The organism is Mycobacterium sp. E2733 (assembly GCF_001667585.1).
Taxonomy (GTDB): Bacteria; Actinomycetota; Actinomycetes; order Mycobacteriales; family Mycobacteriaceae; genus Mycobacterium.
Window position 1 is genome coordinate 56,731 of sequence record NZ_LZJZ01000135.1, and the last position, 46,966, is coordinate 103,696.

53 protein-coding genes (1 of these 53 cut by a window edge) are annotated in these 46,966 nt (G+C 66.9%); 25 read left to right on the top strand and 28 right to left on the bottom strand.

Going from position 1 to position 46,966, the window contains the following annotated elements:
- A protein-coding gene (locus tag A5678_RS24765) for a cutinase family protein (protein ID WP_068048349.1) crosses the window boundary here: on the top strand, window positions 1–432 show its 3' portion. The gene continues 246 nt to the left of window position 1, outside the view; 432 of the gene's 678 nt are visible here — the last part of the coding sequence; its start codon lies beyond the left edge, outside the window; it ends in the stop codon at window positions 430–432.
- An 11-nt stretch (window positions 433–443) separates the two neighbouring features.
- Here the strand turns inward: A5678_RS24765 and A5678_RS24770 are convergent, their stop codons facing one another.
- Complete coding sequence (locus A5678_RS24770) at window positions 444–1,118, bottom strand: IF2 family translation initiation factor (protein ID WP_068048351.1); 675 nt, start codon at window positions 1,116–1,118, stop codon at window positions 444–446.
- Window positions 1,119–1,144: 26 nt separating this feature from the next.
- Window positions 1,145–1,702, bottom strand: coding sequence for a CsbD family protein (locus A5678_RS24775; protein ID WP_068048354.1), 558 nt, complete (start codon window positions 1,700–1,702; stop codon window positions 1,145–1,147).
- A 247-nt stretch (window positions 1,703–1,949) separates the two neighbouring features.
- On the opposite strand from A5678_RS24775, the gene A5678_RS24780 reads away from it, so the two are divergent.
- From A5678_RS24780 to A5678_RS24800, 6 genes are all read left to right on the top strand, one after another.
- Complete coding sequence (locus A5678_RS24780; protein WP_068048357.1) at window positions 1,950–2,204, top strand: hypothetical protein; 255 nt, start codon at window positions 1,950–1,952, stop codon at window positions 2,202–2,204.
- 113 nt (window positions 2,205–2,317) lie between these two features.
- Window positions 2,318–2,572 carry a DUF6480 family protein gene (locus A5678_RS28130; RefSeq protein WP_231983762.1) on the top strand — a complete coding sequence of 85 codons (255 nt, stop codon included), beginning with the start codon at window positions 2,318–2,320 and terminating at the stop codon, window positions 2,570–2,572.
- Window position 2,573: 1 nt separating this feature from the next.
- Window positions 2,574–2,825, top strand: a complete 252-nt coding sequence (locus A5678_RS24785; protein WP_068048361.1) for a hypothetical protein — start codon at window positions 2,574–2,576, stop codon at window positions 2,823–2,825.
- A gap of 113 nt (window positions 2,826–2,938) precedes the next feature.
- A complete protein-coding gene (locus A5678_RS24790) occupies window positions 2,939–3,154 on the top strand; it encodes a ferredoxin (RefSeq protein ID WP_068048364.1) in 216 nt (71 codons plus the stop codon).
- Window positions 3,151–4,554 carry an NAD(P)/FAD-dependent oxidoreductase gene (locus A5678_RS24795; protein ID WP_068048367.1) on the top strand — a complete coding sequence of 468 codons (1,404 nt, stop codon included), beginning with the start codon at window positions 3,151–3,153 and terminating at the stop codon, window positions 4,552–4,554. Before A5678_RS24790 ends, A5678_RS24795 begins: the two co-directional genes overlap by 4 nt.
- A gap of 15 nt (window positions 4,555–4,569) precedes the next feature.
- Window positions 4,570–5,838: a cytochrome P450 gene (locus tag A5678_RS24800; RefSeq protein ID WP_068048372.1), complete on the top strand. Its 1,269-nt coding sequence runs from the start codon at window positions 4,570–4,572 to the stop codon at window positions 5,836–5,838.
- Window positions 5,839–5,843: 5 nt separating this feature from the next.
- On the opposite strand, the gene A5678_RS24805 is transcribed toward A5678_RS24800, so the two are convergent.
- The 4 genes from A5678_RS24805 to A5678_RS24820 all read right to left on the bottom strand — a co-directional run bounded on the left by A5678_RS24805 (window position 5,844) and on the right by A5678_RS24820 (window position 9,676).
- Window positions 5,844–6,689, bottom strand: coding sequence for an MOSC domain-containing protein (locus A5678_RS24805; protein ID WP_068048376.1), 846 nt, complete (start codon window positions 6,687–6,689; stop codon window positions 5,844–5,846).
- Window positions 6,690–6,778: 89 nt separating this feature from the next.
- Window positions 6,779–7,102, bottom strand: a complete 324-nt coding sequence (locus tag A5678_RS24810) for a DUF732 domain-containing protein (RefSeq protein WP_068048379.1) — start codon at window positions 7,100–7,102, stop codon at window positions 6,779–6,781.
- Window positions 7,103–7,303: 201 nt separating this feature from the next.
- Window positions 7,304–8,080 (bottom strand): C39 family peptidase, encoded by a 777-nt coding sequence (locus A5678_RS24815; RefSeq protein ID WP_068048383.1) that lies wholly within the window; start codon window positions 8,078–8,080, stop codon window positions 7,304–7,306.
- A 261-nt stretch (window positions 8,081–8,341) separates the two neighbouring features.
- Window positions 8,342–9,676, bottom strand: a complete 1,335-nt coding sequence (locus A5678_RS24820) for a PPE domain-containing protein (RefSeq protein WP_068048385.1) — start codon at window positions 9,674–9,676, stop codon at window positions 8,342–8,344.
- A gap of 381 nt (window positions 9,677–10,057) precedes the next feature.
- Here A5678_RS24820 and A5678_RS24825 point away from each other — a divergent pair, with 381 nt between their 5' ends.
- On the top strand, window positions 10,058–11,239 hold the full coding sequence (locus tag A5678_RS24825; protein WP_068048388.1) for a glycosyltransferase: 1,182 nt from the start codon (window positions 10,058–10,060) through the stop codon (window positions 11,237–11,239).
- 56 nt (window positions 11,240–11,295) lie between these two features.
- Window positions 11,296–12,339 carry a bifunctional 2-polyprenyl-6-hydroxyphenol methylase/3-demethylubiquinol 3-O-methyltransferase UbiG gene (locus tag A5678_RS24830; RefSeq protein ID WP_068048390.1) on the top strand — a complete coding sequence of 348 codons (1,044 nt, stop codon included), beginning with the start codon at window positions 11,296–11,298 and terminating at the stop codon, window positions 12,337–12,339.
- Window positions 12,340–12,354: 15 nt separating this feature from the next.
- Here the strand turns inward: A5678_RS24830 and A5678_RS24835 are convergent, their stop codons facing one another.
- Both A5678_RS24835 and A5678_RS24840 read right to left on the bottom strand, forming a co-directional pair.
- Window positions 12,355–13,860 carry an FAD-dependent oxidoreductase gene (locus A5678_RS24835; RefSeq protein ID WP_068048393.1) on the bottom strand — a complete coding sequence of 502 codons (1,506 nt, stop codon included), beginning with the start codon at window positions 13,858–13,860 and terminating at the stop codon, window positions 12,355–12,357.
- A 59-nt stretch (window positions 13,861–13,919) separates the two neighbouring features.
- Entirely contained in the window at window positions 13,920–14,729 is an 810-nt protein-coding gene (locus A5678_RS24840) for a hypothetical protein (protein WP_068048395.1), read from the bottom strand.
- A 131-nt stretch (window positions 14,730–14,860) separates the two neighbouring features.
- On the opposite strand from A5678_RS24840, the gene A5678_RS24845 reads away from it, so the two are divergent.
- The 3 genes from A5678_RS24845 (at window position 14,861) to katG (ending at window position 18,957) form a co-directional block, all read left to right on the top strand.
- Window positions 14,861–16,147 carry an Ig-like domain-containing protein gene (locus A5678_RS24845; protein WP_068048400.1) on the top strand — a complete coding sequence of 429 codons (1,287 nt, stop codon included), beginning with the start codon at window positions 14,861–14,863 and terminating at the stop codon, window positions 16,145–16,147.
- Window positions 16,148–16,241: 94 nt separating this feature from the next.
- Complete coding sequence (locus tag A5678_RS24850; protein ID WP_068048403.1) at window positions 16,242–16,682, top strand: Fur family transcriptional regulator; 441 nt, start codon at window positions 16,242–16,244, stop codon at window positions 16,680–16,682.
- Window positions 16,683–16,716: 34 nt separating this feature from the next.
- Entirely contained in the window at window positions 16,717–18,957 is a 2,241-nt protein-coding gene (katG, locus tag A5678_RS24855) for a catalase/peroxidase HPI (RefSeq protein WP_068048406.1), read from the top strand.
- A 141-nt stretch (window positions 18,958–19,098) separates the two neighbouring features.
- Here katG and A5678_RS24860 read toward each other — a convergent pair whose 3' ends face one another.
- Window positions 19,099–19,905 carry a DUF1906 domain-containing protein gene (locus tag A5678_RS24860; RefSeq protein WP_068048412.1) on the bottom strand — a complete coding sequence of 269 codons (807 nt, stop codon included), beginning with the start codon at window positions 19,903–19,905 and terminating at the stop codon, window positions 19,099–19,101.
- A gap of 371 nt (window positions 19,906–20,276) precedes the next feature.
- Here A5678_RS24860 and A5678_RS24865 point away from each other — a divergent pair, with 371 nt between their 5' ends.
- Genes A5678_RS24865 through A5678_RS24875 form a run of 3 tightly spaced genes read left to right on the top strand, consistent with a single transcriptional unit; the run spans window position 20,277 to window position 23,357 of the window.
- Complete coding sequence (locus tag A5678_RS24865) at window positions 20,277–21,542, top strand: glycosyltransferase family 4 protein (RefSeq protein WP_068048415.1); 1,266 nt, start codon at window positions 20,277–20,279, stop codon at window positions 21,540–21,542.
- A complete protein-coding gene (locus A5678_RS24870; protein ID WP_068048418.1) occupies window positions 21,536–22,294 on the top strand; it encodes a class I SAM-dependent methyltransferase in 759 nt (252 codons plus the stop codon). Before A5678_RS24865 ends, A5678_RS24870 begins: the two co-directional genes overlap by 7 nt.
- Window positions 22,281–23,357, top strand: a complete 1,077-nt coding sequence (locus A5678_RS24875; RefSeq protein WP_068048421.1) for a prenyltransferase — start codon at window positions 22,281–22,283, stop codon at window positions 23,355–23,357. Before A5678_RS24870 ends, A5678_RS24875 begins: the two co-directional genes overlap by 14 nt.
- A gap of 11 nt (window positions 23,358–23,368) precedes the next feature.
- Here A5678_RS24875 and A5678_RS24880 read toward each other — a convergent pair whose 3' ends face one another.
- Window positions 23,369–24,031, bottom strand: a complete 663-nt coding sequence (locus A5678_RS24880) for a class I SAM-dependent methyltransferase (RefSeq protein ID WP_068048424.1) — start codon at window positions 24,029–24,031, stop codon at window positions 23,369–23,371.
- Between the two features lie 124 nt (window positions 24,032–24,155).
- On the opposite strand from A5678_RS24880, the gene A5678_RS24885 reads away from it, so the two are divergent.
- Window positions 24,156–24,827, top strand: a complete 672-nt coding sequence (locus A5678_RS24885) for a cutinase family protein (protein ID WP_068048427.1) — start codon at window positions 24,156–24,158, stop codon at window positions 24,825–24,827.
- A gap of 339 nt (window positions 24,828–25,166) precedes the next feature.
- On the opposite strand, the gene A5678_RS28135 is transcribed toward A5678_RS24885, so the two are convergent.
- Window positions 25,167–25,415 (bottom strand): hypothetical protein, encoded by a 249-nt coding sequence (locus A5678_RS28135; RefSeq protein ID WP_231983763.1) that lies wholly within the window; start codon window positions 25,413–25,415, stop codon window positions 25,167–25,169.
- 213 nt (window positions 25,416–25,628) lie between these two features.
- Here A5678_RS28135 and A5678_RS24890 point away from each other — a divergent pair, with 213 nt between their 5' ends.
- Window positions 25,629–26,459 (top strand): family 16 glycosylhydrolase, encoded by an 831-nt coding sequence (locus A5678_RS24890; protein WP_068048430.1) that lies wholly within the window; start codon window positions 25,629–25,631, stop codon window positions 26,457–26,459.
- A 9-nt stretch (window positions 26,460–26,468) separates the two neighbouring features.
- Here A5678_RS24890 and A5678_RS24895 read toward each other — a convergent pair whose 3' ends face one another.
- Together A5678_RS24895 and A5678_RS24900 are read right to left on the bottom strand one after the other, a co-directional pair.
- A complete protein-coding gene (locus A5678_RS24895) occupies window positions 26,469–27,314 on the bottom strand; it encodes an SAM-dependent methyltransferase (protein ID WP_068048432.1) in 846 nt (281 codons plus the stop codon).
- A gap of 30 nt (window positions 27,315–27,344) precedes the next feature.
- Complete coding sequence (locus A5678_RS24900) at window positions 27,345–28,022, bottom strand: hypothetical protein (protein WP_068048435.1); 678 nt, start codon at window positions 28,020–28,022, stop codon at window positions 27,345–27,347.
- A 75-nt stretch (window positions 28,023–28,097) separates the two neighbouring features.
- On the opposite strand from A5678_RS24900, the gene A5678_RS24905 reads away from it, so the two are divergent.
- Window positions 28,098–29,108 carry an NADP-dependent oxidoreductase gene (locus tag A5678_RS24905; RefSeq protein ID WP_068048438.1) on the top strand — a complete coding sequence of 337 codons (1,011 nt, stop codon included), beginning with the start codon at window positions 28,098–28,100 and terminating at the stop codon, window positions 29,106–29,108.
- Window positions 29,109–29,111: 3 nt separating this feature from the next.
- On the opposite strand, the gene A5678_RS24910 is transcribed toward A5678_RS24905, so the two are convergent.
- Together A5678_RS24910 and A5678_RS24915 are read right to left on the bottom strand one after the other, a co-directional pair.
- The gene (locus A5678_RS24910; protein WP_068048441.1) at window positions 29,112–29,948 is read right to left on the bottom strand and encodes a class I SAM-dependent methyltransferase; all 837 of its coding nucleotides are present in this window, start codon (window positions 29,946–29,948) and stop codon (window positions 29,112–29,114) included.
- 66 nt (window positions 29,949–30,014) lie between these two features.
- Window positions 30,015–30,662 (bottom strand): heme-binding protein, encoded by a 648-nt coding sequence (locus A5678_RS24915; RefSeq protein ID WP_068048524.1) that lies wholly within the window; start codon window positions 30,660–30,662, stop codon window positions 30,015–30,017.
- A gap of 207 nt (window positions 30,663–30,869) precedes the next feature.
- Here A5678_RS24915 and A5678_RS24920 point away from each other — a divergent pair, with 207 nt between their 5' ends.
- Entirely contained in the window at window positions 30,870–31,124 is a 255-nt protein-coding gene (locus A5678_RS24920; protein ID WP_068048444.1) for a hypothetical protein, read from the top strand.
- 61 nt (window positions 31,125–31,185) lie between these two features.
- Here the strand turns inward: A5678_RS24920 and A5678_RS24925 are convergent, their stop codons facing one another.
- The 5 genes from A5678_RS24925 to A5678_RS24945 all read right to left on the bottom strand — a co-directional run bounded on the left by A5678_RS24925 (window position 31,186) and on the right by A5678_RS24945 (window position 35,763).
- On the bottom strand, window positions 31,186–32,640 hold the full coding sequence (locus A5678_RS24925) for an aldehyde dehydrogenase (RefSeq protein ID WP_068048448.1): 1,455 nt from the start codon (window positions 32,638–32,640) through the stop codon (window positions 31,186–31,188).
- A 144-nt stretch (window positions 32,641–32,784) separates the two neighbouring features.
- On the bottom strand, window positions 32,785–33,195 hold the full coding sequence (locus tag A5678_RS24930; protein WP_068048451.1) for a VOC family protein: 411 nt from the start codon (window positions 33,193–33,195) through the stop codon (window positions 32,785–32,787).
- 4 nt (window positions 33,196–33,199) lie between these two features.
- Window positions 33,200–33,649 carry a helix-turn-helix transcriptional regulator gene (locus A5678_RS24935; RefSeq protein ID WP_068048454.1) on the bottom strand — a complete coding sequence of 150 codons (450 nt, stop codon included), beginning with the start codon at window positions 33,647–33,649 and terminating at the stop codon, window positions 33,200–33,202.
- Between the two features lie 9 nt (window positions 33,650–33,658).
- A complete protein-coding gene (locus A5678_RS24940) occupies window positions 33,659–34,561 on the bottom strand; it encodes an NAD(P)-dependent oxidoreductase (protein ID WP_068048527.1) in 903 nt (300 codons plus the stop codon).
- A 17-nt stretch (window positions 34,562–34,578) separates the two neighbouring features.
- Window positions 34,579–35,763: an acyl-CoA dehydrogenase family protein gene (locus tag A5678_RS24945; RefSeq protein WP_068048457.1), complete on the bottom strand. Its 1,185-nt coding sequence runs from the start codon at window positions 35,761–35,763 to the stop codon at window positions 34,579–34,581.
- Between the two features lie 139 nt (window positions 35,764–35,902).
- On the opposite strand from A5678_RS24945, the gene A5678_RS24950 reads away from it, so the two are divergent.
- Both A5678_RS24950 and A5678_RS24955 read left to right on the top strand, forming a co-directional pair.
- A complete protein-coding gene (locus A5678_RS24950) occupies window positions 35,903–36,283 on the top strand; it encodes an NYN domain-containing protein (RefSeq protein ID WP_068048459.1) in 381 nt (126 codons plus the stop codon).
- Window positions 36,280–37,242: a nitronate monooxygenase family protein gene (locus tag A5678_RS24955; RefSeq protein WP_068048462.1), complete on the top strand. Its 963-nt coding sequence runs from the start codon at window positions 36,280–36,282 to the stop codon at window positions 37,240–37,242. The genes A5678_RS24950 and A5678_RS24955 overlap by 4 nt, the downstream gene beginning before the upstream one ends.
- Here the strand turns inward: A5678_RS24955 and A5678_RS24960 are convergent.
- Entirely contained in the window at window positions 37,223–37,531 is a 309-nt protein-coding gene (locus A5678_RS24960; RefSeq protein WP_231983764.1) for a DUF4333 domain-containing protein, read from the bottom strand. The genes A5678_RS24955 and A5678_RS24960 overlap by 20 nt on opposite strands.
- Before the next feature lie 119 nt (window positions 37,532–37,650).
- Window positions 37,651–38,145 carry a thiol peroxidase gene (gene tpx / locus A5678_RS24965; RefSeq protein WP_068048466.1) on the bottom strand — a complete coding sequence of 165 codons (495 nt, stop codon included), beginning with the start codon at window positions 38,143–38,145 and terminating at the stop codon, window positions 37,651–37,653.
- Between the two features lie 110 nt (window positions 38,146–38,255).
- Between tpx and A5678_RS24970 the strand changes: the two genes are divergently transcribed.
- The 3 genes from A5678_RS24970 (at window position 38,256) to A5678_RS27380 (ending at window position 40,243) form a co-directional block, all read left to right on the top strand.
- Window positions 38,256–39,215, top strand: coding sequence for a GlxA family transcriptional regulator (locus tag A5678_RS24970; RefSeq protein WP_068048469.1), 960 nt, complete (start codon window positions 38,256–38,258; stop codon window positions 39,213–39,215).
- Between the two features lie 18 nt (window positions 39,216–39,233).
- A complete protein-coding gene (locus tag A5678_RS24975) occupies window positions 39,234–39,980 on the top strand; it encodes a DJ-1/PfpI family protein (protein WP_068048473.1) in 747 nt (248 codons plus the stop codon).
- 125 nt (window positions 39,981–40,105) lie between these two features.
- Window positions 40,106–40,243, top strand: a complete 138-nt coding sequence (locus tag A5678_RS27380; protein WP_156747075.1) for a hypothetical protein — start codon at window positions 40,106–40,108, stop codon at window positions 40,241–40,243.
- Window positions 40,244–40,307: 64 nt separating this feature from the next.
- Here the strand turns inward: A5678_RS27380 and A5678_RS24980 are convergent, their stop codons facing one another.
- From A5678_RS24980 to A5678_RS24995, 4 genes are all read right to left on the bottom strand, one after another.
- Window positions 40,308–40,994, bottom strand: a complete 687-nt coding sequence (locus A5678_RS24980) for a class I SAM-dependent methyltransferase (RefSeq protein ID WP_068048475.1) — start codon at window positions 40,992–40,994, stop codon at window positions 40,308–40,310.
- A gap of 4 nt (window positions 40,995–40,998) precedes the next feature.
- The gene (locus A5678_RS24985) at window positions 40,999–43,404 is read right to left on the bottom strand and encodes a plasma-membrane proton-efflux P-type ATPase (protein WP_068048533.1); all 2,406 of its coding nucleotides are present in this window, start codon (window positions 43,402–43,404) and stop codon (window positions 40,999–41,001) included.
- Window positions 43,405–43,541: 137 nt separating this feature from the next.
- A complete protein-coding gene (locus tag A5678_RS24990) occupies window positions 43,542–44,024 on the bottom strand; it encodes a nitroreductase family deazaflavin-dependent oxidoreductase (protein WP_068048477.1) in 483 nt (160 codons plus the stop codon).
- Window positions 44,025–44,451: 427 nt separating this feature from the next.
- Entirely contained in the window at window positions 44,452–44,928 is a 477-nt protein-coding gene (locus tag A5678_RS24995; protein WP_068048479.1) for a nuclear transport factor 2 family protein, read from the bottom strand.
- A gap of 58 nt (window positions 44,929–44,986) precedes the next feature.
- Here A5678_RS24995 and A5678_RS25000 point away from each other — a divergent pair, with 58 nt between their 5' ends.
- Complete coding sequence (locus A5678_RS25000; protein ID WP_068048482.1) at window positions 44,987–45,757, top strand: SDR family oxidoreductase; 771 nt, start codon at window positions 44,987–44,989, stop codon at window positions 45,755–45,757.
- A gap of 1 nt (window position 45,758) precedes the next feature.
- On the opposite strand, the gene A5678_RS25005 is transcribed toward A5678_RS25000, so the two are convergent.
- Window positions 45,759–46,532, bottom strand: coding sequence for a YqjF family protein (locus A5678_RS25005; protein ID WP_068048484.1), 774 nt, complete (start codon window positions 46,530–46,532; stop codon window positions 45,759–45,761).
- Window positions 46,529–46,966 (bottom strand): hypothetical protein (locus tag A5678_RS25010; RefSeq protein WP_068048487.1); only part of this gene is annotated, 438 nt, incomplete at its 5' end. The genes A5678_RS25005 and A5678_RS25010, both read right to left, overlap by 4 nt.

Here is a 46,966-nt window from a genome sequence, read left to right on the forward strand (position 1 = left end):
TACCCGGCCAACGACGACTACCACAACAGCGCGAACGCCGGGTCCAATGACGCCAGTGCCCACATCCAAGACACCGTTGCCAGCTGCCCGAACTCGCGGATCGTGCTCGGCGGATACTCCCAGGGTTCGACGGTGATCGATCTGGCGACCAACGCGATGCCGCCCGCGGTCGCCGATCACGTCGCTGCCGTCGCCCTCTTCGGCGAGCCCAGCAGCGGATTCTCGTCCATGCTGTGGGGCGGCCAGCCGCTGCCGACGATCAACCCGGCGTACGGCGCCAAGACGATCAGCCTGTGTGCCCCCGACGACCCGATCTGCTCGGGGGGCGGCAACATCATGGCGCACGTGTCCTACATCGACGACGGGATGACCGCCCAGGCCGCGACATTCGCCGCCAACAAGATCAACCAGGGGACGCCGCCGCGCGTCTGAGCCGCGGCCGGTCAGTCGTTCGCGCGTTCCTCTTGCCGCTGCTGCTTCTCGGCGGCCGCCAGTTCCGCGACCCGGTCCGCCTCGGCGCGCTTCTCAGCGGCGTCGCCCAGCTTGTCCTCGGCCTCGTCGATTTTCGCTGACGCGGCCTTGGCCGCGGCCTTCTCGGCGGCCTGGGTCCTGGTCTCCACCTGGCGTTCGGCCGATTCGACCGTCCGCTTCTGCCTGTCCGCCGCTTCGTCGGCGCGCCGCTTCGCCGCGGCGCTCTGCTGCTGGGCCGACTGTGTTGCTTCACGTTTGCGTCGCTCGGCGGTCTTGCGGGCCTCTTTGATCTCCTGCTCGGTGGCGGCCTGAGCTTCCTGCCGGTCCTCGATCGCCTGGTCGCGGGCGCCCTTCAGCTTCGCGTCGGCCTGTTCCTTCCGGGCCGCGGCCTTGGCGTCCAGCTTGGCCGCGCGGCCCAGCTTGTCGCTGCGTCCGACGAGCGCGGTTCCCCGCTCGATGAGATCCGGGTCGTCGAGCGCGTTGCCGACCGTGGTGTCCAGCATGCCGAGCGAGCGCTCGAACAGCAGCCGCGCGGGCGCTTCCGTCGGGATGCGGGTTACCACCCGGTCCTCGATCAACTGCAACGGGAAACGCGCGAGCTGGTATTGAAACCGCAAAACTGCGAACGGGACTTCGGATATCTTCATCAACTTCTCCTGGGTGTGGCCCGCCGTCAGGGCAGGTCGGCTTCGTCGGACACGTTTTGGGCTTGGCGTCGCAGGCGGTCGGCCTCCGACTCTTCGTTGCGAGCCACCTGCACCGACGTTTGGTGCTCGGCGACGGCGTCGACGATGTCCTCCGACGCTTCACGGATCTCGGCGCGCTCCTCGGCCTTCGCTCGCTGCGCTTCGCGCTGCGCGTCCAGGTCGGCCTGCGTCTTCTCGGCGGTCGCCCGCTGCCGTGCGGCCTGCTCGGCGGCGGCCTTTTGAGCCGCCTCCCGGGCTTCGATCGACTCCTCGGCGGCGACGGTTTGCGCGTTCGCCGCGACGCGCTCTTGGGCGCCCCGGACCTTGGCTTCGGCCGCCTCATCCCGCGCCTGCTTGGCCTGCGCCTCGGCGACGGCCTCCGTCGCGTTCGCTTCCTTGCGCTCGTGCGCCTGGGTCTGTTCGAGCTGCCCCTCAGCGGTCAGCGACTCGTTGCCGGTAACGGCACCGACGACCTCTTTGGCTTTGCCTTTGACCGAATCGATCAGGCCCCTGCGCGCTTCGTCGGCTTTGTTCTGCTCGCTCATCGACTATCTCCTTGCGGCGTTTAGCCAAGAATTGCGTTCATTCGTGTCACGCCAAGTGGTTCCACCAATGGCGCCGATCAAACACGCATGTGACCTGCGTCACCCTTGTGCGCGGTCCTGATCGAGGCCCTCTGAATAGATGAAACAGCCAGTGCCTCAACGAAAGTCGCGCACAGGACACGTGGCGCAGACGGGCGAGAGTTATCGAGATGCCGCCGCGGGCGCCCGATCGGCTAACGTCGTCCGTATGTCCAAAGCCTCCGGTAACGACCTTATCGACGACGTCACCCCTGGCGACATCATCGCCGTCGACCGCGGCTCGGGTGAACAGCCCTACAAAGTGGTGTTCAAAGACTCCACCGACACCGGTTACATCGTCACGTTGCAGGACGACGACGGCGAGACCTTTCAGGTCGACCTGGCCGCCGGCACCACGGTGACGAGGTCGCTGGAGTCGAAGTGGGAATCCGCGCAAAGCCCCACCCCGCACTCGGAAGCCTAGGTACCGGGCTCCCCACCGCCTGAATGCTGCTCATACGCAACGTGATCGCAGGGACGGCGCCCTCCATCGGGTGGCAATCGCGGCATACCCGTTTGGGCGCTTTCCAGGCGGGAATGCAACGCCCCAGTGCAAACGCCCGGGCTAACGCCCCAGTGCAAACGCCCGGGCTTGAGCCCGGTGGCGGCGTCCGGCCGGGAACCACTCCCCCTGCGGCGCCGCAAACCGCGGGCGTGGCCGAGCACCAACCGCCCGCGACCCAGCGATTCACCCCCGGTTCCGTACTGACCGTGATCGCCGTTTGCGTCTTCGCCGTGGTCTTCCTCGCGGTCGCGGTGCTGCTCGTCATGAAAATGGTTGGGGCAACTTGAGATGAACGTCAACGCTGACGATGTCCGGCAGCTGCTGGACTGCCAGGATGAGTACGCGGCGCTGGTCGCGATCGAGGGTCGCATCGACGTCGCGTCGTCGGCGGAACTGGATGCGCCGGATTACCGTGGCGCCCTGCAGATCGCGACGCGCCAAGAGGTGCTGGATCGGGCCGGAGGCGCACAGCTGTCGGAACGCGAGCTGGCCGAGCAGGCCGAGGAGCTCGACACCGCGCTGCGCAATCTGGGCGCCTGACGCCCTGCACGCCACGACCGCCGCGGGCGAATCTCTTTGAACTCCGTAGCGGACCGCCGCGGCGAAGTAGTCTGCCCGCAGGGGCTAGAAGCCGACGGGCGGAAGGTCGGAGCATGCGGCTGGTCGTCGATCTCAACAAGTGCCAGGGGTACGCGCAGTGTGTCCCACTGGCGCCCGACGTGCTGCGGCTCGTCGGCGAAGAAGCGCTCGCCTACGATCCCAACCCCGACGACTCCCAGCGTCTGCGCGTGCTGCGCGCAGCGGCCTCCTGTCCGGTGCAGGCGATCATCCTCGAAGTGGATCCGCCCGCTGACCGGGATACCAAGTGAGCACCGCTTCCCTCGTCAGCCAGCTCGTCGATTCGTTCAAGTCGGATGGGCGAATCGTCATCGTCGGCGCCTCACTGGCCGGGCTGCGCGCGGCTGAAACGTTACGGCAGAAGGGGTTTCGCGGCCCACTCACCATCATCGGTGACGAGCCCCACGAGCCCTACGACCGGCCGCCCCTGTCCAAGCAGGTCTTGAAGGGTTGGGTGCCCGCCGACCGCACGAAGCTGCCCCGCCTGCGACCCGTCGACGCGGACTGGCGGTTGGGGGTCGCGGCGGTGGGATTGGATCGGTCCAACCGCCAAGTATTGCTGGGCAACGGCGAGAAGGTCGGCTACGACCGTCTGCTGATCGCCACCGGGACCAGGGCCCGCCCCTGGTTCAACCCGGAGGAGGCAGCCCTGACCGGATTGTTCACGGTGCGCACCTGCGACGACGCCGCGAGGTTGGCCGCCGCGCTGAAGGGCCGACCGCGCCGGGTCCTCATCGTCGGATCCGGTTTCGTCGGTTCCGAGATCGCCTCGGTGTGTCGGGACCTCGATTTGCCGGTGACGGTCGCCGAGCGCGGCAAGGCGCCGTTGGTCGGGGCGCTCGGCGGCGTGATCGGCGACATCGCCGCACGGATGCAGATCGAGGCGGGTGTCGACCTGCGCACCGGCGTGGCGGTCGAAGGCCTCGACGGCGACGCCGACGGTCACGTCCGCGCGGCCCGCCTCTCGGACGGCACCGTGCTCGACGTCGACGTGGTGGTCGCCTCGCTGGGCTCGATCCGCAACGTGGAATGGTTGGACGGCGCGCAGCTGGCAAGTGGGTTTTGGGGCGTGGCGTGTGACGCCGGCTGCCGCGCGTTCGACATCAACGGCGTGGTGACCGATAACATCTTCGTCGCCGGGAACGTCGCGCGTGCTCCGCACGTGCTGTACGAATACCAGTTCATGTCCCAAGAACATTGGGACAACGCGGTTTTCGGCGCTGAGGTGGCGGCCAACAATATGATCAGCCTGGAGCTGGGGCGCCGGCCGCACCTGCCGCTGCCGTCGTTCTGGTCTGGTCAGTTCGGTGTCAACATCAAGAGCGTCGGAGTGTGCTCCTTCGGCGACGAGATCGTCTTCACCCAGGGTTCGATTACGGAACGCCGCTTCGCGGCCGCCTACGGCTACCGGGGCCGAATCGTGGGGGCGGTGACGTTCAACCACGGCAAATGGTTGCCGTACTACGCCTCGCTCATCGAGCGGTCGGCGCCATTCCCGCCGCCCCCGCCGGGATACGACCGGCCGGTCATCTTCGAGCCCATGCCGGCCCGGTTCCCCGATCCGCGTGAACCGACCGCCATGCCGGACGTGGTGCTGACCGGACACGACCCGACCTCGCGTGGCGCCGAATTCCGGCCGCGGATCAGGTGACGGTAGGAGACGACGATGGACCCCGCAACCGCCTGGGCCGAAGCGATGAAGTTCGGGAACCGCCCGAACCCCTACCCGTATTTCGCGGAGCTGCGCAAGACGCCGGTGGCCAAGGTGGCCGACAAGACCTACGTCGTCACCGGCTATCAAGAACTGCTGGCCCTCGCCCACGACCCGCGGGTCAGCTCCGACATCAGCCGAAGCCCGGCCGGCCTCGGCGGCGACAAACGCGAACCAGAACCAGGTGGCGAGCACATGAAGGCCTACGGGCGCGAGGCCAGCATCATCGTCTCCGACCCGCCCGACCACGACCGGGCCCGCCGGCAGGTGATGCGCCACTTCGGGCCGCCGCACTCCCCCGGCCTGATCCCCAGCATGGAACCGTTCGTCGTGGGGCTGGCCGGTGGCCTGCTCGACAAGGTCAAAGCCCGGGGCGGAAACCGCTTGGACGTCGTGGAGGACTTCGCCTACCCGATCCCCGTCGCGGTCATCTGCAAGATCCTCGGCGTGCCGGTCGAAGACGAGCCGATGTTTCACGCGTGGATCTTCGACTTCATGATGGGCACCGATCTGGGCCCGGAGGGCGTCACCGACGAGGGACGCGCCCTGGCCGAGAAGGGCCGCGCCAGCACCGCGGCGTTGCTGGACTATCTCGGCGGCTTGGTAGAGAGGTACGCCAAGTCCCCCGGCGACGGACTGCTGTCCAAGTTGCTGCACGACGAGGGACCTGACGGGCCCATGTCGATCAAGGAGGCGACGTCCAACGCGATGCTGTTGCTGGTCGCTGGCCACGACTCCACGGTCAACACCATCACCAACTGCGTGATGACATTGCTGCGCAATCCGGGTTCGTGGGATCTGGTGCGCGACCGCCCGGAGCTGATCCCGCGCACGATCGAAGAAGTGCAGCGGCTGCAGTCAGCGGTGCAATTCTTCCCCAGCCGCAGCGCCACCGCCGACATCGAGGTGGGCGGGACGGTGATCCCGGCGGGGTCCGCTGTGCACCTCATCTACGCGGCGGCCAATCGGGATCCGCGCCGGTTCGACAGTCCCGATCGCTTCGACCCGCTGCGCGAAGACAATGAGCACTTCGGTTGGGGCAGTGGCATCCACACGTGCATGGGTGGGCCGCTGGCGCGCCTGGAGGTCAACCTGGCGCTCGAGACCTTTGTACGGCGCGTCGATTCTCCGGAATTGGTGGTCGACCCGCCGCCGTATCGGCACAATCAGGTGTTCCGCGGGCCGCGCCATCTCTGGGTGGATTTTGGGGCGATCGTCGATTGATCCGCTTACCGGCCGATGGTGACCCGGTCACCCAGGCGGATGACGCCTTGCGTCACCACCGCGAGATACGCGCCCGCGCACGGTTGTGGGCCGTGGCCACCTGTGTCCCAACGATTTTCGGCTGCCGGTGTGCGAAGTGCCTGCGGGGCGCGCGGCAGTGGGCCGTGCTCGAGGGTGGGTACGACGCACCGTGACGTGGCAGTCAGGACCCGCAGCCGCGCGTCGCCGACGGCGATTTCCCGACCGATCCAATCGTTTTCGGCGTAGGGCGGGTAGTCCGGCGGGGTCGCGATCACCAGGTTCGGTCGGTACCGCAGCGCCTCGACGCCGATGTGCTCGAGCGTGGCGGTGGTGATCGCGTGCAGTGGGGCCTCGTCGGTGAATGCGTCGCCCGGGGTCGCCTGCGCGATCTTCAGGATGCGGCCGTCGACCTCGGCGTCCAAGCCCAGCTCGAGCAGCTTCTCCGGGTCCGGACGCACCAGCGTGGCGCCCTCTGGGCGCTGGGCGACCAGTCGGACCGGCCGGCCCGTCAGCCGGGAAAGCAGGTCGTCGATGCCGGGGTCGTCGGCCGTCACACTGGTGCCGTCGGGCAGCCCGATGTTCACACGTCCGGCGTCTGCGTTGGCGGTGCACTTCAATAGGCCGCGCCACAACCGGGCGTTCTTGGCGCTGGCTACATGCCCGGTGGCGGCGTCGAGCAACGCCAGCCGCCGGTCGCCTTCGGCGCCGTGCTCGTCGACGAACAGGCTGAGCACGGCTTCGCCGAGCATCGACTTCACCGGGTAGCGGAGCAGGCTGTGCACCTGCATGTCCACCGCGGCGGAACCTGATAAGGCCGTCGAATCGTCCACTGCCCATCCCCACTCGGCGAGACCGCACGAACTATCCCGCTCAGCGTATGCGGGAGGGGCGTTGAAACCGGCCGTGGGTCAGGAAGCGATCAGCCCGGGCAGTAGCTCGATTCCGCCGCACTGACCCAGCCGGTCATGTCCGCGAACGAGAAGCCTTTCGAGCTCATGTTGGAGTGCAGATCGGCGGCGATCGCATCCGGTGTTTTGCCGGCCATCCGGTCGGCGCAGACAGCATGCCCCATTGCGATCATGTCGGAGTCACTCCCCGACGGCCAGGTGAATCCCAGGTTGTGCAGCTTTGCGATGTATGCGTCGTCCGTGCTGTCGGCCGCGGCAATAGCAGCGGTTGCGGTGAGGGCAGCGCCAACTACGACGGGAATGGTCACTTTGGCCAGCCAACGCGATGCATCCATTTCGTGCCCTTCTTTTCTTGTCGGTGCCGAGGGTGGGGTCAGTATATAAGTGGGGAGATGCCGGAAATATTAAAACTAAGGAAATTGCTGTGGCCGGTTGGGGCCGGCTCCCCGTAGCCGCGGGAATCACTTTTCTGGCACCCCGGCGCGGGTATTGGTCGCTGCGGCATGGCCGCTCAACTGTTCCGGGAAAGCCGCGGCTCAACCAAGAGTCGCGGTGACCACAATCGACTCCTGTCCGGTTTGCCAGCCGGTGATAAAAGTCGGGATGGTGACCTGTTCGTCGGGGTGATCGGCGCCGGGGTCGTTGAGGTGGACGATCTCCCTATTGGTATCGATACCGGTGACGACCAGGAAGTGGTCGGCCTTGGTTCGCTGGTCGCCGGTGTCCCAGATGACGGCGGAGTTGACCCAGGCGATGACCTTGCGGTGGTCGGCGAGGTACCGCTTCAGGGCGGGTAGTCCGGTCTGATCCGGATGGGCGGCGTAGGTCATCTCCGACTTGATGCCGTAGTGGTCGAGTAGCACTACGACGTCCGCCATTTCGATGCCGCCGTCGCCGTTGGTGTGGCTCGGGTCATGGCGCGGTGCGTAGATGGGCCCGGAATTGGTCTGTGAGGGCGTCGACTCCCCCAGCTTGATCATCTGCTGCTCGGTCGGCGCGTGGCCGGTGATCTCGCCGACCACGTCCGCCACCGACATCAGTCCGCAGTTGTCCTCGAGTGACTGCGGCTGCCAATACTTTGCGGCAGCGGCGGGATCACCATAGATGCCGCTTTCGGTGGGCGGCGCCGCGCCGGCCGCCTGCGTCGGTATGGGATTGCTGGAGGGGCTGCCGACGATCGTCGACGACGCAATCGCTTGCGGTGTCGAGGGCGGGGCCGGGCGGCACGCTGAAACCGGAAAAGCGGCCGCAAGGCCGACGCACGCGGCCACCATCGCGGCGCGGGCATTGGACGCGGTCCGTGAAGTGAACATGTGTGCTCGCGAAGTTCATCGGAAAAGCGTGAGAGCGTGCAAACGGTAACACTTCAGCTCGCCCTTATAGGCGGTAATGCGGTACCGGGTGAGGCGGCGCTTACAAACCCAACAATTCATATGTTCCGGCCGTCACCGATCTCCAAATTGACGCAGCAACGTACAAAACGCATACGAAATAATTGCCTGTGACATCTGTCGATATTGGACGGTTTTGAAAGCGGCATTCAAACGGGAGGCGGTTACTACCCTTTGGCCGGGTCAGTGCGGGAGCAGGCGTTGCTTTTGCTCGTTGAATTCGTCCTCGGTGATGATTCCCGCGTCGCGCAGGGATGCGAGCTCGCGCAGCTCGGCGGCGATGCTGGTGATCGGGCCACCCGCCGGAACCTGTGCCGCCGCATCCTGCGCGCCCTTTTTCGTTGCGGCCCTCGTCCGTTCGGCGCGGCCCGCGACACCCGCGCCTGTGGTACCGGCCACGGCGCGTCCGGCCATGCTCGCCGCGGCCATCTCCCCGAACAGGCTTCCGGAGCCGCCCGACGAGGCCTGCGCGGCGGCGCCGACGGTGGCGGCCGGCAAGGCCAGGGCGGCCGGGCGTACCGCGGGGGCCGCCGCCGCCCAGCCCGGCGGGACCGACAAACCGCCGACCACGTTCGCCTGACCCAGGCTCGCTGTTGCCGCGGACCCGCCCGCGAGGTTGGTGATCACCGGGAAAGGGGTGGGCGGCACTGGCGCTGACCCGGGCCAGGCCTGAATCCCTGCCCAGCCGCTGACGATGTCATCGGTGTGAAAACCGGTCAGAGCGCCGGAAACGTCGTAGGGAAGCGCGACTACGGCGGCAGCGAGTCCGGCCGTCCCGACTTCAGGGTCGACGAACACCGCACTCAGGTCCGCCGCCAGGCCGAGCAGGTCGCGCCCGCCAAAGCCCAGGTCGAGGGGGCTCGCGAGGCTGAGCAGCGCGTTGGGCGTCGTGTTGAGGGCCTGCTGGGTCGGCGAGATGGCGCTCTGGACCTTTCCGGCCGAGAGGCCGGCGGCCTGGTTGAGGGCGGCCGCTTGCCGCACCGTCCCGCCAGAATCGGTGCTCTCTTGGGGCGAGGCGAACGGTGTCAGCCTCGCCGCCGCCGCCGCAGAAGCCGCGTAGCCGTACATGGCCCCGGCATCTTGGGCCCACATCTCCGAGTACTGCGCCTCGGTGGTCGCAATCGCCGGAGTGTTCTGCCCCAATATGTTCGTCGCAATCAGAGACATCAGCAGGCTGCGGTTGGCCGCGATGACGGGCGGCGGCACCGATTCCGCGAATGCCGCCTCGTACGCCGCAGCCGCGGCTTTAGCCTGGGTGGCGGTCTGTTCGGCCTGGGCCGCGGCAGTCCGTGTCCAGGCCACGTAGCCGGCGGCCGCGGTCGACATGGCCGCCGCCGATGGCCCCAGCCATGGCCCGCCCGTCAACGCCGTCACCTCCGCCTGATACGAGTCCGCCGCGGAATGCAGCGCGACGGCCAGCGCGTCCCAGGCCATCGCGGCGGCCAGCATCGGCGCCGCCCCCGGCCCGGTATACATCCGCCCGGAGTTGATTTCCGGAGGTAGTGCTGCGAAATCCATGAGTCATCTCCTCCGGACGGTTCAACGGGTGGCCACAGTGTTAACGGCTAGTTGCTGGCCGTAGTGGAGTTGCCCAATGGACAGCAAACAAATCTTGATCATTCTATGTAGTACAGGCACCGCAACAACACGTGACCGAGTCCTGCCACGTAGCCGCGGAGCCTTCGCCGCGGACGCTCGGGGATGGGCGGTGACCAGGAGTTCAACGACATGGGGTTGCCCCGGCGCACCGACAAGTTACCGCTGTATCGCAGGGAAACCCGTCAACACCACCGGGCTGGCCACTCCTCTGTGGTGCGGGCCCGGTAAGGCGCGCGCCCACCGGCCGGACACGGCGGTCTGCTTGGATCGACACCGTCACCGCGAGTTAGGTCGGAGTGAATGAAATTCGTACTGGCAAGCTACGGGGGACGGGGCGACATCGAGCCCTGCGCGGCCTTCGGCCGGGAGCTGTCGCGTCGGGGTCACCACGTGCAACTGGCCGTCCCGCCGGACAAGGTCGGCTTTGTCGAGTCGGCGGGACTCGCTGCCGTCGCCTATGGGCCGGATACGCAGGGCTCGATGAATGCGGCCGCGGAATTTCTCAGCCGCTTTCAGTATGGGATCAGCGCGCTGTCACAAGCGGCCGAGCGTGTCACCCGGATCTGGACGGAGAAGACCGCGACGCTGACATCGCTGGCCAAGGGGGCCGACCTGCTCCTGGCGCACATGAACGACCAGGCGCTGGCCGCCAATGTCGCCGAATATCACGGGATTCCGCTCGCCGCGCTGCACGTCTTCCCGGCGCGGATCATGCCGTCGAGCGAACTGTATACGGGCATCACGAGGGACGCCGGGGACGCCCAACGCCGTGCTCTTGGCTTGTCCGAGGCGCCCAACCCGGCGGCGCACGCCGAAGATGGATTGCTCGAACTTCAGACATACGACGAGCTCTGCTTGCCCGGCCCGGCGGCCGAATGGGTGGAGCCGGCTGGGCGACGGCCCTTCGTAGGGTCGCTGACGCTGGAGTTGGCGACGGATGCCGACGACGAGGTCTTGTCCTGGATTGCGGCCGGCACGCCGCCGATCTACTTCGGCTTCGGCAGCACGCCCATCGACTCGCCCGCCGAGACCGTCGCCGTCATCAGCGCCGCCTGCGCGCGATTGGGTGAGCGGGCGTTGATCTGTGCGGGGGCGAACGACTTCGGCGGGGTTCCGCGGTTCGACCACGTCAAGGTGGTGGACGCGCTGAATTACGCAGCCGTCTTCCCCGCGTGCCGGGCCGTGGTCCACCACGGCGGCTCGGGCACCACGGCGGCGGCCCTGCGCGCTGGAGTTCCCACGCTCATCCTCTGGACGGTATGGGATCAGCCGATGTGGGCGGAGGCCGTGAAACGTCTGAAAGTCGGTGCGGGACGGCGCTTCCTGGACAGCACTTTGGACTCGCTGGTCGCCGACCTACGCTCCGTCCTGACCCCGGAATGCGCTGCTCGCGCCCGCGAAGTCGCCGCTCAGATGACCAAGCCCACCGAAAGCGTCGCGCAGGCCGCCGACCTCCTCGAAGACGCCGCCCGCTCGGACTGACCGACGCGTCGCTCCGATCAGTGGTGCAAAGCGGCCGGGTCGTGTAGAAGGTTCTGGTGCAAGAACCGCCACCCGGCTCGTTCGACCCGTCGGTGCTTTACGAAGCGATGGTCAGGCGGTGGTATCGCCGTTCGTCGGCCGAAGGGCACATCAGGGTGCCGGCCGTCCCGAGCTTGCTCGACGAGTACGTCCAGTTATGCGGCAACGTCTGTGCCACGCTGGGCGTCTGGCATACGCCCGAACAGTCGTCTCAGCTCAGGAAGGCGCTCGAGGCAGAGCTGTCGACGGGTTTCAAGGCCTCTCCCCGTTCGGACATCGTCATCTCGTTTCACGCACCCTTCGGGACGAACGTGAACATCCGCGTCAAAGCCGAATGGCGGACGCTCGATGCCGACTACGACGAATGGGTGGCGGTACGTCCGCCGCCGCTGTTCGGCACCGAGCCCGACGCGCGGGTGTTGGCGCTGGCCGCCGAGGCGGCCGACCCGACGACCTGCCGCGTGCTTGATGTCGGAGCGGGAACCGGGCGCAACGCCCTCGCCCTGGCCCGCCGCGGCCACCCGGTGGACGCAGTCGAGATCGCGGCGAAGCTCGCCGACGTCATGGGCTCGGCGGCACAGAGCGAATCGCTGGGCGTGCACGTGATTCAGAGCGATGTCTTCACCGCGATGGAAAGCGTCCATGACGAATACCAACTGATGGTGCTCTCCGAGGTGGTGCCCGACTTCCGAACGACACACGAATTGCGGGGCGTGTTCGAACTCGCCGCCGAATGCCTGGCTCCCGGAGGCCGTTTGCTTTTCAACGCCTTCTTGCCCCGCGAGGGTTACGTCCCCGACGACACTGCGGTGCAACTCGGTCAGCAGTGCAACACCATGATCTATACCCGCGACCAGCTGGTCACCGCGGCGGCGGGGCTGCCCCTCGACCTGGTTGCCGACGATTCCGCCTACGAATACGAGAAGGCGCACCTGCCCGAGGGTGCGTGGCCGCCGACGGGCTGGTTCGAGGGATGGGCCAACGGCCTCGATGTGTTCGACGTCGATCGTGAGCACTCGCCGATCGAGTTGCGCTGGCTCGTCTACCGAAAGACGGATTGAGCCTTTCGCTGGTTCCTAGGCGGTCAAGTCGCGGGTGGCCGGACCCTCGAGCAGCGTGCCGTCCGGGGCGAAGCGCGACCCGTGCAGCGGGCATTCCCACGCCTGGTCGGCGTCGTTCCAGTTCACGATCCCCCCGAGGTGCGGGCACACCGGCGAGACGCGATACTCGGTGCCGTTGACGCTGCAGCGCGCTTCCAGGTGCCACGGCGGCCCGCTGACCACGCCGCCCTCGCCGGCCCCGGGGCTGCGGCGACCGGTGCGCAGCAGTGGGGTGATCCAGCCCTTGGCGAGATCGAGTCCCACCTCCAGGTTGGCCTGCATGGCGGTCGGCAGACCGGACAACTCGTGCGGGCTCCAGCTGGCGAACGCTCTGGCCCAGTCCATCCGTCCACCCAGGATGCGGCTCGACAGCGCCAACGCCGCGGCGGCGCCATTCGTCATCCCCCACTTGTTGAATCCCGTTGCCACGAAAATGGTTTCGGTCCTGGGCAAGATTGGCCCGACGTAGGGCAGCTGGTCGATGGGCGTGTAATCCTGCGCCGACCAGAAATGCGTCTGCTCGGCACCCGGATAGTGCGTGCGGGCCCACGACGCCAGTTCCTCGAGCGCCTTGGACGGGCTCTTCTTGCGTCCCACGGTGTGGCCCGCCCCGCCGACGATCAGCCGCTCCCCGTCCGCGACGGGCGCATAGCGCACCGAGCGGGTCGGCGAGTCGGTGGAGATCATCATCGGCCGGGTGATGTTGCCGGGGACCTTGAACGCCATGCAGTAGGACCGGCTGGGCTTGACGCGCGCGAAATATCCGCCGCGATCCAGGATCGGGACGCCGGTGGCGAGGACGAGCTGCCCGGCTTGCAGCTCGACGTCGCGCTGGGCGGCGTCGTTGACGTGCACACGCACCCGTTCGCCGCGGCTGGACACCCGCCGGACTCGCGTGTGCTCGACCAGCCGCCCGCCGCGGTTGAGCAACTCGGTGGCCAGCGCGTCCAGGAACCGCATGGGATCGAACTGCGCCTGGTCGGGCAGCCGCACCCCACCGTGATACGGGAACGGCACGCCGGCGTCGTCGTCCCAGACGGCGGGCAGGCCCACGGCCTGGCACGCCTTCAGCTCAAGGCGAGCGGACGGAACTCCTTTGACGGACTGGGCATAGGTGTAGGCGTCCTCGCGCTGCACCGCTACGCCATGCGACTCGCAGTAATCGACCACCCAGTCCTGGCCCTCGCGATTCCCGTCGACGTAGGCGCGGGCCAGTTCTCTGCCGTGCCTGGGCAGGATCTTCGACAGGTGGGTGCCCTGCAGCAAGCTGATCTTTGCGGTGGTGTTTCCGGTGGCGCAGGCGCCCACCGTGCGCGCTTCGAGCACCAGCACGTCCTTGCCGGCGCGGGCCAGCAGAACCGCGGTCATCAACCCGGTAATGCCGGCACCCACGACAATGACATCCGCCGAACGGGAACCCTCGTCAAGCTCGCTTGCGGCCCAAGGCTGTTCGGCCCGATCGGCCAACCATAAAGACGTCACGCGTGGCCTAATACCCCGGCTGCACACGGGGAAACACCACCGCGACCCGGCGGCCGCCGTCAGCCCCGCCTCAACTGCGCTTTCGCCTCTTTGACCGATTCCCCCGCGGCACGGCTGGCGTCCTTGGCCCGGTCGTAATCCGCTTCGGCGCGTTCGAGTTCGCGCTCGGCGGTTCGCAGAGCCGCCAGCGCCTCGTCACGACGCTGCCGGGCAGCGACACGCTCGGCCCGGCGGTCCGACAGCCTGGTCTCGGCGTCGGCCTGGTTGCGCTCGGCGGCCCCCACGGCTGCGGTCAGTTTCTCGAGCCGCCGCTGCGCGGCCGCGTCGCGCGCGGGCTGTGGCCGCGACGGCGTGGACCGCTCGTTCGCCTTCGCGGCCCGGGCGGTCGTCGTCACGGGCGCCGCGGCGCCGAAGTCGCCGAAACCCGACCACTGCTCGGGCCGGGCCAGCCGGCCGAGCCGTTCCCTGACCTCGGGGTCCGCGATGGCCGCTTGGAGCGTGCTGGCGATGTCCTCGCGCACCGCCGCGGACGGGTTGCTGACGTCGGCCGCTTGCAGCGCGGCGCGAGTGAGCTCGCCGACCAACTGATGCTGCTCGGCGGACAAGTCCCGGATACGCGCGCCTTCCATCGCGGCGTGCGCGGCGCGCAGCCGGTCGCCCAGGTCGGCCAGGCGCCGTTTGGTGTCGGTGTGGCGCAGCGCGAGCCGATTGACGATCCATGCCGCGGTGGTCGGTTTGTTGGCCGCCGAAATCCGCTTGGCGCCCGCGTCGTCCCCGCGGCGCTTGGCCGCGGCGGCTAACTTGCTGCGCTGCGCGGTGAAATCCTTCGGCGGCGCCGAGTACAGACTGTCGAGCTCATCGTCGGCCATGACGCCATGATCCCCGCGCTTGCGCGGGTCGGTTTAAAAACCGCACGTCCGTGGCACCTGATGGACAACATTGTCGTGCCGGGCAGCGATTCGACCCGGCAACCAACAGAACTCAAGGACCCGACAGCTCAATGACGCCCAATACCAGCGACCGGTCCGTTCGCCGGGCCCTCGCGGATCGCAAAGCCCGCCGATTGCTGATTGCCGCGCTGGTGGTCGTCGCGGTCGTGGGCGCCGTCGTCATTGCGGCATCGCTGCACTGCTTCGGCGGTGGCTGCGGTCACCGCGGCGCCTCGTCGAAAACCGCCGGGCCGGCGCAAATCACGATCACGCCCGGACCCGATGCGCACGACGTCGATCCCCTCGCGCACGTAATGGTCAAGGCCGACGCGGGAACGCTGACCGACGTCCGCATGGTCAACGAGAGCGGCAAGTCGGTGCAGGGTGTCATGACACCGGACAACACCGTATGGAAGCCCACCGTCCCCCTGGGCTACGGCCGCACCTACACCTTGACGGTCACCAGCCGGGGCCCCAATGGCGTTGCATCGACGCAAGTTTCGTCCTTTTCGACGCTGAAACCGTCCAACCAGACCAAGGTCTCGTTCACCACCACGTCGGAGGCCGCCCTGAAAGACGGCGGCACCTATGGGGTCGGCACGGTGGTCGTCGCCCACTTCGACGAGCAGATCTCCGACCGCGCCGAAGCCGAGCGGCACCTCGCGGTGACCACCGACCCCAAGGTGGAGGGGTCGTGGTTCTGGGTCGACGACCAAACCGCCCACTGGCGGCCGGAGCACTACTACGCGCCCGGCACGACCGTCACCGCCGAAGCCAAGATTTACGGAATCGCTTTGGGCGGCGGCCTATTCGGGCAGGACGACACCAAGGTGTCGTTCCGGATCGGCGACGCGCACGTCTCCATCGCCGACGACGCCACCAAACAAGTCAGCGTCTTCAACAACGGAGTCCTGGTCCGCACCATGCCCACCTCGATGGGGATGGGCGGCACCGAAAATGTGGGCGGCAAGAGCATCTCGTTGTGGACGCCCCCCGGCATCTACACCGTGCTCGACAAGGGCAACCCGGTCGTCATGGACTCCTCGACGTTCGGGCTGCCGAAGAACTCCCGCCTGGGCTACCGCGAAACGATCAACTACGCCACCAAGATCAGCACCGACGGCATCTATCTGCATGAGCTCGACGCCACGGTGTGGGCCCAGGGCCATCAGGACACCTCGCACGGATGCCTGAACCTCAACGCCGACAACGCGAAGTGGTTCTACGACTTCTCCGTGCCTGGCGATGTGGTCGAGGTCCGCAACAGCGGCGGTCCGCCGTTGACGCTGGCGCAGAACGGCGACTGGACACTCAGCTGGGACGACTGGCGCAAAGGCAGCGCGCTGAGGCCGACCTGAACCGGCGTGACGTAGCTCATTCGTCACCGCGAGTTGTGCCCCACTTCACAGTAAACTCTTGACTCGTTCCAGATAAGTGCGTCATATTGGTGCGGTGTCATCGACGGCCGATTACGCGGAGCGACTGCGGATGGCCGATCTCCGGGTGACCCGCCCCAGGGTCGCCGTGCTGGAGGCGGTGGATGCCCACCCGCACTCGGACACCGAGACAATCTTCTCGGCGGTGCGCGTCGGCCTGCCCGATGTCTCCCGCCAGGCCGTATACGACGTGCTCAACGCGCTGAGCACGGTGGGCTTGGTCCGCCGGATCCAGCCCTCCGGATCGGTCGCCCGCTATGAATCGCGAGTTGGCGACAACCACCACCACGTCGTGTGCCGGTCCTGCGGCGTCATCGCCGACATCGACTGCGCGCTCGGTGAGGCGCCCTGCCTCACCCCGTCTGACGACAACGACGTTCTGGATGGCTTCGTCCTCGACGAGGCCGAGGTCATCTACTGGGGCGTTTGCCCCGACTGTTCGACTGCAGATTCCTAGATCGCAGCCCAATCACCCCTAAGAAAGGAATGCTGTGTCATCCGATATCTCCCAAGGCCGTCCACCGCATGAAGACAGCAAGACGGCTAGCACCAGCGAAAGCGAAAACCCCGCAATCGCCTCCCCCAAGCCGAAATCGAATGCGCCCCTGACGAACCGGGACTGGTGGCCGGACCAGATCGACGTGTCGACGCTGCAACCGCACAACCCGCAGTCCAACCCGCTCGGCGACGACTTCGACTACGCCGCGGAGTTCGCCAAGCTTGACGTCGACGCGCTCAAGGCGGACGTGATGGCGGTGATGACCAACTCCCAGGACTGGTGGCCCGCCGACTACGGCACCTACGGCGGCCTGTTCATCCGGATGAGCTGGCACGCCGCGGGCACCTACCGCATTCACGACGGCCGCGGCGGCGGCGGTCAGGGTATGCAGCGCTTCGCGCCGATCAACAGCTGGCCAGACAATGTCAGCCTGGACAAGGCGCGCCGGCTGCTGTGGCCGGTCAAGAAGAAGTACGGAAACAAGATCTCCTGGGCGGACCTGATCATCTTCGCCGGCAACTGCGCCCTGGAGTCGTTCGGGTTCAAGACCTTCGGCTTCGGCTTCGGCCGCGAGGACGTCTGGGAGCCCGAGGAAATGCTCTGGGGCGAAGAGGACGAATGGCTGGGCACCAACAAGCGCTACTCCGGCGAGCGTGACCTCGCCCAGCCGTATGGCGCAACCACGATGGGTCTGATCTACGTCAATCCCGAAGGCCCCGAAGGCAAACCGGACCCCATCGCCGCCGCGATCGACATCCGAGAGACCTTCGGGCGGATGGCGATGAACGACGAGGAGACCGCCGCGCTCATCGTCGGCGGGCACAGCTTCGGCAAGACCCACGGCGCCGGCAGCGGCGATCTGGTCGGACCCGAGCCGGAGGCCGCCCCGATCGAACAGCAGGGGCTGGGCTGGAAGAGCTCGTATGGCACCGGTGTCGGCAAGGATGCCATCACCAGCGGCCTGGAGGTCGTCTGGACGCCGACGCCGACCAAGTGGGACAACACTTTCCTGGAGACGCTGTACGGCTACGAGTGGGAGCTGACCAAGAGCCCGGGCGATGCCTGGCAGTTCGTCGCCAAGGACGGCGCCGGTGCGGGCACCATCCCCGACCCGTTCGGCGGGCCCGGCCGCGCCCCGACGATGCTCGTCACCGACATCTCGTTGCGCGAGTCCCCCATCTATCGGGACATCACGCGGCGCTGGCTGGACCACCCCGAAGAGCTGACCGAGGCGTTCGCCAAGGCCTGGTACAAGCTGCTGCACCGCGACATGGGGCCGATCAGCCGCTACCTCGGGCCGTGGATTCCGGAGCCGCAGCTATGGCAGGACCCGGTTCCGGCCGTCGACCATGAGCTGGTCGACGATAACGATGTCGCGGCGCTGAAGAGCAAGGTCCTCGGGTCGGGTCTGTCGGTTCAGCAGCTGGTCAAGACCGCCTGGTCCGCGGCGTCCAGCTTCCGGCGCACCGACAAGCGGGGCGGCGCGAACGGGGCCCGGCTGCGCCTCGAGCCGCAGCGCAGCTGGGAGGTCAACGAGCCATCGGAGCTGGACAAGGTGTTGCCCGTGCTGGAGAAGATCCAGGAGGACTTCAACGCGTCTGCGTCGGGCGGCAAGAAGATCTCGTTGGCCGACCTGATCGTGCTGGCCGGATCCGCGGCGGTCGAGAAGGCGGCCAAGGACGCCGGCTACGAGATCACGGTGCACTTCGCGCCGGGGCGGACCGATGCCTCCCAGGAGAACACCGACGTGGAGTCGTTCGCGGTGCTCGAACCGCGGGCCGACGGGTTCCGCAACTACATCCGCGCCGGCGAGAAGGCGCCGCTGGAGCAGTTGCTGCACGAGCGGGCTTACCTGCTGGGCGTGACCGGTCCGGAGATGACGGTGCTCGTCGGCGGCCTGCGTGCCCTCGGTGCCAACCACGGCGGCAGCAAGCACGGTGTGTTCACCGATCGGCCGGGCACGCTGACCAACGACTTCTTCGTCAACCTGCTCGACATGGACAACGCATGGAAGGCGTCCGAGTCGGCGGAGAACGTCTACGAGGTCGTCGACCGCTCCACGGGACAGAAGAAGTGGACGGCCACGGCCAACGACCTGGTGTTCGGGTCGAACTCGGTGCTGCGCGGACTGGCCGAGGTCTATGCCCAGGACGACAACGCGGGGAAGTTCGTCGAGGACTTCGTCGCGGCCTGGGTGAAGGTCATGAACGCGGACCGGTTCGACCTGAAGTAAAGGCCGGAAGCAAGCGACACCCCGTGGGCCATCGGCCCGCGGGGTGTCGCGCGTTGAGAGCGTCAAGCGCCGGTCATGCCGCGACACACAAACCACGCACATGACACGCCCCGCGGACGGTCGCAAGGGTTTATGTCTCGGTCAGCGCGCGAAGTCCCATTGGCCGAAGTCGGGCGCGAGGACGTCATCGATATCGACGTTGATCCCGCCCAGCAGCGGACTCGGGTTAGACGGGCTGTTGACCACGGCCTGATACAGCACCGCCGCCGGTTCGCGCTCCCCGTTCGACCACGACCTCGTTTGCCACGCCCACCGGTGCCCGGGCGTGCTCGAGTTCCCAATCACGCCGTCGCGGATCGCCCACCCGCAGGCACGGGCATGCCCATAAATGCCGGTGCGGCCGACCCCCAGCGCCGAGTTGATGCCCCGAAACCATTGCACCGCAGGGCCATTCCACGTGTTCTCGTCGATGTTGTCGTCGACGCTGAAGAAGATCGGCGCCGAGGCCGGACCCCCGGCGGCGGCGTGTAGCCGTGACGCTGTCTGCGCGTCGGCCACGCCCCCGTCGTAGCCGCGCGTGTAGTCCGAAGGGTCAGGCCATCCGGGTTTGCCGTACTGGAAGTTACTGACGATCTGAAGCCCCGCCGCACGCAGCGCGTCCGCGTACTCGCGGGTGATGGGCTTGGCCTCGAAATTCGCGCCCGGCCGTGACTCCGAAACGTAATTAACGACTCCGCCATAGCCCGCCGATTTGATCTCGTTCGGCGCGATCCTGCGCTCGGCGAAATCGATGAGCCGCATGTCGGCGGCGAATGCCCTCGGCCCCTCGGAGTTGCTCGCCAGCGTTCCGAAGCCGAGTAAAGCCGGCGCCACGGCAAATTTCAGGACGTCGCGCCTCGACACCCATCGCCGTCCGCCGCACTCGCGTGATGCAGCCGAATCCTGCACCGCGCGATGGTAACAAACAGCGCAGAATTGCGGCCCGGCCCGGCCCGCCGTGACATCGGAAGCCGGCTCCACAGGATCGCGCACCTGCTCGCATCCGGGGCTGGGTATAGCGTCAGATACCTGCTCGGCGCTCAGGCCGGCGGAACGGTTCAAATCCCGTTCGGGGCCGAGTGGCATGATCCTTGGGTGTCGGATTTCCGTGGGACCGTTTACCCGGGAGCCGGTGACGCCCGGGCTCGTTGCGCTCGATTAGGTGATCGAACTATAGTCTGGACACATGTCCAGTTTGCTGTCGCGGGGTTCGGGAGCCCGTTGACCGCGATGGATTCGGCGCCATTCCGCGGTCATTCACCAGCAAAGAAGAGTTGAGTATGCGAATTGCCCTGCTGTCCTACCGTAGTAAAACCCATTGCGGCGGACAGGGCGTCTACGTGCGCCATCTCAGCCACGGTTTGGTGGAACTCGGTCATGACGTCGAGGTCTTCTCCGGGCAGCCCTACCCCGACCTGCTCGACCCGCGGGTGCGGCTGACCAAGGTGCCGAGCCTCGATCTCTACCGCGAGCCCGACCCGTTCCGGGTCCCGCGGCCCAGCGAGATTCGCGACTCGATCGACCTGCTGGAACTGTTCACCACGTGGACGGCGGGCTTCCCGGAGCCGCGGACGTTCACCATGCGCGCCGCCCGGTTGCTGGCAGCCCGGGCGGCCGACTTCGACGTCGTCCACGACAACCAGAGCCTGGGCACCGGCCTGCTCACGATCGCCGGCGCCGGGCTGCCGGTGGTGGCCACCGTGCACCACCCCATCACCCGTGACCGGGTGCTTGACCTGGCCGCTGCGTGGTGGTGGCGAAAACCGTTGGTGCAGCGCTGGTATGGATTCCTGGCGATGCAACAGCAAGTGGCGCGCCAGATTCCGGACCTGTTGACGGTTTCGTCGTCGTCGGCCGCGGACATCGTGAGCGACTTCGGGGTCTCACCGGACCAGCTGCACGTGGTGCCGCTGGGCGTGAACACCGAACTGTTCAAGCCGGGATCGCTTCCCCGGCAGCCCGGGCGGGTCATCGCGATCGCCAGCGCCGATACGCCGCTCAAGGGCGTGCGCACCCTGCTGCACGCGGTTGCCCGGCTGCGCACGAGCAGGGATCTCGAACTGCGGCTCGTCGCCAAGGTGGAACCCAACGGTCCGACCCACAAACTCATCGCCGAGCTCGGCATCTCCGACATGGTCCACATCACCAGTGGGCTTTCCGACGACGAGCTGGCCGCGTTGTTCGCTTCGGCGGAAGTGGCCTGCATTCCCTCGCTCTACGAAGGGTTTTCGCTGCCCGCGGTGGAGGCGATGGCCAGCGGCACTCCGATCGTCGCGAGTCGGGTCGGTGCGCTCCCCGAAGTCCTCGGCACCGACGGCGCATGCGCCGAGCTGGTGCCGCCCGCCGACGTCGACGCACTCACCCGCGCGCTCGGGGACCTGCTGGATTCGCCGGAGAAGCGACGGGGCCTGGGCAAGGCGGGACGAACGCGCGCGGTCAGCGTCTTCAGCTGGGAAGCCGTGGCCGCTCAGACCGTCCGGGTGTATGAGCGGGCGATCGCACGTAACGCCGCCTCGGCCGCTCCCGAAGGGGAAGCGCGATGCTGACAGTCGATTTCGACCGACTACGGGTTGGGCCGGCGACGAAGGTCATCGATGTCGGCTGCGGAGCCGGCCGGCATGCCTTCGAAGCGTATCGGCGCGGTGCGGAGGTGGTCGCGTTCGACCGCGATGAGAGCGAATTGCGTTCGGTGGAAACCATTTTGCGCGCGATGGCCGAGGGCGGTGAGGCACCCGCCGGCGCGACGGCAAAGGTGGTCCTCGGTGACGCGCTGAAGTTGCCGTACGCCGACGAAACATTCGACTGTGTGATCGCGTCCGAAATCCTGGAGCACATACCGCACGACGGCGCCGCCATCGCCGAACTGATCAGGGTGCTCAAGGTCGGCGGCACCCTGGCGGTCAGTGTGCCGCGCTGGCTTCCGGAGCGGGTGTGTTGGCTACTGTCCGATGAATACCACAGCAACGAAGGCGGCCACGTACGCATCTACCGGGCCAGCGATTTGCGTGCCAAGATCTCCGACGGCGGTATGCGATTGACGCATGCCCACCACGCGCACGCGTTGCACTCCCCGTTCTGGTGGTTGAAATGCGCCGTGGGCGTGTCGAAGACCGATCATCGAGCCGTGTCGGCGTACCACCAGCTCCTGGTGTGGGACCTGATGCAACGGCCGAAGATCACGCAGCTGGCGGAATCGCTGCTCAATCCGCTGATCGGCAAGAGTGTGGCGATGTATTTCGTCAAAGAGCCGATGTCCGAAAACGAAGCGACGGTGGGATATTCAGTTGCGTCGGTCTAATCCGCCATCGGTCCCGGGGGTCCTTAGCCCCGAGCAATGCCGTCAAACCGCGCTGTCAATCGCAGCCATGCAGGAGCCCACAGGGGCCATCCCCTGGTCTGAGGGGGGCCACACCGATCCGTGGGATCACGTGGAGTGCGCGATGGCGCTCACCGCCGCCGGACTGCTGGAGCCCGCGCGTGCCGCGTTCGAATGGAGCCGCCGGACCCAGCGGCCCGACGGCTCCTGGCCCATCCAGCTCCGCGCGGGCGTCGTCGAAGACGCCAACAGCGACAGCAACTTCTGCGCCTACATCGCGACCGGCGTGTGGCACCACGTTCTCGTCACCGGCGACCGGCGCTTCGCCGCTCAGATGTGGCCGGTCGTGCACAGGGCGATCGACTTCGTCATCGACCTGCAGGTCGGCTACGGCGAGATCTGTTGGGCCCGCAGCGACGCCGGTCCGTTGGAGGAAGCGCTGCTGACCGGATGTGCGAGCGTGTTTCACAGCATGCGGTGCGCCCTCGCGCTGGCCGCCTTGGTCGGCGAGCCCCAGCCGGAGTGGGAACTGGCTCTGGGCCGACTCGGCCACGCGATTGCCGCGCACCCCGAGGCGTTCACCGAGAAGGACCGCTACTCGATGGACTGGTACTACCCCGTTCTTGGTAGCGCGTTGCGCGGGGCCGCGGCGACCGCGCGAATCGAAGAGCGCTGGGACGACTTCGTGGTCGGCGGCCTGGGCATTCGCTGCGTGGTGGACCGGCCGTGGGTCACCGGTGCTGAGACATGCGAGCTGGTGATGGCGCTGGAGGCTATGGGTCACCGGTCCGCCGCGCATCGGCAGTTCGGCGCCATGCAGCATCTCCGCGAGGAAGACGGCTCCTACTGGACCGGTTTGGTGTTCGCGGACGGGAAGCGGTGGCCGGAGGAGCGCACCACGTGGACTGGAGCGGCGATGATCCTCGCCGCGGACGCGCTGTCGAACACCACTGCGGGCGCCGGGATTTTCCGCAGTGAGGCATTGCCGACGGGTCTGCAGACCGACTTCGACTGCGAATGCGTCGCCACCGGTCCCGGCTGGTGACGTGAGTCCGGCTAGATCGCCTCGCCCGGCTGACCGCTGACACGTTCGAGGACCCTCAGCGACCCGGTGGCCGAAACCTCCCGGAACTGCCCGGAATCGATTGCGCGACAGTAGATGTGGTACGGGGGCCGGCCGCCGTCCCTGGGGTCTGGGAACACGTCGTGGATGGCCAGCGCGCCGCCGACGGTCACCCACTTCGCCCAGCCGTCGAAGTCCTGGTTCGCGGCGGCCTCGCTGTGGCCCCCGTCGATGAACAAAAACCGCAGCGGCGACCGCCACCCGGATGCCACGATCGGCGACTTGCCCACGATGGCGACCACGTGGTCGTCCAGCCCCGCGGCATCGAGCGTGCGACGGAACGTCGGCAGCGTGTCGAACAAACCCGTGACCTCGTCGACCAGCGAGGCATCGTGGTACTCCCAGCCGACCTGGTGCTCCTCGGAGCCGTGGTGGTGGTCGACCGTGTACAGCACGCCCGCGGTTTGTTGGGCCGCAGCGCCGAGCAACAGCGTGGATTTGCCGCAGTACGTGCCGATCTCGACTCCGACGCCGCCGTCGAAATACCGGACGGCGGCGTCGTAGAGCGCGCGCCCCTCATCGGCGGGCAGGAACCCTTGCACCTGCTCGGCCAGCGCGAACAAGCGCTCGGGCGCACTCGCATCGACGTGACTCATCAGCTGAACCTATCGTTCGCGTCACGGGAGCCCCCACGGTGGTCGAGGTCGCCGCCGCGCGACCGGACTGAGGTTGCTGTGCCTAAGCCCAGCGGCCGGGCCGAGACCGCTTTACCATCATGCTGTGCTTGCCCGCAGACTCGGTTACATCGGCCTGGCGGCGGTCCTCCTTGTGGCCGCGCCGGCCTTGCCCGCTGCGCTCCCGTCCTCTGCAATTCCCAGCGCTACCGCCGCGAACTGCCCACAGGCGCAGGTGGTCTTCGCCCGTGGCCGCATGGAATCGCCGGGACCGGGAGCGCTGGGCAACGCGTTCATCAGTTCGCTGCGATCCAAGGTCAATAAAAACATCGGCGTCTATGCCGTGAACTACCCCGCCGACACTGAGGTTGCTCAGGGCGCCAACGACATGAGCCACCACGTTCAGGACATGATCAACAATTGCCCGAACACGCGGTTGGTGCTCGGTGGTTACTCGCTTGGCGCGGCGGTGACCGACGTGGTCCTCGCGGCGCCCATCAGCGCGTTCGGCTTCGACAGCCCCTTGCCGCCGGGCGCTGAGCAGCACATCGCGGCCGTCGCCCTCTTCGGCAACGGCAGCCAGTGGGTCGGTCCGATCACGAACTTCAACCCGACCTACAACGACCGGACGATCGAGTTGTGCCACGGCGCCGACCCCATCTGCAACCCGGCTGACCCGAACACCTGGAAGGCGAACTGGGCGCAACACCTCGCGGGCGCCTACATCGATGCCGGTATGGCCAACCAGGCGGCCGATTTCGTCGCGGGCAAGCTCTGACCGATCCGGCGCGGCGGAACGCTAGGCGCGGTTGGTTGGACGCGATCTAGGCCGCCCGCGACCTGACCCGTTCCGGCGCCGATTTCGGCGACCGCCGTGACCCACGAGAACCGGGTGACGTTGATGCGCGGCCCGGGGATGATGTAAACGGATCAGCTGCATTTGGCAAGAAAATTCGGGCACGCCGCCGCTCTCCGAGCGGACGCTCCGCCTGGCCGGCTGATCCGCGCTCCCCCGAACAAACAGGCGAAGTTATCGGAACGTATTTGGGACGCGATTAACCGGTTCGAGCAACCCGATGGCCTGGACGCCTTTTGCGCAATTTGCGCGGGAAAGTGCTCAGGCCGGGGTGTTGGTGCTCGAATACAACTTGTCGTCGCGGATCAGTGGGATGACCTCGCCGCCGGCCGCCGCGGCACGCTGGCGGGCGCGGAAAGCGGGATGACGGCGCATCGCCTCACGGCGTTCGCGTTCCTGGCGCCGAGCTGCCGTCCAAACCGGGTGGGACTGAAGGAAAATAACCGTCGCTCCCGTTGTATTAGCCACGATCGTTAACTCCTCCCAGTGCAACCCGCAAAAGCTATGCATTGTGGTTATCGGCTTGTGACCTCAGAATGCCCGGCCGATCCTGAGGCCAAACCATCCATGAAGTTGAGAATTAGCCATGAATTTCGACTAATCCGTCAGCCGCCACCGCGCCGCCGTCCGTGCTGGCCCGGCGGCGATTCGAAACGATAGCGGCGAGCACCGACACATTTCGGAGTTCGGCTCGGACGGCGGTGGCTGCTATCGTCCCCGCGTATGCCCAAGATGGACCGCCGCCGCATGATGTTGACGACCGGGATCGGCGTGCTGGCAGCCGCGCTGCCTGCGCCGAAGGCCCAGGCCCACCCGCCAGGTCGCACACCCGCTCCCGCCGCTCCCAGCGGCCAAACCGGCACCTACATTTTTCACGACGAATTCGACGGACCCGCCGGATCGGCGCCCGATTCGTCGAAGTGGACGGTCGCGAAGGCCCGCGAGACCATCAAAGATCCGACGTATTGGGAGCAGCCGGAGCACATCGGGCAGTACCGCGACGATCGTCGGAACGTCTTCGTAGACGGCAACTCCAACCTGGTTCTCCGCGCCGCCAAGGACGGCCCCACCTACTACAGCGGCAAGGTCCAGAGCCTCTGGCGCGGTGGCGTCGGCCATACCTGGGAAGCCCGTATCAAGCTCAACTGCCTGACGGCGGGCGCCTGGCCCGCCTACTGGCTGGGTAACGAGGACCAGGGCGAGATCGACGTCATGGAGTGGTACGGCAACGGCAAATGGCCGTCGGCCACCACCGTGCACGCCAAAGCCAACGGTGGCGAATGGAAGACCCACAACATCGCGATGGACAGCGCCTGGCACACCTGGCGCACCCAGTGGGACGAGGCCGGCATCCGGTTCTGGAAGGACTACACCGACGGCGCGGCGCCCTACTTCGACGTACCGGCGAGCTCGCTACCGGACTGGCCTTTCAACGCGCCCGGATACACGGCGTATCCGGTGTTCAACCTCGCGGTCGCCGGTTCCGGTGGCGAAGACCCGGGCCCCGGCAACTACCCCGCCGACATGCTCATCGACTGGATCCGCGTCTGGTAGGCGCCGCCGTCAGTGGGTGAGCAGGGCGACCGCACTCGACGATTTGCCGCCCGGACGGCGCAAATCCACTCGACCCAGCCAGACAAGCGGGCGCATCCATACCGGTAGGCGGTGCAATCGGTGAGCAGCCTCGAGTACCGACTCAGCATCGACGGTCTGCCAGCCCAAATCTTCGAAGAAGGCCAGCCCGTTTTCGGGTGCGAACTTGAACGGCGCGTTTTCCGAGATCCCGGTGACGTTCTTGTTGATCCGCTTCTTCAGGCCGGGAAAGGCGAAATCGAGCATCCACCAGGCGACCTCGGGCCGCTTGATCGACTGCGAAAGCCCGACGATGTCGGTGGGCTCCAGGTACATGGACAGACCCTCGGTGAGCACCAGGGCCTTCGTCGCGCCGTCCAGGGCATCGTCGAAGAATGCGTCCCGGGCGTGCGGGTCGGAGAGGTCAACGGCTGCGCGGGTCAGCCGACAGTACGGGGTCTGGTCGGCAAGCGCTTGCGTCTTCTCTGCAAGCAGCTTGGGTAGGTCTGCCTCGATCCAGGTGAGGTCGGGCGGGAGATCCAAGCGGTAGGGCCGGGTGTCCAGACCTGCGGCCAGATTCAGCACGCGGTCGCAGCCGCGCGAGAGCGCGTCGGCGATGGCATCGTCGATGATCTTGGTGCGCGCGACCAGCCAAAAACCGCTGCGATCCCTCCACGGGATCTTGTCGACGATCGCCCGGCCCTGTTCACCGGCGAGACGCTCCGCGAGCGGGTCGCTGAACAACGCGTCGGGGCGGGCCGATTCGGTAGCCCGGTGCAACGCCGTCCACCGGGCCGTATCGGAAACATGGGTGATCGGGTGGCCTGAGCGTGACATAGGTTGCGTTATAGCAGCCCCGCGGCCGCTCTACTGACCGGCCTTGCCGCCGGCGAGCCACGCTTCCGTCACCTCGCGGGTCTGCGGCGGTGGGTAGACGGTGTCCGGTCGGCCGATTTGACCGACCTTGACCGTCCACGTCGGCGAGGAGCGGTCGATGCAACTCCCGGCGCCCTGGCTGGGCAACCACAGCACCGCGGTATTGCCGCCGCCGCCGGGGCCGCACCCATAGACCGGGACATACCCGTCGGCGCGCCCGCCCCAGGCGCCGCCGTTGCGGAAAAGGCAATGCGTACCGTCGTCGAGGGTCAGCGCGAACGGGTCCGGCGTGGCAGTCGGGTGCACCGGCGGCAGCGGACCGTCATAGTTCACCCGATGCAGGCGCCGGCCCCACGGATCGTCGACGCACAGCAGCGATCCTGGGGTCGACGGCCAGCACGTGCCGGCCCCGGCCGCGCTCGGCGAACAGTAGTAGACGTTGTCGGCCACCGCCGACGGTGAGGGTTCCGAGCAGTCGCTGGCTTGCCCGACATTGTCCGGCCCGGACGCCACGTGGTAGCCGTTGATCGCTTCGCCGCCGGGCCCGACGGCCACCACGGTGATCACCTGGGTGGGCGGCGGATCGGCGAACGCCGGTCCGGGTTCGACGACAAGCGCCGCCGCGATCACGGCGATCGGTGCCAGGACGAGTCGCGAAATCATGTTCATCGGGCCCACCTCCGGTCGAGCGCTCCCCTTCGTGCAGGGTAGAACGCGCACGCGCGCTGAGGGTACGGTGCGCTAATGACCGGACGAAACCGTCGCTTCCTGCTTCGCGAACGACCGACTGGCCGCATCGGCCCAAGCACTTTTGAACTGAGCGAAGAGGCGATTCCCGAGCTCGACGACGGCCAGGCGCTGGTGCGGGTGGATTGGATCTCGCTGGACCCGACGAACCGCATGTGGATCAACGACACCCCGTCCTATCTGCCCCCGGTGGCCATCGGCGAGGTCATGCGGGCCGGCGGGCTCGGTGAGGTCGTCGCTTCCAAGACTTCCAAATATCCGGTCGGCCAGAAAGTGCAAGGCCTTCTCGGCTGGCAGGAGTACGCGGTCCTGTCGGACACGGCGATGGTGAACCCGGTCGATGTGGCAGAGGGCATCTCGCCGAGCGCCTACCTGGGTGCGCTAGGGATGACGGGGCTCACCGCGTGGATCGGCATCCGCGACATCGGCAAGCCGCGGCCGGGTGAGACGGTCGTCGTCTCCGCGGCGGCGGGCGCGGTCGGCTCGGTCGCCGGACAACTTGCCAAGGCCGCCGGCGCTCGTGTCGTCGGGATCGCCGGCGGTCCCGAGAAGTGTGCGCTGCTCACCGACCAGCTCGGCTTCGACGCGGCCGTCGACCACCGCGCCGACGACTGGGCCGCCCGGCTGGCGGCGGCGACGCCCAAGGGCATCGACGTCGACTTCGAAAACGTCGGTGGCGACCTGATGGACGCGATCTTCGCGCGCCTCAACATCGGCGCTCGGGTGGCGCTGTGCGGCCTGATTTCCGGATACAACGCAACCGATCCCCCGCCGGGCCCGCGCGCATTCGGGAACCTGCTGATTCAGCGCGCCACGCTGCAGGGCTTCATCGTGCTCGACCACTTCGGGCGCGCACCAGAAGCGATGACCGAGATCGCGGAGCTGATCGAGGGAGGAAAGCTCACGCCGCTCGAGACCGTCGTCGAGGGCTTCGAGCAGCTGCCGACGGCGATCAACATGCTCTTCGACGGCAAGAACGTCGGCAAGCTGGTGGTCAAGGTCGGCTGACCCTCAACCGAATTCGAGTAGGGCGAAGACACCGCGGTAGGGCTTCACCGGTGGGAAGCGCCAGAACGCGGGGTACAACGTTCCGAAGAACAGGCCCCGTCCCGCGGGCATCGGCAGATCGTGCACCGCGCGGATCCCGGGCACGGCATCCGCCAGCTTCGCCAGTTGACGCGTCGAGAGGCTGAACGGCATCGGCGGTACCCGGTAGCGCTTGGACGAACGCAGCCCCCTGCGCGCGACCTTCTTGACGATCGTCGGCGGCAGGTCGAAGAACATCTGACCAGCGGGAAATCGCTTGGCGCACTGGGTGATCAGTCCCAGCGCCTCGTTGGGCTGCAGATACATCAGCAGTCCTTCGGCGGTGACGAACACGCCGTTGCCGGTGTCGACCTTGTCCATCCAGCTGTAGTCGAGGGCGGACTGCGCGAGATAGGTGATGCGCGGGGACGGCGGCAGGAGGCGCTGCCGAAGTTCGATGACCTGAGGCAAATCCACCGACAGCCAACTGAATTGCGCATTCGGTATCGCGCGGTCCAGGCGCCAGAAGGATGTCTGGAAACCCTCGGCCAGCGCGACCACGGTCGCCGTGGGATGCGCGGTGAGGTATTCGGTCGCGCACCGGTCGACGGCCAGCGAGCGTAGTGCCATCTCCTGGCCCCTGCGCCCAAACTTCTCGAAGTCGAAATCGAACGAGTCCACCAGCCTGATGGCCATCGGATCGTCGATGATCGGGTCCGGGCGCCCGGCGTTGTATGCCCTGCCGTAGAGGGTTAGCAGCGCCGTTTCCGAGACGCCGGTCAGCAGCCTGGCATCCACTTTCTGGTTGTCTCGATGAGTCATCACGCCAAACCGTAACCCGCTCAGCGCCGAGCGTAGATGCGCATGCGCAGTTCCATGTTGGGGCGGCTAGGTCGGTGCGGACACCGGATCGATCGGAATCGCAATCTCGTTGCGACGCCGCATCGGCAGCGTCCAGGGCGGATCGTAGAACCAGGCCTCTGGCTCGCCGGTGGTCTTGACGCTGTTGTCCCGCAATATGTTCAAGAGCTCGTCGGTGCGCGAGGCGACCGCCTTGGGGCTGCGGTCACCGCTGAATCGCAGCACGGCTATGGTCGCGGGCGGCACGGTGACCAGCCGGACTTGATCATCTTTGGGCAGCGGAAGGGTTTCCATCGTCCACTTCTCGGGCATGAAAAATCGGATCACCCAGCCGCTCTCGGCGCCGGCGGACTGGACGACGGGTGCTGTCATCGCGATCTGCTGGCCGCCCCGGCCCGACTGTTGGCTGACGGGTGCCGTCATCGAGATCGATTGACTGCCCCGATTGCCGCCGAATATGTAGCCGGCCAGTCGTCGGAACCCCACGTCACGAGCGCGATTTTCGTCGGCGTCGACCGTCGTCTCGGCCGCAATCCGCGGGCCGTAGCGGCGTATCTCGACGGTGCCCGTCAGCGGTTGGCGCGTGTACTTCGGCTCCTCGAGGCCAACGCGGATGCCGCCTATCGCCAGGACCGATTCGGCGACTTGCTCGACGAGCTTGATCGGATTCATCATCGGGACCATTTGACTCACCCAAGCCCGGTAGCGCAAGTGAGATCACTCCCGAACTGCGGTGTCACCCGACTCTTGTCTTTCGATGCGGATGAGGGGTAACGCGCGTCTTCCGGTGCGCGCGGGTTGGGATCGGTAGCCGACTCGAGGCTCTGTACTTGGCCCAACGACGACGCCAGTCCGGCGGCGCCCCACGAAAGGAAGTCAGAAATGAAGATCGTCCCGGCGAGCATCGAAGAGCAGATCAATCGGGTCGACCGGCAGCGCAGCCTCTACATCGGACTCGGCGCCGGCGCCGTTGCGCTGTGGAGCGCGTTCCGCCTGATCTGGGCCCTCTACATCGGGATGACGTTCGGCTGGTTCTTGGGGTCGATGGTCTTCCAGCTGGTGCTGTGGGGCGCGATCGGCGCGGTCTCGGCGGTCGCGGCCGCCGGGTTCCTCACCCGCTACGCCAAGGGATCTTGACTCGTCAGCAATGCAGCGCAAAGTTCCGGACCCCGAGGTTCGGAACTCTTGCGTTCGGGGGCTAGAGCTGGGCCCAGACCGACTTCGTCTTCATGTAGGCCTCGATGCCCTCGCGCCCGAACTCATGCCCCCAGCCGGACTGCTTGTAACCGCCGAACGGAACGTCGTGGTCGAACACCAACTGACAGTTCACCTGGACGCTGCCCGCCTGCAGCCGCTTGACTATTCGGTGGGCGCGGCCCAGGTTCTCCGTCCAGGCCGTGGCCGCCAATCCGTAGGTGGTGTCGTTGGCCATCGCCACCGCCTCGTCCTCGTCGTCGAAGGGCAGGATGCTGACCACCGGTCCGAAGATCTCCTGCTGATAGAGCCGCATGCCGGGGTCGACGTTGGTCAGCACCGTCGGGTGAACGAAGTAGCCCTTGCGGTCGAGGCGGTAGCCGCCGGTCACCACTTCGACACCGTCACTCTTGCCTTCGTCGATGAAGCCCATGATCCGGGTCAGCTGCTTCTGGCTGATCAAGGGCCCGCTGACGCAGCCCTCCTCGCCCGGCGCGCCCAGCTTGAACGTATTCGCCATCAGCGCAATGCCTTCCACCACCCGGTCGTACACTCCGCGCTGCGCGAAAATCCTTGAGCCACATACACATCCCTGCCCGGAGTGTACGAAGATGCCCAGCGACGCCATCGTGATCGCCTTGTCCAGGTCGGCGTCGTCGAAAATCAGCACCGGCGACTTACCGCCGAGTTCGAGCATGACCTTCTTCAGATTGCCGGCCGAGGCCCGCACGATCTCCTTGCCGACCTCGGTCGACCCGGTGAAGGCGACCTTCTCGACGTCGGGATGCGCGGTGATCGCCGCACCGGCGGTGTGGCCGTAGCCGGTCAGCAGGTTGACCACCCCCTCAGGGACGCCGGCCTGGTGAATCAGCCGGTCCAACAACAGCGCCGACAGCGGGGTCTCCTCGGCGGGTTTGACGAGCATGCTGCACCCGGCGGCCAGCGCGGGCGCCAGCTTTGCGCTGGCGTTGAAGATCGGGCCGTTCCACGGGAAGATCAACCCCACCACGCCGAACGGCTCTTTGAGGGTGTAGGCGTGCATGTCGACGAAGGCGTCCGTCGCGATGCCGTCCGTCTTCACGTCGTATGCGACACCGTTGAGCTTCGAACACCAGCCGGCGTAGTAGCGGAAGAACTCCGAGCAGGTCGACATCTGCAACTGTGCCTGCATCAACGGCATGCCGGTGTTCAGCGAGTCGAGTCGGGCGAATTCTTCGGCATGTTCGTCGATCAAATCCGCAATGCGCCAAATGATCTTGGCGCGCTCGCGTCCCGGCAGCTGCGACCAGACGCCCGCCTCGAAGGAAGCCCGCGCCCGCTCGGCGGCGTGGTTGACCGCCGCCTCGCCGCAGTCGGTGAATTCGGTGATGGTTTCTTCGGTGGCGGGGTCGATGACCGCGATGACCTCGCCCGTTCCCGGGCGCTTTCGGAGGTCGTCCAATACCGTCTGCAGCGTCATCTGATCCCTTCCGTATCGCGGGGCCGTTCCGCCAGTCGACAATGCTGAGCACTTGCTTAGCATTGTACGTGCGCCGCGGTCAAGGCCGCGTTCACGGATGAGACCGCGGCGCGCGTCCGCGAAAACGGACCCCTAGAGCGACGCTCAGCGCAGTTCTTGGATGCGGATCAGGTTGCCCGCGGGATCGCGGACCGCGCAGTCCCGGAGTCCGTAAGGCTGTTCTGTCGGCTCTTGGACGATGTCGACGTCGTTGGCCTGCAGCTGCTCGAAGGTGCGGTCGAGGTCTTTGGTCGCCAACAGCAACATGGCGTAGCTGCCCTTGGCCATCATCTCGGCGATGGTGCGCCGCTCGTCGTCGGTGACGCCCGGGTTGGCGGCCGGCGGATTCAGGACGATCGAGGTGTCGGGCTGGTTCGGGGGCCCCACGGTGATCCACCGCATCTTGCCCTTACCGACGTCGAGGCGGACTTCGAAGCCGAGGGTGTCGCGGTAGAAGGCGAGCGAGGATTCCGGGTCGTCGTGTGGCAGGAAGCTCGAGTGAATCGTGATGTCCATGGCGTCAGGCTAAATGCGGCCCGGTGACCGGCGCTTCTCGATTCCTGATCGGTCTGGTCACCTGTTTGGACACACACGGCGGCATCCCGGCCAACGCGTCCACCACTCGCCGCCGGTAAGTGCTCGGCGGCACGCCGACCAGTTCGGTGAAGCGAGTGCTGAAGGTGCCCAACGAGGAGCAACCGACGGCGAAACACACGTCGGTGACGCTCAGGTCGCCGCGCCGCAGCAGCGCCATCGCGCGCTCGATGCGCCGCGTCATCAGATAGGAATATGGGGACTCGCCGTAGGCACGGCGGAACTCGCGGCTCAGGTGAGCGGCGGACATGTGCACCTCACGCGCGAGCGCCTCCACGTCCAACGGCCGGGCGTACTCGCGATCGATCCGGTCACGGACGCGGCGGAGCAGCGCTAGGTTGCGCAGGCGCTGCGTCGCATCGGGTCCTTGGCGCATCTGTAATCCCTACGCGCCGACCAGCTCTGGATGGAATTTGGCCGCCATCCGGCGCAGCCCGTCACGCCAGTCGACCGTCGTGCCGCCGATGAGTTCATGCATGCGGCCGCTGTCGGTGGGATTGCCGCGCAGCGCCTGCCGGCTCACCTCGAAAACCGGTTCCTTGCCCACCAGCGAGCCGAGGTAGCCACACCACTCCTGGATGCTGACCGTTTGGTCGCCGCACCAGTTCACCGTGGTGGCCGGAACCGAGGCCACCTCGAGCAGCTTCGGAATGGTCGCGATGATGTCGTCCTCGTGAATCGGGTTGTAGCGGGCGGGTTCACCCGGCGGGACCGGGATCGGGATGCCCGCCAGCATCATCTCCATGTGGTAGAACGGCCACCCGCCGTTGTCGCCGTAGGGGACGTTGAGCCGGGCGATGGTGGTGGGCACTCCGAGGGCCCGCGCCATCGCCCGGGCGACGACCTCCCCGGCGATCTTGGAGATCGAATAGGTGGGGAACAGGCACTTGTGGTTGTCACCCAGGGCGGCGGTCTCGGTTCGCGGATCGTCGTCCGGCGGGTCGTAGACGGCGGCGGACGAACAGTGCAGAAACGCCTTCGCGTCTCGGCAGTGCGCCATGAGCAGACCCACCGATTCCGCATTGGCCGCGAGGTCCTTGTCCCAGTTGCCGCTCTTGGCCACCGCAAGGTTGAGGACATACTCGAAATCGGTTGGTAGACCGGCGAAGTCACCGGCCGCGAGGTTGACCATCTCGCAGCGGATGCCCGCCTCCTCCAGAGGCTCCCGCGCTGCCGGATCGGTGAAGCGGGCGATGCCCCACACCTCGTTGTCGGGCGCGAGCGCCCGCGCGATCGGGGTAGCTATTTGACCGGTCGGGCCGGTGATCAGGATCTTCGAGCCGCGCATGGGCTGATAGTAGCGATTCACAACCCGGGTTGGTCTTCGATGATGCCGAGCCAGATCTGCGCGACGTCGATGGCGACTTTCTCGCTGATGAAGGCGTGCTGCGTGCCGGTGTAGATGTCCCGGAAGGCGCGCTCCAACCGGGTGCCCTCCCGGATCGAGCTGGTGCCCGCGACGAGATGTGCCCACTCGGCGCAGCTTCGGGCCGTGTCGGTTGCGTAGACCGCCGCCACGCGCATGTCCGCGCGCAGCAGCGGTGTCAGCTCCTCCCCCGACGCGACCGCAGCCTCGGCGGTGGTGAACGCGTCGAGCACCAGCAGCCGAGCGGCCCGCCAGGCCGCGCGGTGGTGCGCCAGCCCCTTCTGGAAGGTCGGGCGGCTGGCCAGCGACGCCATGTCGCTCATCCGGAATTTCGTCGCCGCCAGCTCCTGGACGTCGTCGAGCATGCTTTTGGCGACGCCCAGGGCCCACGACGCGTGGCCGGCGGCGGTGACCGGCATCAGCCCCATCCGGGTGGCCGGCGACGTCCCGCGATACGGCTCGCGCACGAACAGCTCGAAGGTGCGGCTCGCCGGCACGAACACGTCTTGGGCGCTGTAATCATAGGACCCGGTTCCCTTGAGCCCCTGGACAAACCAGCCGTCGTCGAAGCTGATCTGATCCCGGGGTATCACCGCAACCCGCATCTCGGGGAAGCCCTCACTGATCCAGCGCATCTCGCCGTTGTCCATGGGCAGGAAACCGGCCGCGACGTACTGGGAGTGGCCGATGCCCGAACCGAAGTTCCACGACCCGCTCACCAGGTAGCCGCCATCGACGGCGGATCCCTGGCCGTTGGGGAAGAACTGGCCGCCCATCGTGACGCGGTTGTCGTGCGCGGTGAACACCTCGGCAAACCCCTCGTCGGGCAGATACGCCGCGGCGGCGAAGGAAGACGGCAGGTTGGCGATGCCGACCCATCCGAAAGAGCCGTCCTGCCAGGCCATTTCGATCCAGGTTTCGATCATTTCGGTGAACGACGGTTCCGCACCGCCCGCCGGGACCGGGTTGAACGCCGACATCAGCCCGCTCGCCCACATCTCGTCGACGATCGCCGGGGTGAGGGTGCGCATCCGCTCGGACTCTGCCGCCTCGGCGCGCACCAGATCGCGCATCTTGCGGGCGATCGAGACAACCCGGTCATCGGTGTCGGCTATCGACGTCATCCACCTGTCCCATCATCGCGACGGCATCAGCGGGAAACTGATACCGGTGACCGTACCAACCGCTTAACGTTGGAAAAATGAAATCGCAGGACACGGGGCCGGAAGCGGTGCGGCGAAATGTCGCCTTACCGTAGGGGGCGTGCGGTGGATCGTGGACGGAATGAACGTGATCGGGAGCCGCCCGGACGGGTGGTGGAAGGACCGCGGTCGCGCCATGGTCGCATTGGCGGCCCGCCTCGACCGATGGGCGGCCACCCACGGGGACCACGTGACCGTCGTGTTTGAGCGGCCGCCGTCGAGCGCCATTCCCGCATCGGTGATCGAGATCGGGTATGCGCCCAAGGCGGCCGCGAACTCGGCCGACGACGAGATCGTCCGGCGCGTCCAGACCGACCCCCGGCCGCACGACATTCGGGTGGTGACGTCGGACAAAGGGCTGAGCGACCGCGTGGAGAACCTGGGCGCTTCGGTTCACCCGGCTGCAAGCTTCCGCGACCTCATCGATCCGGTGGGCGGATGAGCGCCGGCCCACCGAACCGGGTCTGCGCAGCCGCCGGGATCGACATCCCGATCATCCAGGCCCCCATGACCTACATCGCCGGCGCGCAGCTGGCCGCGGCGGTGTCCAACGGGGGCGCGCTAGGCGTCATCGAGACGACATCCGAGCAGGGCCGGGCCGACTTGACACGGGTCCGTGACCTCACCGACCGTCCGGTGGGCGCCAATATCGCGCTGATCATGAATCGCGACCCGGTCATCGTAGATCTGTTGGCGGCCAACGACATTCGCTTCGTCACCACTTCGGCCGGCGATCCGGCGCTGTTCATCGGCCGGCTGCACGACGCCGGCATCACCGTGTTCCATGTGGTGGGCACTCTCGAGGCCGCCTGGAAAGCCGTCGACGCCGGAGTGGACGGGCTCGTGGTTGAGGGCGTCGAGGGCGGTGGGTTCAAGAACCGATTCGGTGCGTCGACCATGGTGCTGCTGCCCTTGGTGGCCGCCGAGGTCGACCTTCCGATCGTGGCGGCGGGAGGGATCTGCGACGCGCGCTCGATGGCGGCCGCCTTCGTTCTCGGCGCCGAGGGCGTGCAGATGGGCACGCGGCTGCTGGCCTCGGCGGATTCCCCGGTGCACGGCAACCTCAAGCAGGCGGTCGTGGCGGCCGATGAAACCTCCACTGTGCTCCTCCCCCTGGACGGTAAACGCATGATGCGGGTGATCCGGACGATTGCCGCCGAAAGACTGGACACCGCAAGGTCTTCGGGTGACGGCGCGGCGGCGCTGCAGCGGGTGCAGCGGCTGTATTTCGACGGGGACATGGACGCGAGCGTCGCCAACACCGGTCAGGTGGCCGGGCGGATCCAGGACATTCCGCCGGCCGCCGAGATCATCAAGGGGATGTGGGCGGGCTGCGGCGAAGCGCTGGCGGCCGCCGCGGATCGACTGGGGCCGCCCGGGCCTAGCTCGGGCGACTCGTGACGTCGAAGACGACCTGTTCGCCTTCGACTTTGGTGATGCGCATGTGCGCGGTGTAACCCTTGCCCTTCGGGCCGGTGAAGTGACAGTCGAACTCTTGGCCCACCTTGGCTTCGACGCCGGACGGATAATTCACGTCGGTCGGGCGGAATCCCGTTTGGCGCGAGACGACGTCGACCGATTGCGCCGCGCCGTCGGGTTTGACCGTCGCCTTCGGACTGCATCCGGCGACCTGCAGGCACACCGCAGTGACCAGCATGCCCACGACAACCGGAAATCTGCCGCAATTCATAGCCGGTCAGGCTAACACGCTATCGGCGCGTTAGGACAGCTCACAGCGACGGGCATCGTCGGCTCGCAAACGAGCGACCGGACGCCCGCGGTCGGGGCGAACGCAGTCGGCGGGTCGGGTTAGCCCGCCGCGGCCAGTGCCGCGTCGTAGTTGGGCTCCTGGCCGATCTCGGGAACCAACTCCGTGTAGGTGACCTTGCCGTCGGCGCCGACCACGACGATGGCCCGGGCCAGCAGACCGGCCATCGGCCCGTCCTTGAGGGTGACGCCGTAGTCCTCGCCGAAGCTGCTGCGGAACGCCGAGCCCGTCGTGACGTTGTCGATGCCTTCGGCGCCACAGAATCGGGCGAACGCGAACGGCAGGTCCTTCGACACGCACACCACCGTGGCGCCGCTCGCGGCGGCGCGCTCGTTGAAGGTCCGGACGCTGGCCGCGCACACCGGCGTGTCCACGGAGGGGAAGATGTTGAGCACCAAGGCTTTACCGCCGAGCTGGTCGCTATTGACCGCCCCCAGGTCGCCGCCGGTCAGGCTGAAGGCCGGCGCCGGAGCTCCGACGGCAGGCAGCTCGCCGACGGTGTTGATCGGGTTTCCATGCAACGTTATCTGTGCCATGCGAACAGTCTGCCAAGCGCGCCTCGGCCGCCACGGGCCAGGTCCCATGTCCTGATTGGTGGGTTACAGGGCGTAGACGACATGCCGGGACGTGCCGAACACTTAGGTCCATGACGCGCAAGGTCGTGATCGCCGGTTTTCCCGGCGTGCAGGCGCTCGACGTGGTGGGGCCCCACGACGTCTTCACCGGCGCATCGCTGCTCACCGGCGGCGGGTACGACGTCGTCGTGGGGTCCGTCGGCGGCCAGTCCGTGACCACACCGACCGGCCTGGCCTTCGTCGCGGCGCCGCTGCCGGACCCGAACGACCCCAGCGAGAAGATCGACACGGTCGTGCTGCCCGGCGGCGGAGGTGTCGAGGCGGCGCGGGCGAATGCCGAGCTGATCGGCTGGATCAAGGCCGTCGCCGGAACCGCCCGCCGCGTGGTCACCGTCTGCACCGGCGCGTTCCTGGCGGCCGAGGCGGGGCTGCTGGACGGGCAGCGGGTCACCACACATTGGGCCTTCGCCGGGCGGTTGGCCCGCGAGTTCCCCGCGATCGACGTCGACGCCGATCCGATCTTCGTCCGCACCTCGGACACCGTGTGGACGGCCGCGGGTGTCACCGCGGGAATCGACCTGGCGCTTTCACTGGTCGAGGACGACCACGGCACCGAGGTTGCGCAGACGGTCGCCCGCTGGCTGGTGCTGTATCTGCGCCGCCCCGGTGGGCAGACGCAGTTCGCGGCGCCGGTGTGGATGCCGCGCGCCAAGCGGAACGCGATCCGCGCGGTGCAGGAGGCGATCGAGGCGGAGCCCGGCGGCGAGCACAGCATCGACGAGCTGGCCCGCCGCGCGGCGATGAGCCCGCGGCACTTCACCCGCGTGTTCACGGCTGAGGTCGGCGAGGCGCCCGGCCAATACGTCGAGCGCATCCGCACCGAAGCCGCGCGCCGACAGTTGGAGGAGACCGACGACACAGTCGTCGCGATCGCCGCCCGCTGCGGCTTCGGCACCGCGGAAACCATGCGGCGCAACTTCCTTCGCCGGGTCGGCATTCCGCCGGACCACTACCGTAAGGCCTTCGCCTGAAATTGAAAGGACGACACCATGCTTCAGATCGCCATCGTGGCCTATCCGGGATTCACCGCGCTCGACATGATCGGCCCGTATGAGGTGCTGCGCAATCTGCCGGATGCCGAGGTGCGGTTCGTCTGGCACCAGGCCGGCCCGATCACGGCGGACTCCGGTGTGCTGATCATCGGGGCCACCCACTCACTGGCCGAAACAGCCTCGCCCGACGTGATTTTGGTGCCGGGCGGCCCGTCGACCCCGGTGCACGCCCGCGACGAGGTGCTGCTGGATTGGCTGCGCCGGGCGCATCGGACGGCTCGATGGACGACGTCGGTGTGCTCCGGGTCGGTGATCCTGGCGGCCGCCGGCCTCCTCGAAGGGCGGCGCGCCACGTCGCACTGGCTGACCGTCCCGGCCTTGAAGGCGTTCGGCGCGGTTCCGGTGGGCGACGAGCGAATCGTGCACCAGGACGACATCGTCACCTGTGCGGGCGTGTCGGCGGGACTCGACATGGCGCTGTGGCTGGCCGGAGAGATCGGCGGCGAAGGCCGGGCCAAGGCGATCCAGTTGGCGATCGAATACGACCCTCAGCCGCCGTTCGACTCCGGTCACATGTCGAAGGCGTCGACGACCACCAAGGCGGCCGCGACCTCGCTGCTGTCCAGGGACAGTGCGAAGCCGGCCAATGTGAAGGCCGCCACGATGCTGGCGTGGGAGCAGGCGCTGGCGGCCGTGCGGTCGCGGCGATGGAAACCGGCGTCGTTCGGGGTTGGCAAGGCATGAGGCCCCTCCGAAAGCGATGGCACATGCGCTATCACCCTCGGCTACGCCGCACCGCCGACGACGAAGACGTCGGCCCGGATCCACGGGACGACCGTCGGGGTGCCAAGTCGAGAGGAGCTACACCGGTGACCGACGGCTTCACCGAAGCCAATTTCTGGGCAGTCGCCGAACCACTCTTGACCGCCGCCACGGTCACCCGCCCGACGATGATGGGCCTCCATCGGGTCTGGACGCTCCGAAACTTGGTCGTCGCTTTTGCGTGAAAGCCCCAGTGTTCGTCGCAGCCCAGCAAGTTTCAGGTGATTAGCAACAGACGGCGACGGGCGCTCACGAGCGAGCGGTGGCGACGAGAACCTGGCAGGGAACGCCCCAGGACTCGATGACGACGTCCTCATCAACATTCCAGCTGTCCGAATCTAAGACGCGTCGCAGGTTTATGGGGCGGCATCCGCCAACTTGCCGAGGGGCTACTCGCGAAATTCCCTGCCAGCCGCGCGATATCAGTTGTCCCAGGGGCGACTGTCCATGCGTGAGGCTGGTAAGACATGCCAAGCCGCCTGGGATGAGCAAACGGTGGGCCTCCTCGATGACCTGTGCGGCGTAGTCGTGTCGAAGAAGATCGAAGACGTAGGCAGCGATGAACCGGTCGGCCGAGCGGTCAGCGGCAGGCAGCGGCAGCGTGCCGTCGCTCTCAACAACCTTGGCCCGACCGGCGAACGCGGTGAGGCGTTGGCGGGCGAGCTCAACCATCCGGGTACTGACGTCCACGCCGAGGTATGTGCAGGCTGGGGAAACGTGGTCGCTGAGCAGGCGCTGGGCCAAGCTACCGGTTCCGGGGCCCAATTCGAAGACCGAGGTGGCGGTCTCGAAACTGGCGGTGGCGATGAGCCGGTCAAGCGCGGGTCGTTCAAATACGTTTTGGGTGTCTTGGAACCGGCCGATCCTGTCATAGACGCGCGCCGCGACGTGCGGCGAAAGCCCGCCGCCGTGACGATTCGCTGGCTCGCCCTTCATGAACTCAACGGTAATCGGGAGCTGCGGGTGCGCGGGATTGGTGGTGGTCCAGCCAGTAGTAGGCCGCGAGTTTGACCCGGTCGTTGAACAGGAACCACACCACGGCGTAGGCCCACACCAGACTGGCCCACCGCCATCCCAGTGGGCTCATGGCCACGCCGTAGACGGCGATCAGGGTCGCGATCGTTTGCGCGGTGATGACTGCCCCCAGCAGCAGTGGCGCCGGCGCGGGCCGTGACCAGAACGGGCCGCGCGAGCGAGTGAGGAAGATGGTCAGCTGACCGGCGACGGACAGTTTGAGGTAGATCATGGTGCGGATGACGTCGTGGCTGAGCCCGAAGACTTTGTCCGCGAGGAAGAACAGGGTGAAGGTCGCGATGACGCCGATGACGCCCAGCACAGTGGCGATGGTCAGCACTGCGCGCATGTCCCATTTGACGGGCTTGGGTGAACCCCGCACGTGGTCGTAGGCAATGGACAGGATCGCGCCGTCGTTGAGCAGTGCGAGGAACACGATCATCGCGGCGGTGACCGGGAAGAAGTTCATCAACACCACCGCGAGGGTGATCAGCAGCAGCACCCGGATGGTCTCGGCGATGCGGTAGGTGGCGTAGCTGGTCAGCCGGGCGAAGATCTCACGGGCCAGGCCGACCGCGGCCAAGATCACCGATAACCCGGGTGCCAGCAGGACCACGTCGGCGGCCGCGCGGGCCGCGTCGGTGGCCCCAGACACCGCGATGCCGGCGTCGGCTTGTTTGAGTGCCGGGGCGTCGTTGACGCCGTCGCCCGTCATCCCGACGATGTGCCCGCGGGCCTGCAATAGCCGCACGATGTGGTACTTGTGCTCGGGATAGACCTGCGCGAACCCGTCGGTGGCTTCCACCCGGGCGCCCAAATCGTCGTCGCTGGCGCCGCCGTCGAGAATGGCGGCATCCAGGATCTGCTCCCCCAAGCCGACCTGGCGGGCGATTTCGCGACCGATGGCGACTTGGTCCCCGGTGACCATCTTGACGTCGATGCCGAGTTCCTTCGCGGCCGTGATGGTCGCCGCGGAGTCTTCGCGGGGCGGGTCGGCCAACGCCAGCACCCCCATCAGCCGCCAGGCGCCGTCGCCATCCGTTTGCGCCACGCCGAGGGATCGATATCCGCGGCTGGCGAACCGTTCGACCACGCCGGAGACCTCGGTGGCCGCGCCGTCACCGCCACACAACGCCGAGATGACCTGGGGCGCGCCCTTACTCACCCGGAACTCATGACCGTCGGCGTCGCACACCAGCGCCTCGGTGCGCTTGCTGACCGGGTCGAACGGAATAAACTCCGCCACCCGCACCGCAGGTCGTTCGCCAGCGGCAGCGATCACCGCCAGATCGATGAGGTCGTTGTCTTCGGCGCGCGACGCCAGCGCGGCAACCACGAGCATCTCGTCGTCGCTGACTCCGGAGGCCGTCCAGCGGGCGGCCAGCGCGAGACGGTTCTGGGTCAGTGTCCCGGTCTTGTCCGAACACAACAGGTCGATACCGCCGAGCTCCTCGACCGCGGGCAGATGGCTGACCACGGCCTCGTGCCGCGCCAGCTGGCGCGCGCCGATGGCCATGGTCACCGACAGCACCGCCGGCAACGCCACCGGGATCGAAGCGATGGTGACCACCAGCGCGAACTCCAGGGTCTGCAGCACGGGATTGGCCCGCACCAACGAAACCACGACCGTCAATGTCACCAGGACGAGCGCGATCACGATCAGGTAGTTGGCGATGCGCAACACCGCGCGCTGGAAGTGACTGACGGTGCCCGCCGTTTCCACCAGCGCGGTGGTCTTCCCCATAAACGACGACGCCCCCGTGTTGCACACCAGCGCGTCGGCCTCCCCGCGCACAACCACCGACCCCGAATACAAACTCTGGCCCTGCCCACGGCTCACGGCCAGCGATTCCCCGGTCAGCGCCGACTGATCCACCTCGAGCGTGACGTCATCGAGCACCCGCAGATCGGCAGGCACCACATCACCGAGACGCACCCGCACCACATCACCGGGCACCAACTCACGCACCGCCACTGTCACCCACGCGGCGTCGCGCAACACCCGCGCCGAGGAAGCCAGCCGCTGCTTGAGCGCGGCGATCGCGTTTGCCGCCTGGTGCTCCTCGAAATAGGCCACCACCCCGTTCATCGCCAACAGCACCCCGATGATCACCGCATCGGTCCAATGCCGAGCAGCCAGCGACAACGCCAGCGCGACCTCGATCATCCAAGGGATCGGCGCCCAGAAATACCCCAGAAAGACCAGAATCGGGTTGTGATGCGGCTCAGCAATCTCGTTGGGCCCGTAACGCTGCAGCCGCGATCGCGCCTGCGCCGACGTCAATCCCTGCGCCGAGCTGTCCAGCTCGGCCAGCGCCTGCGGCAGCGGCATGCTCACCAGTTCGTCATCGGTCTGCACCGCTATCTCCTTCGCCTTTGGTCCGGCGATTCGGCTCTTGTTCTGGCTGAACTTTGGCGCGTGGTGTCAGGATCGATCGTCTCCCGATACGTGAAAGCGGTTCGAGGCTTTCAAACTTCTGCCCGAGGGACGAACCGGACGAACGGCAAGCATTCTCCGACGGCGTGGAAGTCGGCGTCCGATCCGTCGACGGGAAATCCCAGTATGCCGGGAAGCAAGTACTTGGCCGCCGTGCGATGCCGTGACCCGTACCGTACGAAGACCTGTGCCCCCTCCTCCTTGTCGAGCGGTATGGCCGTCACGGGTGTCGTCCGCGTCCCCACTTGGATGGTGACGTCCGGGGTGTGCAGGATGTTGCGGTACCACGCGGCAGTAGGTCCCCATCCCGAGGCGACGACATAGCTGTTGCCGTCGTGCTCGGCAACCTCGAGGATGGTCTGTCGGGGCTTCCCGGACACGCGGCCGGTGTGGTTGAGCAGCAGAAGTCGACTCCCGAACAGCCATCCGAGCCCAAGCCGATAAAGGTGGATAGGAATCCGAAAAACGAATCGGGTCAATCCGGCCGGTGGCTGAACGTTCTTGACAATCCTCACAATTGGTTACCTCAGCTGCGCGATTCTTTGGCTGTGAGGTCAGCTCGGCCACCGTCCGCGGGGTGTCCATGGATAGCGCAACCCGTAACCGCAATGCTGTCAACAACGCGTCGGTGATGACATCCCCGACTACATCGTCGCGTTGTCAACGGTCACTGCGCCTCCCGTCACCGCAAACAATCACCGCGATCCGACACGCCGTACGAACTGACCCAATACAGTAGGCAGATGCAATTATTGCACAATGCAATTGTCGCCAGTAGACGTAACTTTCCGGGCAGCGCTCAGCATCGCGCCGCCGCGTGGCCGCGCCGAAATCCTTCTCGGGCTGGCTGGCCGCTCCGGTCCGATCCGCGCAACCATGACCGCGAAACCCGTTGACACGGAGAGTTATCAATTCAGCCGCAAGCGTTAGCGCTCCTCGGCGCTACGCGTTGGGCTGCAGAATTTCGTCTGACTCCAGCCGCCCGCCGGCCTGCAGCCAGGCACTCACCACACCGGGCGCATCCCGGTTGGGGTTGTAGATGTCCTCCTCGCTGGAGAACAACCCGTTCCCGGCGTAGACGAGCCGGGTCCAGTTCGGAAACCAGAAGGGTTCACCGTTGGGATCCGTCGGATGCTCGAGCAGATTCTTGATCATCACGACGATGGCGTCGTTGTCCTCGTCGTAGGCGGTCCAGTCGGACGGAAATCGCATGTGCGGGAACGGCGCCATGACGGCGACGATCCAGTCCCGCACGGCCTCGCGGCCGTGGAACACCCCGTAGTGATGTTCGGTGTAGACGACGTCCTCGGTGAAGAGGTCGGCGAACGGTCGCCAGTCGCCCGAGGCGCTGCACCCCTCCACGACCCGCGTGTAGTTGTCGAGCGCTTGCTCGATTTCTGCCCTGGTGAATTTGCCCATGGCGGACACACTAGAACGTGTTTCGGTTACAGGTCGCTCGTCTGGATAGGGATATGGCATGAACGTCTTGAAGTTGTTTGATTTGCGTGGCAAGCGGGCGCTGGTGACCGGGGCATCCAGCGGCATCGGCAAGAAAGTGGCGCAGGCATATCTGCAAGCGGGTGCCGACGTGGCCATCGCGGCGCGGCGAGCCGAGGGCTTGGAACAGGTGGCCCGGGAGATCGCGGCGGACGGCGACGGCAAGGTCGTGCCCATCCGCTGCGACGTGACCCAACCCGATCAAGTGACCGACATGCTGGAGCGGGTGACCGCGGAGTTGGGCGGCATCGACATCGCGGTCTGCAACGCCGGCATCATCAGCGTGAACGGGATGCTTGACATGTCGCTCGAAGAGTTCGACCGCATCCAAACCACCAATGTCACAGGCGTTTTCCTCACTGCGCAAGCGGCGGCCAGGGTGATGGTCCGGCAGGGTCGGGGCGGCGCCATCATCACCACTGCCTCGATGTCGGGCCACATCATCAACGTGCCGCAGCAAGTGGGCCACTACTGCACGTCCAAAGCCGCGGTGATTCACCTGACCAGGGCCATGGCCGTGGAGTTCGCGCCGCACAACATCCGCGTCAACAGCGTCAGCCCGGGTTACATCCTGACCGAACTCGTGGAGCCGATGACCGAACTTCACCGGTTGTGGGAGCCGAAGATACCGCTCGGGCGGATCGGCCGCCCCGAAGAACTGACCGGCCTGTACCTATATCTGGCGAGCGAGGCCTCCAGCTACATGACGGGTTCGGACGTCGTGATCGACGGCGGATACACCTGCCCGTAGCTCACGCGACCACGATGCGGCGGCCGAAACGGGTCCGCACACCGGGCGAGAACAGCGCGCGCAACCGCTCGCCGGCGGGGCGCACCGTGCTGGCCGCCACCAGCTCGTCGTCCAACTCGAGGATGTCGGCCGTGTGTAGCGGCCAGGTTTCGTGCTCGTTGGGTATCCACCAGGTGCGGCCGGCGGTGCGAGTATGCGCACCCCATCGGGCGGTGAGCCAGATTTCCAGCGGTGTCGGTTCGACCGGGGCGCCGATGGCGATCTCGACCCGATTGCGCAGGCCGCGGCGAGGCCACCGGCGCACGCTGTCATACCTGATGCGGTCGCAGTGCCGGTTCGTCCGCATTCTCGCCCAGGTATACGGGACACCCAGGCCGACCCGGGTGAGCGGGACGACGGCGAGGCGCGCCGTTTCCAACGACCGGAACAGCACACCGTGCCGGCCGGAGTCGTCGACGGAATACAGCCGGACGTTGGTCTCCGGGAAGCTACCGAAGTACGGAAGTGGCAGCGCGGAGCCAACTTTGGTGCTGCCCATGACGAATGGGACCAACCCGACGTAGGTCATCCCGTCGGCGAAGACATCGGGCCGGGTGCCGGGCGGGTACATCGTCTCGACGGCGTCGGGCCGCACCGGCCAATGGATGAAGGTCAGGTCGCGCCAACACTGATCGAAGGTAACCGGCCCGCGAAGCGGCGGTGGGGTGACCGGGTATCCCTCGAGGCCATGGCTTGCGAGGGGTTCGGGCGCGGGCACCCCGGGCGTCGCGGTCATCCCTCCAACTCCCCGAAGACCTTTCGTTCGATGCCGGTTTGCGTGCTGGCGGGCAAGACGACGAGGCCCTCGAGCTCCTGACGCGCCAACTCGTATGCCTGCCGGCGTTCCTGCACCGTCGCAGCGGAATCCGAGGCCACTCGCAGCAGGTTCTGAGCGCGCGCGATCCGCTGCTGGTCGGCTCGGGAGAAGTCGCTGCGGCGTCTGCGAATCGCTTCGGTCTCGGCCGCGCGGAAGGAGGTCACGTAATCCTCGACGGCGGCCCGGTACTGCGCGGCCGCTTCGCGGTCGTCGAGAAGGTCTTCGGCCTTGGCGGGGCGCAGGAGGTCGGCGCGGAGTTTGGCTTTGTGGAAGGCGACCGTGAGCGGGTCGCGCATGTCCGTCATGAGCGGAAAGTCGAGCAACTTGGCGACGTCGAGTTCGTACTCGAGCCA

Bases quoted from the DNA above. Each gene is read 5' to 3' on its own strand.
- A5678_RS24770 (WP_068048351.1), bottom strand. From the start codon at position 1,118: ATGAAGATATCCGAAGTCCCGTTCGCAGTTTTGCGGTTTCAATACCAG.
- A5678_RS24775 (WP_068048354.1), bottom strand. From the start codon at position 1,702: ATGAGCGAGCAGAACAAAGCCGACGAAGCGCGCAGGGGCCTGATCGAT.
- A5678_RS24780 (WP_068048357.1), top strand. From the start codon at position 1,950: ATGTCCAAAGCCTCCGGTAACGACCTTATCGACGACGTCACCCCTGGC.
- A5678_RS28130 (WP_231983762.1), top strand. From the start codon at position 2,318: ATGCAACGCCCCAGTGCAAACGCCCGGGCTAACGCCCCAGTGCAAACG.
- A5678_RS24785 (WP_068048361.1), top strand. From the start codon at position 2,574: ATGAACGTCAACGCTGACGATGTCCGGCAGCTGCTGGACTGCCAGGAT.
- A5678_RS24790 (WP_068048364.1), top strand. From the start codon at position 2,939: ATGCGGCTGGTCGTCGATCTCAACAAGTGCCAGGGGTACGCGCAGTGT.
- A5678_RS24800 (WP_068048372.1), top strand. From the start codon at position 4,570: ATGGACCCCGCAACCGCCTGGGCCGAAGCGATGAAGTTCGGGAACCGC.
- A5678_RS24810 (WP_068048379.1), bottom strand. From the start codon at position 7,102: ATGGATGCATCGCGTTGGCTGGCCAAAGTGACCATTCCCGTCGTAGTT.
- A5678_RS24815 (WP_068048383.1), bottom strand. From the start codon at position 8,080: ATGTTCACTTCACGGACCGCGTCCAATGCCCGCGCCGCGATGGTGGCC.
- A5678_RS24820 (WP_068048385.1), bottom strand. From the start codon at position 9,676: ATGGATTTCGCAGCACTACCTCCGGAAATCAACTCCGGGCGGATGTAT.
- A5678_RS24825 (WP_068048388.1), top strand. From the start codon at position 10,058: ATGAAATTCGTACTGGCAAGCTACGGGGGACGGGGCGACATCGAGCCC.
- A5678_RS24840 (WP_068048395.1), bottom strand. From the start codon at position 14,729: ATGGCCGACGATGAGCTCGACAGTCTGTACTCGGCGCCGCCGAAGGAT.
- A5678_RS24845 (WP_068048400.1), top strand. From the start codon at position 14,861: ATGACGCCCAATACCAGCGACCGGTCCGTTCGCCGGGCCCTCGCGGAT.
- A5678_RS24865 (WP_068048415.1), top strand. From the start codon at position 20,277: ATGCGAATTGCCCTGCTGTCCTACCGTAGTAAAACCCATTGCGGCGGA.
- A5678_RS24870 (WP_068048418.1), top strand. From the start codon at position 21,536: ATGCTGACAGTCGATTTCGACCGACTACGGGTTGGGCCGGCGACGAAG.
- A5678_RS24880 (WP_068048424.1), bottom strand. From the start codon at position 24,031: ATGAGTCACGTCGATGCGAGTGCGCCCGAGCGCTTGTTCGCGCTGGCC.
- A5678_RS28135 (WP_231983763.1), bottom strand. From the start codon at position 25,415: ATGCATAGCTTTTGCGGGTTGCACTGGGAGGAGTTAACGATCGTGGCT.
- A5678_RS24890 (WP_068048430.1), top strand. From the start codon at position 25,629: ATGCCCAAGATGGACCGCCGCCGCATGATGTTGACGACCGGGATCGGC.
- A5678_RS24895 (WP_068048432.1), bottom strand. From the start codon at position 27,314: ATGTCACGCTCAGGCCACCCGATCACCCATGTTTCCGATACGGCCCGG.
- A5678_RS24900 (WP_068048435.1), bottom strand. From the start codon at position 28,022: ATGAACATGATTTCGCGACTCGTCCTGGCACCGATCGCCGTGATCGCG.
- A5678_RS24905 (WP_068048438.1), top strand. From the start codon at position 28,098: ATGACCGGACGAAACCGTCGCTTCCTGCTTCGCGAACGACCGACTGGC.
- A5678_RS24910 (WP_068048441.1), bottom strand. From the start codon at position 29,948: ATGACTCATCGAGACAACCAGAAAGTGGATGCCAGGCTGCTGACCGGC.
- A5678_RS24915 (WP_068048524.1), bottom strand. From the start codon at position 30,662: ATGATGAATCCGATCAAGCTCGTCGAGCAAGTCGCCGAATCGGTCCTG.
- A5678_RS24920 (WP_068048444.1), top strand. From the start codon at position 30,870: ATGAAGATCGTCCCGGCGAGCATCGAAGAGCAGATCAATCGGGTCGAC.
- A5678_RS24925 (WP_068048448.1), bottom strand. From the start codon at position 32,640: ATGACGCTGCAGACGGTATTGGACGACCTCCGAAAGCGCCCGGGAACG.
- A5678_RS24930 (WP_068048451.1), bottom strand. From the start codon at position 33,195: ATGGACATCACGATTCACTCGAGCTTCCTGCCACACGACGACCCGGAA.
- A5678_RS24935 (WP_068048454.1), bottom strand. From the start codon at position 33,649: ATGCGCCAAGGACCCGATGCGACGCAGCGCCTGCGCAACCTAGCGCTG.
- A5678_RS24940 (WP_068048527.1), bottom strand. From the start codon at position 34,561: ATGCGCGGCTCGAAGATCCTGATCACCGGCCCGACCGGTCAAATAGCT.
- A5678_RS24945 (WP_068048457.1), bottom strand. From the start codon at position 35,763: ATGACGTCGATAGCCGACACCGATGACCGGGTTGTCTCGATCGCCCGC.
- A5678_RS24955 (WP_068048462.1), top strand. From the start codon at position 36,280: ATGAGCGCCGGCCCACCGAACCGGGTCTGCGCAGCCGCCGGGATCGAC.
- A5678_RS24960 (WP_231983764.1), bottom strand. From the start codon at position 37,531: ATGAATTGCGGCAGATTTCCGGTTGTCGTGGGCATGCTGGTCACTGCG.
- tpx (WP_068048466.1), bottom strand. From the start codon at position 38,145: ATGGCACAGATAACGTTGCATGGAAACCCGATCAACACCGTCGGCGAG.
- A5678_RS24970 (WP_068048469.1), top strand. From the start codon at position 38,256: ATGACGCGCAAGGTCGTGATCGCCGGTTTTCCCGGCGTGCAGGCGCTC.
- A5678_RS24975 (WP_068048473.1), top strand. From the start codon at position 39,234: ATGCTTCAGATCGCCATCGTGGCCTATCCGGGATTCACCGCGCTCGAC.
- A5678_RS24980 (WP_068048475.1), bottom strand. From the start codon at position 40,994: ATGAAGGGCGAGCCAGCGAATCGTCACGGCGGCGGGCTTTCGCCGCAC.
- A5678_RS24985 (WP_068048533.1), bottom strand. From the start codon at position 43,404: ATGCCGCTGCCGCAGGCGCTGGCCGAGCTGGACAGCTCGGCGCAGGGA.
- A5678_RS24995 (WP_068048479.1), bottom strand. From the start codon at position 44,928: ATGGGCAAATTCACCAGGGCAGAAATCGAGCAAGCGCTCGACAACTAC.
- A5678_RS25000 (WP_068048482.1), top strand. From the start codon at position 44,987: ATGAACGTCTTGAAGTTGTTTGATTTGCGTGGCAAGCGGGCGCTGGTG.
- A5678_RS25005 (WP_068048484.1), bottom strand. From the start codon at position 46,532: ATGACCGCGACGCCCGGGGTGCCCGCGCCCGAACCCCTCGCAAGCCAT.